Raw genomic sequence first — 57,671 nt, 5'->3', positions numbered from 1 at the left:
TTTGTCCTTTGTCATTTGTCAATAGTCATTTGTAAATAAACATGAGTTTGATAAACCTCTCCCCAACCCCTCTGTCTTGAAAAGTTTTGCGCCGGGGAACCCGGACGCGCAACGCACTGGCTCAACTTTTCGCTCCGACGCGGAGAGGGGCATAAATATTTTGCGTTTTCAACGAAAATTTAGAGTTTCAAAGCCTCTCTCCCTTTGGGGGGAGAGGTTTGGAGAGGGGTTTGACTATTGACTAAAATCTAGAGTTTACCTACTTCTGGGAAGCGATTAACTAAATCCAAGCCCTTTTGGACAAAAGCTTCGCCTTCTTCTGCTAATTTTTCTAGAGATTCAAAACCGAAGCGATGAGCATCTCTTAAGGTTTTGACTGTTAGCAAAAGCCGTCCAGAAAAGACTAATGCCCAGCCGAAGCCCTCATGATTGATGTCAACTACAACCTGAGATATTAGATTGGTTTCTTGTTCAATTCTGGCGGCAATAGCTCGGAAAAATACTAATATCCGGGCTTGCGTTGCGGCATCAACTTCTCCTTCAATAGGAATTTCGCGTTTCTTTTTTTTAGGGACAACGAATGCTTTGAGGATTAATTCATCTGACCAATTACGGTAAAATCCGTAACTATCTTGACCCCGAATTTGAAGGATTAAAGCCTTAATGAAGGGAGAGTTTAAGGCTGCAATACTGGTGGTTCCGTTAACAGAATTATCTGCGGTCATACAGTTGCTTCGTTTTCAATATCATCTGTAAAAGTTTTGGTTTTTGGCTGAAGAGCTTTCCGCAACCAAGGTGGAGGATTACCTTTAAGAGTTTGGACTAGTTTAGTCAGCAACTCTTCAATTTTTTCTTCTTCGGTGCGGGCTTTAACTGGGGTAACACCTTTTTTTATTAACTTGGCAGCAGCAGTACCGCCAATTGCTGTCACATAAACAATTGCACAGTCAACCAGTGCATCAAGTTTGGGTGTTATTTTATCTTCGTTACCATCTTCTTTTAACTCACCCTCAAAGTTGAGAGTTTGTAAAAATTGATATCCTTCTGCATCGATTTCGTAGACATCAATTTCTCTCGCCCAGCCAAAGTGAGCATTAACATGAATGTGGTCACTGGTTGTAAAGGCAATTTTCATTCTGTTCTCCTAATTTTGGGGATGGTGATTTTTACGAACCACAAAGGGCGCAAAGAAAAGAAGTGGTTGTTAGTTCTTAAACATCACCAAAAAAGTGTTTTACTCTCTCTTCTTCAGCTTCTAAAAAGAGGTTGCCGATGCCAAACAAAAGCTCCATCGTGCCGCGATAGCCAACTTTTGTAAATAGACCATTTCCTAAACGGTCGTAAATGGGCAAGCCTAAACGATAAAGAGGAATCGACAGACGTTTTGCGATCGCTCCCAGGTTAGAATTACCAATCAATAGGTCAGAACCTACTGCTAGTTCTTCAAAGTCTTCTAAATCACCGATGGTGACACTTTTGATGGGGAGTTTTTCGAGTAGAGGCGATCGCGTTGTGGTGACGGCGGCGTGAATTTGGGTTCCCATCGATTGCAAGAAGCGCACTGTCGCCCACAACAAATCAGGCTCTAATGCTAGAGATACTCTTTTTGCACCAAAATAAAAGTGCGTATCAAGCATTGCATCTTGCAATTGGCGACGTTGGCGGCGGTATTTTTCGGGGACTGGGTTACTGCTGAGAATCGATAATGCTTGCAAAAACTCATCTACTGGTTCCAAGCCAGTCAGTTCCCCAAACACTTCGTAGGGAATGTTAAACCGTTCATCGAGAATTTTGGCAGCACCCCGCATACTTTCACCCAAAGCGATGGTGAAAGCAGAACAACCTACTTGTCGTAGTTGTTTGACACTTGTACCGCTACCAGTAACGGCACTATAGTTATCTTCTAAGTGACCATCTAAAGAAGCGCCCAGGTCAGGTACGAAGATAGGTTCTAATCCAAAGGCGGTGACAATTTCTTTGATTTCTTGTAAATCGCCAGGGGTAAAGGCCGAACCAGCCAAAATTGTCACTTGTTCGCTTCTGATCCCGCCTGCTTGCGGAATTTCTTTAACGATGCTTTCCACCGCAGTAGCAAAACCATCTTGTAATGCACCTTTAAAATCTGGCGTTGGTGCAAAGATAATGGGGATGTGGTCTAATTCCCGATGGCGATCGCGGATATCCTTCAAGAAGCGTTCAATATCATCGCCTCTGGTTTCGGTTAACCCAGTGGTACACAGACCGATAATTTCTGGCTTGGCCTTCTCTACCAACGTCAGAAGCGCCTGTTCTACATTATCTTCGCCACCCAAAATCGTAGTTACTTCCGTCATGGCTGTAGTGGCTAAGGGAATCGCCTCCCGAAAATGCCGTACAAGCACAACTTTGGCGAAGGCGGTACACCCTTGAGAACCGTGAAACAGAGGTATCATTCCCTTTAATCCCAAAAAGGCGAGGGATGCACCTAAAGCTTGGCTTTGCTTGAGGGGATTAACTGCAACTGATTTTTCGGGAACAGTAACGATCGCCATCTAAAATACCTCTTCTATTGACGCAGAGAACATATCTTCTGCTGACAAACTAAAATTATTTAAAGTCCCGGCTACTTCATCCCAAGGGGCGGGTCTGCGAATTTGCTCCCAGATGGGGCTGTAGAGGGCTTCGTATAATTCTCGTGCCATCTCTAACATTCCCGCATAGCCAGCATAAGGATGATGACGTTCTTGGTTGATGTCGAGGAAAGGAATCCGCGCTTTCAGGGCTGTGTATTGGTTCCGACCACCTGCAATCAACATATCAGCGTTGGTGTTCCGTACCAATTGCAACAATTCCTGAGCATTGCCTTTTTCCAGCATCATTCCTTCTGTACCAATTAAGCGTTTGATTTTCGCTTTATCTTCTTCTGTACTCTTGCGGGTGCTAGTAGCCACAACTTCTATCCCCAAATCCTTAGCGGCGGAGATAATAGACCAACTTTTCACACCGCCAGTATACAGAACCACACGCTTACCCTTGAGTCGGGCGCGATAGGGAGCTAAGGCGATATCCAAAGCTGCTGTTTCTTCAGCAATTAGCTGTTCAGTCCGCGCTTGCAAATCAGGATCACCCAACTTAGCAGCTACATTCCGCAAACAACGATTTATGTCATCAATCCCATAAAAAGACTCTTCAATGTAGGGAATCCCATATTGCTCCTCCATCTTTCTGGCCATATTGAGCAAAGCCCGCGAACATATCATCACATTCAACTTGGCACGGTGAGCGTAACGAATTTCTTCATAACGAGCATCACCCGTGATTTTAGATAGTACGCGGATGCCTAATTTTTCAAATAAAGGCAGGACTCCCCACATTTCCCCGGCGATATTGTATTCGCCAATCAAGTTAATATCATAGGGGGTTGTAAATTCCGGTTCTGCTGTGCCGACAACATAATCTAATAAAGCTTCACCACCAAAACGGTTCCCCAAATTCTTACTCCCAATAAATCCCGGCGCAATCACCGGAACAACCGGAGTCCCAATTTTTTCCGCCGCCGCCTTACAAACAGCATTGATATCATCGCCAATCAATGCCGTCACACAAGTAGCGTAGACAAACACAGCCTTGGGATTGTATCGCTGATGAATTTCTAAAATTGCTTTGTAGAGTTTCTTTTCACCACCGAAAATCACATCATTTTCCGTCATATCGGTAGTGAAACCCATCTTATAAAGCTGAGGCCCCGAAGATAGACTACCACGACTACCCCAAGAATTACCAGCGCAGGCGATCGGGCCATGAACCAAATGCGCCGCATCAGTAATTGGAACCAGAGCAATCATCGCCCCATCAAAAGCACAGCCACCTTGAGCCGCCCCAGGTTGCGCTTGTTGCGTACAAGACTTATTCTTCTTCTCGCCCTTCTTCTGCTGATTATGTTCGCAACCCGACTCATTCAGCAATTCATTAACCTTCTTTTGGGTATTCATCTCTCTTCCTCTGTGTTCTCCGCGCGGCAGTGAGGGAGTTGGGAAACCCGCCCAACGTACTGCCTTGTCTCTGTGGTTCGTTTAAAAATTCTTGATAGGACTTAAGTAAGAACCTTCTCAAACTCTTAGGTATGTTTGAAAAGTATTATTGTTAACATCGGAATCTTAAAAACCTAACCCCCCTACCCCCTTCCCTACGAGGGAATGGGGATTTCAAAGCCTCTCTCCGTTTCGGGGAGAGGTTTGGAGAGGGGTTTTTAGTATCCTTCTCGACTTTCCAAACATCCTCTTAGTGTCCTTAGCGTCCTTTGCGGTTCGTTCTTAGTCTTGAGAAAAAACAGTTAACAATAATCACTCATCAATATCACTAGACCTCTTTGCGCCTTTGCGCCTCTGCGTGAGATAAAAAATATCTATGCCAGAAGTCTACCGATTACTGTTAACTGTTACAAAAACTTCCTGCAAAAATCTTCTCCATACCCGACACACAATTCCCCATGTGCATCAGTAATTCATTTCTATAACATCGACTTTTACAAGAAACTTAAAAGTATCGTTCACTACGAAGGATAAACAATTTTTACCTGATTTTGGGGTGAGACATTTATATAACGACACAAATATACTTTTAGAAATAGCCCCAAACCCCTATCTTCAGGCGAGATTGAATCAGTAAAGAGTAATAATTAGCAAATATACCTTGTCACATCCTCACCACATTCATCAGCGAGGTAAGACAAAGCTCGAAAACGCAAACCAACAAACTCATCATAGAGAGGATTAAGTTTGCACAAAGGTGGAATATGGAAACTCCGCCCAAATAAACTAATATTTCGCTCAAAAGGACAACAGCAAGGAATTACCTGGCATATTACATGAGCGAGGCGATTATTTTTAACTTGAATTCCGTCCACCAAACGACGCAAGGGATTAAGTACAGGAGACTTTTTATAGTTAGGTGGATGGTAGTTAACGTGGGAGTGAGTGTGATTGATGCTGTCCATGATAGAGAAAATCAATTATAGAGATAGATAGGTTGAAAAGGAAAAGGTAAAAAGTCAAAAGGCAAAAGAGTAAGTGTTTTACCTTTGCCCTTTACCTTTTGACTTACTTAGCTGTTTTTAACAAACAAGCTTGTAGCAATTTCTAGCGAATCAAGTCGAAGGAGATATCGGTCTTACCAGTGATGTTGGTGCTGCGATCCATTTCATCCAACAGAGTGTTAACAACCCAGTTAAGGATATTTAGACCACCTTGGTAGCCGAGGGTAGCATAGCGGTGTAAGTGGTGGCGATCAAACAGAGGATAACCAATCCGTACCATTGGGATTTTGGTATCGCGCCACAGGTACTTACCGTAGGAGTTACCGATGAAGAAGTCTACAGGCTCGGTGAACAACAAGGAACGGAAGTGCCACAAGTCTTTTTGAATCCAAACTTTAGCTTCTTTACCGAAGGGGCTGGCAGCGAGGATAGCTTCCATTTCTTTCTTGAAGGTTTCATCACCGTTGTTGCAGAGGATGTGTACTGGTTCAGCACCCATTTCTAACAAGAAGCTGGTGATGGAGATGATCAAATCAGGATCGCCGTAGATAGCGAACTTCTTACCATGAATCCAAGCGTAGGAGTCAGTGATAGCATCAACTAAACGACCGCGATCGATTTCCAATTCTTCAGGAATCGCTTTACCTGTCAATTCAGCGATCGCAGTCAAGAATTCGTCAGTACCTTTAACACCAAAAGGACGTAGAACTTTTGTTTCTTGCTTCCATTGAGTAGAGATATACTCACGGGTCTTAGGTGTGGTGTAAGCTTGGAGAGCTACTGTTGCTTTAGCGTTGATAGAATCAGCCGCATCTTCCAACTTGGTACCACCTGGGTACATATCAAATTCACCAGTGTTGGGTGAATCGAAGTAATCGCTGCTGTCAGACAGAATGGTGTAGTCAACACCCATTGCATTCAACATCCGCTTAACTTCGCGGTTGTTACCAACGTATGTATCAAAGCCAGGGATGATGTTGATTTTGCCGTTGCTGGTAGCTTTCTTCTTACCTTCTGTCAGGTTCAACAGAATTCCCTTCATCATGTTGTCGTAACCAGTGATGTGGGAACCTACGAAACTAGGAGTGTGAGCAAAAGGTACTGGGAAATCTTGAGGAATAGAACCAGCATTCTTAGAGTTGGTGATGAACGCGCCTAAGTCATCACCGATAACTTCAGCCATACAGGTGGTGCAAACAGCAATCATCTTAGGCTTGTACAGTTGGTATGAAACTTGCATACCTTCAATCATGTTGTTCAAGCCACCGAATACTGCTGCGTCTTCTGTCATGGAAGAAGAAACTGCGGAGCAAGGCTCTTTATAGTGACGGCTGAGGTGGGTACGGAAGTAAGCCACGCAACCTTGAGAACCTTGAACGAAGGGAAGAGTACCTTCAAAACCCAAAGCCGCGAACATTGCGCCTACAGGTTGACAACCTTTAGCGGGGTTAACGGTTAAAGCTTCACGAGCGAAGTTCTTTTCCCGGTAGTCCCAAGATTTTGTCCATTCAGAAACTCTTTCAACTTCTTCAGGAGGATGTGCGCCTTCAAAGTTCTTTCTCTTGTTTTCAAATAGCTCGGTGTATTCTGGCTGTTTGAATAGATCAACGTGGTCTACAATTCTTTCAGGATTCTGTGGCATTTGTCTGTCTCTCTACGCTTGCTGGTTGGTGTAGTAATTGAAGTGTTGGGAGAGCCTGGGGGGTTCACTCCTCCCCTTGGGAGTCACGAGTGATGAATCATGAATAATGAATAAAAATCTTCATCCAGCATTCAGCATTCACCATTCTTCCCTAAGTTCCTGGGGCTAAAAACCCCAGGCTATCCGTTGATTCTTGGGAATTAAGCAGCAGCCTTAGCTTTGGTAGCAGCTTTCTTCCAAGGAGCGCCAATCAAGCTCCAAGTGGGGCTGTTGAGTGCTAAGTCCATATCACGAGCGAAGATAGCAAATCCGTCATAACCGTGATAAGGGCCGGAGTAATCCTTTTTGTGGTTTAATGGCTTTAAACAGCGAAATGTTTACCTTAAATAGTGTTAGTTTTAAACATTGTTCGCTGATAACACATTTAATTTTAGGCTAAATATAGGCTAATACCACAGTGATGGAAAATCAGGGTAAAGACAAATATCAGCAAGCCTTTGCAGACTTAGAGCCACTTTCATCTACCGACGGCAGTTTTCTCGGCTCAAGTCTGCAAGCACAGCAGCAAAGAGAACACATGAGAGCCAAAGTCTTACAAGAACTAGAAAAAATAAATCTGCGTTTGAAGTCTGCAAAGACAAAAGTATCAATTCGGGAATCGAATGGAAGTCTGCAATTACGAGCGACGTTACCAATTAAACCCGGTGACAAAGACACCAACGGCACTGGCAGAAAGCAATACAACATTAGTTTGAACATTCCCGCCAACTTGGATGGACTCAAGACGGCTGAGGAAGAAGCTTATGAATTAGGCAAATTAATTGCTCGGAAAACCTTTGAATGGAACGATAAGTATTTAGGCAAAGAAGCCACGAAAAAAGATTCACAAACCATAGGCGAGTTATTGGAAAAATTCGCAGAAGAGTATTTTAAAACCCATAAACGCACAACTAAGAGTGAACATACATTTTTCTATTATTTTTCCCGCACCCATCGATACACTAATCCTCAAGATTTAGCAACTGCGGAAAATCTCATTAATTCAATTGAAAAAATCGATAAAGAATGGGCTAGATACAATGCTGCTAGAGCAATATCATCCTTTTGCCAGACATTCAATATAGAAATTGACTTGTCTAAATATGCCAAAATGCCCGATCGCAATTCTCGCAACATCCCAACAGATGCAGAAATATTATCAGGAATTAGCAAATTTGAAGAATATTTAAATACAAGAGGCAATCAAGTTAACCAAGATGTGAAAGATAGCTGGCAACTTTGGCGATGGACGTATGGAATGTTAGCAGTTTTTGGTTTACGCCCCAGAGAAATTTTTATCAACCCTAATATCGATTGGTGGTTAAGTCAAGAGAATGTTGATTTAACTTGGAAGGTAGATAAAGAGTGTAAAACTGGCGAAAGACAAGCATTACCATTACATAAAGAATGGATTGATGAGTTTGATTTAAGGAACCCTAAATATTTAGAAATGCTGGCAACGGCAATTAGTAAAAAAGATAAAACTAATCATGCAGAAATAACAGCCTTAACACAACGAATTAGTTGGTGGTTCCGCAAAATTGAATTAGATTTTAAACCTTACGATTTACGTCACGCCTGGGCAATTCGAGCGCATATTTTAGGCATACCAATCAAAGCAGCAGCAGATAATTTAGGACATAGTGTGCAAGTTCATACACAAACTTATCAGCGTTGGTTTTCGCTAGATATGCGGAAGTTGGCGATTAATCAGGCTTTGACTAAGAGGAATGAGATTGAGGTTATTAGAGAGGAAAATGCTAGGTTGAGGATGGAGAATGAGAGATTAAAGTTGGAGATTGAGAAGTTAAAGATAGAGTTGGTTTATAAAAAAAGTTGAATAAACTTAAAAATTAAATTTTATTTAAAAATTTCTAATATTCTAGTATTTTTTAACCCGATGCTTAACTTTATTAAGTATGAGTTGAAATATTTGCTTTTTGCAAATAGGAAGCTATAAAATATAGTAATAATATAAATGCTGAAAGATTTATCCTAGAATCTTGGTCAGTTATAATATATGGTTTATATTGCGATTATTTACTATCTCTTAAATATCTTAAAACAAATTTTTCAAATAAAGATTTCTCAAATGATTTCAATATTATGGTTAATAGTTTACCAAATGAAATTAACACTGCTCTCATATCTGATTTTGTAATTGATACATTTATGTCTACAATTAATGAGATCACAACAGGCTACCGTAATTTAAATTCTAACCATGAACATCACAGTCAGATACTTCATATCAAACGGATAAAAATATCTGACCAATTACCTAGTTCTAGCATTTATTTTAAGGGATACTCGTATTGCTCTAGTAATAGAAGTATAATTGCATTTGGAAACACAGACAATGAAGCTAGACAGCGAGTAATATCTTCGCTAACACAAATACAGATATTAGAAAACATATCAAATTTGTCTAATATAACTAATGATCAGGTACAGGATTTAACTAAAAATATACGATCAGAAGCAATCTTTCTATATGGATAGCCATCAAGTTCGGTGTACAGGGTGTGTCAGCTTGAGTAACTTATTTAAACACTGAATTATAGTATAGTAAAGTGCGATCGCATCAATAAATGCTGCACGAAAAAGAAGTATCTTCACAGGCGATCTCTCGTTGATAATTAGGTATGGTAAAGTGCGATCGCTTCAATAGATGCTGCACGAGAAAGAAGTATGTTCACAGGCGATCGCATCAATCAATAAAGAGTGAAATTGCTGGAGTGAAAAAGTATTGATATGGGCGCTCGTACCAATGCAATGCGTGTTGCATATTGTTCGATATTATACAATTCTCGTGTTCTGTTAGATTCCTGTGCCTGTACAAAGATATTTTTCATCAACTTGTCAAACAAGCGTAACGTAATATCAACATATTTAATGTGTGTTATACAACCATATAACATGATGAACACTGATAAAGAACAGTATAGCGATTAACTCAATTCAACACGAGTGTACTACTATTTGAAATAGTTGAATATTTCAAATATTATGCGCTTCGCTAATGCTCTCGAAGGTGATTATCCACCAAAGGAATTAGGACTTACGCATTGACAGAAAAGCCAAAATAACGGGTGGAGTTTTCAAGGCTAATAGCTAGATTTTTCAATGAGATTTTAGCGATCGCACTCAATTAAAGGTGATTGATAAGAGCCTGAAACAACGTATTTACGTTAATGCACAAGATAGTTATTTTGTACAGTGCGTAAGTCCTAGGAATATAGAGTTGATCCTCATAACTTTAGTGAAGATGATCTAGCAAAGTTAATTTTTCTCATCTCTAAAAATGCTAATGAAATAGAAATCTATTCTTTTCTTAGGCACAATCTATCTTTATTATCTTTCACGTCGGCTTTCTTTCGTACTGGTCATCACGATAGTTGGATTATTAAACAACCTACAAGTAAAAAAATATAATGACTGATAAAGAACAAAGAGCTTCTGCTAGATTATTAACTGCCTTTAAAAGACGACTTGATTTGCAAATCTGCCTTTTTGAAGAAATAGTATTTGAATATGGTACAGCAGATGCGATCACCGAGGATGATTTTTCGCAAGAGATAGTTGTGCATGATTACGTTTTCTACTGTTTTACAAAAGCTTGTAAATCATTGATGTCTGTCTCGCTACTACTTGACAATAGACTGCCTGAAGATGCCATGATTATTTTACGCAGCGTTTATGAAAGCTATTTACACATTGTATATGTGCTTCAAAATCCTGATCGAATAGATGACTTTGTACAAAAAAAGATTGGTCTTTATACAGGGCGATTGAAACATCCTGTTTCTAAAAAAGGAAATAAGCTGTCTAACCAAGTCATAGATTCTGAAACTGGTGAGATATCAAATTACGGCATAGGTATGTCAACGTTAGTTTACGGAAGTAAGTACCAGTTTGACAAAGAAGTTCATACTGTTATGTTTCCGTTTTTGAGTGAGCATACTCATCCCAATATGATTGCTTCTGGAAATTATCGGGAGGATGATATTTATTACTCATACTGGCAAGCCTCCAATACTTTACAATCTGCGTTTTATGCAGTCTATATAAGTATACTGATTCTAAGTGAAGCTTTAACATTTGAAAAATTAGCGGAGGCAAAAGAAATTAAGTATCAATGTAGGCAAAGTATAAAACTATGTGAGCGGTTTCTTGTTTTAGTAGAGAGTCCACATTCATTTGATTCATTCCCTAATAGTGTACAAAGTAGGCTTGTTGAACTAGCGGAACATTTAAGTAAGCGTAGGTATGCTTATTTAAAGCCTTATCCTCAAAGCAAGTAAGTACATAATTAAGGAATCATACAGGCGATCGCATAAAAATGATTGCTAATGCTGAAGCGGCGGAGGATTCTGAGAGTGAGGAATCGCTAACTGAATCGTTTTTGATAAGCGATCGCTTACACTAAGTTTGTATAAATGTGGCTAAAAGACTGATCTGGCTTTTTCAGACTGAGCCACAACAATTCCATCCCGTTTATTTAATGACTAATTCCTTTCAGCTTCAGCTGTTCAACTCAAATTCTGATGATTTGCCAAAAATTGTTAAAGAAAGAGCAGGAACTTTCACTGACAATATGAAATTACCTATTCATCGGTGGTTTCGTTACTCGGCGGGTTTCTCTGCGGCTTGGGTTGAACAATTAATTAAAGAGTTAGAACCTCAAACTATTCTTGATCCATTTGCAGGTTCCGGTACTGCTTGTATTGTTGCTGATCAGTTGGGTGTTAGTTCTTACGGTGTTGAAGCACATCCTTTTGTTTATCGACTGGCTAAAGGAAAGCTGTCATGGAATGTAGATAGCTATGATTTTTTAGCAGCAATAAATGAAATTAAAGATTTCGCAGCTAATTTAACACTAAAATTACCTGAAAATATTCCCGCCTTATTAAGCAAGTGTTACACAGAAGAAACGCTAATAAATCTCTTAAAAATCAAGCAAGCATATATAGAAATTGCACCAAACTTATCGGAAGATTTACAATCTCTAATTTTTTTGGCAGTCTGCGCTATTTTACGCTCATCCAGCTATGTAGGTACAGCACAATGGCAATACATTCTCCCAAATAAACGGAAAGTCAAAATTTATGAACCTTTTGATGCACTAGATAAGCAAGTTTCTTTGATGCGAGAAGATATGCTATATATGCAGTCTCTTACTAAATTCAGCCGAGCTAACTTGATTCAAGGAGACGCAAGGAATTTAGCAGGTATTCCAGATAATATAATTGATTTAGTTATTACCTCTCCACCCTATGCAAATAATTATGATTACGCAGATGCAACACGTCTCGAAATGACTTTTTGGGGTGAGGTTAATTCTTGGGGAGATTTGCATGACACAGTACGTAAGTTTTTAATCCGCTCAAGTTCACAACACGTTTCTAAAGAGAAACTGAGCTTAGAGGCTCTGATAGCTGAATCTGTTATTGAAGTAATCAAAGATGAACTAATACCTGTTTGTAAAGAGTTAGAAGCAGTTCGAGCAACTAAGGGGGGCAATAAAGCATATCATACAATGATTGCTGCTTATTTTGCTGACATGGCATCTGTATTACACTCTCTGCGTCGAGTTGCAACAGATAATTGTCAAATTTGCATTGTAGTGGGAGATTCAGCGCCTTATGGTGTATATGTTCCTGTTGAAAAGTGGTTAGGTAAATTAGCGATCGCAGCAGGTTTTGATTGCTGGTCTTTTGAACAGATTAGACAACGAAATGTCAAGTGGAAAAACAGAAAACATGATGTTCCACTCCACGAAGGAAGACTTTGGATAGAAAGCAAGATTATGGCACAATCACCATCACATAAATTTGGTCAAGCACTAGGAAAGCTCCTAGAAGATATTGTTCTAGATGATATTCTAAAACCCCGATTACAGCAGTTTGCTCAAACCAAAAATTATTATCTCGATTCGCAAAAAGCGCGTCCAGCGAGAACTGGGAAAAAAGTTACTTGGGAAGATAAATATGGTAACAAACACGATTTAGATTTTGTTATTGAGGTTGATGGTACAGAGGAGAAACTGGGTAGACCAGTTGCATTTATTGAGTCTGCATGGCGGAGATATACAAAACACTCCAAGAACAAGGCTCAAGAAATACAAGGAGCCATCTTACCTATTATTGAACTTCATCATCTGTCAGCACCATTTTACGGAGTTGTGTTAGCTGGCGACTTTACTAAACCAGCACTAGAGCAACTAAAAAATAATGGCTTTGCAGTTATTTATATTCCTTATAAAGATGTAGTTTCAGCGTTCAAATCAATTGATTTCGATGTTGCCTTTGATGAAGATACTGCTGATGAAATTTATTCAACAGCATCAAAGAAATTAGCAAGTCTGAGTAACTTAGATAAAGAGAAACTTAGACAGGCTTTGATGCAAGTGTCTCAAAAAGAAGTAGACACTTTTATGACAACGCTGAGAAACAGTCTTGAGCGTTACATTACTAGAATAGTTATTATGCCACTTTTCGGAGTAAAATATGAGTTTGAGAGTATTGATAATGCAATTCAAGAGTTAAATACACTTGATATTGAAAACCCTGGTGGCAAATTTGAAAGGTTTGAAGTTATTGTTGACTACAACAACAATGATACGATTAGGGCAACCTTCCAAAATAAAAGTGTGCTTGCAGATTTCCTAAGAAAGTTAGAAGATTAATTTGGCTGATAACTTAGTTGAAGAGAACTTTTAACAATTTCTCTTCAACGCGTTAATTGTTGAGTGTAAATTGAATTCAGGCGAGCGCACCTATAGACTTATTCTGGCTATTATTGTCTACTTATTCCAACTTTAAAATTCTCTTGCAACTTCCACATAAATCCAAGTTTTGAGCTTTTGCTTCTTGACTAGTTTTAAAGAATAAAATTTTTTCTCTATGTTCATGTTTTTCGACACGAGGATATTGACTGCAACCATTAGGGAGATGGTAACAGTTTTTTCCATGTCTAGCTCTTACTGGATAATCTTTATAAATAGGATCTTCGTCAACATCCGTACTCAAGTTTCCAATATATGAGTAAACCCAGTTGAGTAAACGTGATGTTTGGTATAAAGTTTTGAGCCTTGGATTCTTTGTCAATTTTTCATCCAAAACTTCTAGCATTTCCTGTATATTCTCTTTGGAAGGCTCTTGAACTATATAAGCAATTAGCAAATCAGTTAAAATTTTTTCAATTCTTTTGAAGCCTTTTTCTCGTCTGATTGCTTCAAGAGTAAAAACTGCATAACAGGAATGCCATACATCTTGAATTGTACTTAATAAGCTATAATATCTTTTCTTAAGAGGTTGTAACCTATCATTAATAATGTCTCTTTGTTCATCTAATTCGCTTAGTTTCCAATCAATTACATCTTTATCGGCTACATTAACGCCTGCTGTAATTAACTCAGTAATTCGTACAAACAGCCAATACTCAGAGTCAAGTTTACTTAATTTTCTAGCTTCTAGCTTATCTCCGGTAGCAATTACTGACTCAGAAGAAGGAATATTATGTAATTTTGATCTGACTTCCTGCCAAATAAAGTTCAGAGATTGATCGAAAGCTTTATTTAACTTCCATTTATGTGTCTGAAACCCACTAAATAAGTAATTGATAAGAGACGTTACTATGCTCCCAGGAAAAGCATGGGTTGCCGTAATTCCCAGAAAAAACCATGTCATCAATACTACAAATAAAAATACTAATGTTTTTATATAATTGCAAAGCTTCCTCCAAAATGAGGTTAATCTTAAGTGTTTAGGAAGCTCTGTTGGTGATGATTCATAATTTGAATTAAAATGTACATGAAGATTATCAGCCCCGAAAGTACTGATTTCCTCCTGCTATATATCCTGTATTCTGTGGCGCATTAATATTTGAGCCAGAGCCATTAGAAATTTGATTCACGTTTCCACTATTGCTATTTCCCTCAATCTCAATCAACTTGGTAACTACACTCTCTAAGTCTTCACGAAAAGCAACATTGTTTGGAGCCTCACTAATAATTGCAGCTTTTAATGCTAGTGGATTTTGTGTAGCTTCCTGAATTTCTTGCCTACCCGCAAAGTGACTGTATATTAAACCAACTAACTTTTGAAGGTAGTCTTTTGCATCCGCCCCCAATTTTTGTAAAGCACCACCTGACACTTGCAATGCAAAATACTCTACAGCCTTAGTTGCCAAAGTTTCTAAAAGCATAAAATTTGGGTAGATGTCTCAGATTAGATATGAACAAGAGCAATGGTTTTTATTATATCTAACTTTTTACGTGCAATGTTGTGATTTTTAGCACAGACTAGTTATAAAAAACTATTCATAGACATTAGTAGAGTATTATTGTGAGCGATCGCCCATATTAATCTAAAAAAATTCAGTTAAAATAGTTTTTTAATTTACATTTTTTTAGTAAACAAAATCTAAGCAAAACCCAAAAGCCCTACCATATAAGAGTTACATTGTCTTAAGCAGCAAAAATATATTGTTCCTACATAACCCTAAAACCTGCATTTAGGCTAAAAATAGACTCTTTTTTCTCCCTTCACAAGAAAATCTTGATATACCTGACATATTCGCCCCATTGCCAAGTTCGGAGTAATCCCAAGAGTGCATTTGACGGAAGGGTAGACCCATCTTTTGGAAGGCGTACTTCTCTTTAATACCAGAAGCGATTAAATCAGGCTTCTTAGCTTTAACGAATTCCTCGAATTCGTAGGCGGTAACGTCATCGTAAATGATGGTGGCGTTATCGATATAGTGGGTGGTACGTTTGTAGTCGTCGTTGTGAGCGAATTCGTAGCCTGTACCGACAACTTTGATACCCAAATCTTCAAAAGCGGGAACAACGTGACGAGGACGTAGACCACCTACGTACAACATTACGGTGTTACCTTCCAAGCGAGGACGATACTTTTCAAGTACCGCATTCATCACTGGTGTGTACTTAGCGATGACTTTCTCAGCGTTTTCTTGAATCTTAGAGTCAAATTTAGCGGCGATTTCGCGTAAAGATGCAGCAATCTTGGTGGGGCCGAAGAAGTTGAATTCCATCCAAGGCATACCGTATTGTTCTTCCAAACTACGGCAGATGTAGTTCATAGAACGGTAGCAGTGGATCAGAACTAATTTAGCAGCAGGGCCTTGAATCAACTCGTTCAGTGTACCGTCACCAGACCACTGAGCAACAACACGCAAGCCCATTTCTTCTAATAACATCCGGCTGGCCCAAGCGTCACCACCGATATTGTAGTCACCGATTAGGGCTACGTCGTAGGGGCTTGGCTCGAAGTCGATTGTGTTGTTTTTCTTAGCCTTGTCAAATTCAGGGAAAATCCAGTCACGGATAGCATCGTTAGCGATGTGGTGTCCTAAAGACTGGGATACACCACGGAAACCTTCGCAACGTAGGGGTACAACTGGTTTACCATATTGCTTAGAAGCTTTTTTAGCTACAGCTTCGATGTCATCCCCAATTAGACCGATGGGACATTCAGATTGAATGGAAACACCACGGTTTAGAGGGAAGAGAATTTCTAGTTCGTCGATGATTTTGGTGAGTTTTTTGTCACCACCGAATACGATGTCGCGTTCTTGGAAGTCGGAGGTGAAGTGCATGGTACCAAAGGAGTTGATACCTGTGATACCTACATAGTAGTTACGACGACCAGACCAAGACCAGTAACCGCAACCTACTGGGCCGTGGCTGATGTGGATCATGTCCTTAATAGGGCCCCAAACCACACCTTTAGAACCTGCATAAGCACAACCACGGGCGGTCATTACACCAGGAATAGATTTGATGTTAGACTTAACGCCGCAATCGGACTTGCTTTCTTCGTGGACGTTGAGGTGTTTTTCGCGTTTTTTGCGAGCTTTTTCGGGGTAAGCTTGCAGAACTTCTTTAATAAGTTCCTTATTTTCATCTACAAGATTTTGGTTTTCTGGAGGTGTCATAGTCTGCCTCGGTTACTGTTAAGGATGGGGAAATTTAGGGAAAAAAGGGAGAGGAGAAGGATGAAGGTTGAAGGCTAAAGGATCAAAGCTGAAGGTTAAAAGATGAAATATTTGAGATTTCAGACTTTACACTTCATACTTCACACTTCATACTTCATACTTTCCTTGTCTCCCAATTAGGGAATTACCTACTTGGTAGCTTCTGCGGGCTTACCGATGATTTCTGCGTGCTTGGAATCATCATCGAGGATACCGTATTCAATCAACAGTGCTTCTAATTCATCCATTTCAATTGGTGTAGGAATGGTGAGTTTGTCGTTGTTGATGATCTTCTTAGCTAATTCACGGTATTCATTACCTTGGTTGCTGTCTGGTGCGTACTCGTTAACGGTCATCCGACGCAATTCAGCGTGTTGAACGATGTTGTCACGAGGTACGAAGTGAATCATTTGGGTGTTCAACCGTTTTGCCAAGGTTTCGATGAGTTCGTGTTCCCGGTCTGTCTTACGGCTGTTACAAATCAAACCACCTAAGCGTACACCACCGGAGTGAGCGTATTTCAAAATACCACGAGCGATGTTGTTTGCAGCGTACATCGCCATCATTTCACCAGAGGTAACGATGTAGATTTCTTGTGCTTTACCTTCACGGATAGGCATAGCAAAACCACCGCACACAACGTCTCCCAATACGTCGTAGGATACGAAGTCTAGGTCTTGGTAAGCACCGTTTTCTTCCAAGAAGTTAATAGCGGTGATAATACCACGACCAGCGCAACCTACACCGGGTTCTGGGCCACCAGATTCTACGCACTTAACACCACGGAAACCGGTGAGCATTACTTCTTCGAGTTCTAGGTCTTCTACTGCACCGCGTTCAGCAGCTAAGTGTAATACGGTGGTTTGTGCTTTGGCGTGGAGCATCAAACGGGTGGAGTCTGCTTTAGGGTCGCAACCTACGATCATGATGCGTTGACCCATTTCTGCCATAGCTGCCAGGGTGTTTTGGGAGGTGGTAGATTTACCAATACCACCTTTACCATAGAAAGCTATCTGTCTAATTTTTTCGTCAGTCATGGTTCTCTTTTCCTAGAATTGGTTGGTTTAGTGGGTCTTTGGGTTTTTTTGAGAATCTCACGCCTGTTGAGCTATGGCTGTGAGGGGTTTGTAGAACGTCGCTTAGGCACACGCCGGGGGCGATCGCTCTACAGCAAAATTGGTGGATATTGGTGTCATAATGATTCGGGGTTAAAATTTTATTTAGCCTTTGTCATTTGTTGTTTATTAGGCAAATGACAAAGTAATTACACACTTTACAAATACGCCATAATCTGGAGAAACTGGGAACGTTAGGTAAGACTTGACTTAGCTATTAGTCAGCTATCAATGCGTCAGTCCGATTACTTGTTCAAAATAGCTCCCTTCAAGCTGGAAACGCGATCTAACGCAGCTTTGGTGTCTTCTGCTGATGCTCCACCTACAGCCATAGCCTCAGTTAAGTGTTTGGCGATCGCATCAAAGTGTGGTTCCTGTAGACTCATACCTGTGTGTGTTTTGTCCATTGGGCGACCAGTGTATTGCTTTGGCCCCTCAAATATCAGAGAGAAGAATGCAATTTGATGAGCGCGCTGTTTCGCCATATCTGTGTTAGCGAAAAATGGTTTGAGGGTGTTGTCTGCCAAGATGCGTTTGTGTAAGTCATCAACTATTTTCTCAATAGTCGGTTGTCCGCCAAGTTTGTCATACAATGTTGCACTCATATCCTTTTCCTTTGAAGCGTGTTGGATATTGAAATTGCAGGTAGGCGTTGAATATCTTTGCCTATGTGCTGTTAGCTGTTTGTCGTCAGTAGGAATAAAACATTGATGGGAAAACAATCGTATCGGTTAAATCCTACTTTCTGTTCTTGGCTGTTGCACATTAGGGTGTATTTGTACTGTGGGTAAAACTGAGAGCTATAGCTCAACTGCTTGTACTACGATATCTTTGCTGATGCGATCGCGCAGTCTGGATTCAATCGCTATCTTTAAGGTGGCGGTGCTGCTAGAACAAGAACCACAAGCACCTTTGAGGATGACTTTAACTGTATTTCCTTCTATGTCGTACAGTTCTACATCTCCACCGTCAGCAATCAGGACGGGTCTTACTTCTTCGTCGAGAACTTTTTGAATTAAGGCAATCTTTTGGACGTTGGTCAGTGGTCTTGTGGCTGTAGCTATCTGACCAGAGTTAAGAATTTCTGCTGTTTTTATGCCGTTATTTGCGTTTTTAGTGGTTGTGGCGACTTCCTGCTCTACATCTTTAATAATATCATCAATTTTTGTTAAACAGGAACCGCATCCGCCACCAGCTTTGACATAATTTGTTACCTGCTCCGCAGTAGTAAGGTTATTTTCTTTCACTACGCGGCGAATTTTTGTATCAGTGATACCAAAGCAGGAGCAAATTAACACGCCTTCGTCATCGTCGTCATGGGCAGCCAGAGGAATGCCACGATAGTTATAGATTGCGGCTTCTAGGGCTTCTTGACCCATAACTGAGCAGTGCATTTTGGCTTCGGGTAAACCGCCGAGGTAATTTGCAATATCTTTATTAGATACCTTCAAGGCTTCATCTAAAGTTAAACCTTTAACCATTTCGGTCAATGCACTAGAAGAAGCGATCGCACTAGTACAACCAAAGGTTTGGAAGCGGGCATCAAGAATTTTATCAGATTCTACTTCGACTTTTAGGTGCAGTCTCAAAGCGTCTCCGCAAGAAATGCTGCCGACTTCTCCCGTTGCAACCTTAACTCCAGATTCGCCCGTTTCTTCAATCGTTCCCTGATTCTTGGGATCGTAAAATAGTTCTAATACTTTATCTGTGTAGTCCCACATGAATTTTGTCCTTTGTTATTTGTCCTTTGTCATTTGTGATTTGCCCTTGGTCATTTGTGCCTAATGACTAATAATGACCAATGACGAATAACCATTGACTAATGACTGTTGACTAATGACTGCGATTGCAACCAACCTGCGTCGTCGTTTTTGAATGGCGACAGAGCGCGGAGACGTTCTACAATTTCGGGCATAACTTCAATGACGCGATCGATTTCAGCGTCGGTGGTGTAGCGGCAAAGACTGAAGCGAATGGAACCATGTAAGGTGGTGTATGGTAAACCCATTGCCCGGAGAACGTGCGATGGTTCGAGTGAACCGGAGGTGCAAGCGGAACCAGATGAGGCACAGATACCGTATTTATTTAACAAAAGCAGGATTGCTTCACCCTCGATATATTTAAAACCGATGTTGGTGGTGTTGGGCAATCTGTTCTTAGTATCGCCGTTAACTTCACAATCAGGGATTTTTGCGAGGAGAGTTTGTTCCAGGCGATCGCGCAACTGTCTTTCTCTCTTAGTTGCTTCTTCTAAATGCAGCAATTCCAATTCGGCTGCTTTACCTAAACCAACGATACCAGGAACATTCTCTGTACCCGCACGGCGACCGCGTTCTTGGTGTCCACCAATCAACAGCGGCCGGAATCTCACGCCCCGACGCACATACAACGCGCCAATACCTTTGGGTGCGTGAATCTTATGACCAGACATAGTTAGCATATCTATTGTGCTGGTCTTCATGTTCAGGGGAATTTTACCCACTGCTTGCACTGCATCTACGTGGAACAGTGCGCCGCTTTCTTTGACGCGTAATCCAATCTGCTCAATTGGAAAAATTGTGCCTGTCTCGTTGTTAGCATACATAATGCTTACCAAGGCGGTGTTCCCTGTCAGCGAGGCTTCTAGTTCATCTAGATCCAACTGCCCCTGGCTATTTACTGAAAGATAAGTAACACTGTAACCTTGGGTTTCTAGTTGTTTGCAGACATTCAGCACCGCCGGATGTTCTACCTGGGTAGTGATGATGTGGCGTTTTTCTGGCTGGGCTAACAAAGCGGCGCGAATGGCTGCATTATCTCCCTCGGTTCCACAACTAGTAAAAACAATTTCTGATTCATCTGCACCGAGGAGGGCGGCTAGTTGTTCCCTGGCTGTTTTCACTGCTTTAGCCAGTTGCCCGCCAAAGGTGTGCATACTTGAGGGGTTGGCGTAATATTCGGTTAAGTAAGGCATCATTGCCTCTAAAACCTGTGGGTCTACCTTAGTAGTCGCATTATTGTCTAGATAAATGACGCTCATTCTTATACCCCTAATATTTCACCCTGATGCTTTTGCAATTGTTCAGAGAACTTCTGAGAATAGAAGTATTTGCTATCTAATATAATTGAAAGTCGTATCTATGCCTTGTTATGGAAAGTTGGGGTTATGCCAGAGTCAGCGGTGAAGAACAACAAACAGATAAAGGTGCGTTGCGTAAACAAATAGAACGCTTGCGTGGTGTTGGATGTTCCAAAGTGTACTGGGATATTCAATCACGGACAACTGAAGTTAGGGAAGGGTTACAACAATTAATTAATGATTTAAAGACATCGCCAAAAGGTAAGGTTAAATCACTGCAATTTACCCGAATTGACCGGATTGGCTCATCATCGCGGTTGTTTTATTCCTTGTTGGAGGTATTGCGTTCTAAGGGAATTAAATTAATAGCTCTAGACCAAGGAGTTGACCCTGATAGTTTGGGTGGAGAATTAACAATAGATATGTTGCTGGCGGCTGCCAAATTCGAGGTCAGAATGGTGACAGAGAGATTAAAGAGTGAACGTCGTCATCGGGTAAACCAAGGAAAAAGTCACCGAGTTGCCCCATTAGGATATCGTATCAACAAAGATAAATATGTCTGCGATCTCTCACCATGCGTTTGCTTATTAGAAGGACGCAGAGAATTAACTGTATCTGATGTGGCGAGATATATTTTCAATACTTTTTTTGAGTGTGGTTCAGTGGCGGCGACTGTGCGTAAACTGCACGCAGATTTCGGTATTGAAACAAAAGCTTTTGATTGGAACAAGGCGGAAACATCTTCACGGATTGTTAGTGATGATGACTTAGATAAAATTGTCTTTACACCAAATAAAGTTAACCACCCCTTGCGTTATCCGTGGTCTGGACTAAGATGGTCGATTGCAGGTTTAAAGGCATTATTAGTCAACCCTGTTTATGCAGGGGGTCTACCTTATGATACTTACGTTAAGTCAAAGGGAAAACGCAAACACTTTGACGAGTGGAAGGTAAAATGGGGAACCCACGACGATGAGGCAATCATCACCTACGATGAACATGAACGAGTAAAACAGATTATCAGAGAAAATCGTAATAACCGATGGGCTTCCAGAGACGAGAACGAAGTGAACCCGTTTTCTAATTTAATCAAATGCGCTCATTGTGGTGGTTCGATGACGCGCCATGCAAAACGAGTAAATAAAGATGGAGAAGTCATTTATTATTATCAGTGCAGGTTGTATAAAGCTGGCAATTGTAGTAATAAAAATATGATTTCATCCAAAATATTAGATATCCAAGTAGTAGATTTCTTAGCTAAAGAAGCCGAACGGTTAGCAAGCTTTGTTGATACAGATGAGCAAGTTCCTGTAGAGGAACCCGCAGAAGTAAAAACCCTGCGTGCATCGCTGAATACACTGGAAACTTTACCACCAAGTTCAGCAATTGAACAAATAAAAAATGACCTCAAAGAACAGATTGCGATCGCGCTTGGAACAACACATAATGCAGCTAAAGAATCCCTAATTGCTAAGGAACGAATTATACAGGCTTTTTCTAATAAAAGTTATTGGCAAGGACTGAAAGCACAAGATAAGCGATTAATACTCAATGGCTGCGTAAAAAAAATATTTGTAGATGGCCACTTCATTACAGCCATTGAGTATCGTTACTAAGCAGTTTTGTTTTTGGACTTTGTTTTTTGTTCTGGAATAGCCGAGGTAGATTGTAGCTCGGCTTTACGTTTTTCCCATTCTAAAACTGTGCGAATTACAACTTGTGACCAAGATTCGTAAGCCATAAGCACCATTATTAGTTAATATGAGGATAGCGAAATTTGCAATTTTTTTTGTTCATGGCAAGCAACCACTCGAAATCAAAATGTTTTGCAAGAACAAAATGTAGTAGGTTTAATTTATAAAAGAAGTGGTGTTGCAAAATTTGACAAAGATATGCAAGTTTGATGGAGAATTAAGTCTTATGCAGCAACTTCAAACAAATTGGTAACAAATTGTACTTTAACCACTATATTAATCAAGTGTTTTAGCCACATTATCAGAAGATTTGAGGCCTTGTAACTCTTGAAAGCTCAAAGAGTACAATTTATTCATTTTTTGCTTAACTAATCCTAAAAACTCTTGGAACTGAGGACAAGATTGACAATTTGGCTGATGACCTGGAATTAAACATTCACACACAAGCCGTGGTCTTTCAACAAAAGTGCGATCGCAGTCATAACATAAATATTTTTGTACGCCATTAGGTTTACCATTTTTCCCAAGTTTAGTGGAACTGCATCTAGGACATTCAATACCATAGGTTTTAGGCTGTGGTTGCCATTCCTGTAGAGCTTGTTGCATAGCAACTTCACATCTAAGTTTATTTAAATCAAAAATTTTTTGAGTATTCATAAGCCCAAATTAGAATAAACGTTCAAATTTTGAGAGTGACTTCTTTAACTTCTTTGTTCTGCACAGTGATCCTATGGACAATCTGCTGAAAAATTTTGACCTTATCATCAGGAGAAAGTGTGTGCCAGATTGCCAAATTATTTCCTGCACGAATAATTTCTTCCGTACTCTTATTCAAAATAGAATCAGAGTTAAAAGGATTAATTTCCTCCTCAATTTGCTGACGAACTTTAGCCTTGAGGTTTTCTAAGTCTGGATCAAAACCCGGAATTCTGTCGAGAGCATCTAGCCTTGACTCCAATTCCTTCAACTTCTCTGACTTTTCCTGTGGTATTGCAGATTGTTCTGGCTCACTTGTGAAAGTCTGAGAACGTTGAACTAAAGTCTGAATTAGAGCATACTCAATATTTTGTTTCCGGGTGGATATTAGATTTTTACATCCCATCCCTGCGTATCTACAGGCAAAATAATAATACTTGCCTCCGTCTCTGCGTTTAGCACTTTTAGTAATGCATTTAGAACCACATTCAGCACAGAAAACAAGCCCACTTTGATAGGCATATTCTCGATATGAATTAGTTCCATTGAGTTCTGGATTTGTGATTGGCCCTTTCTTGTTATTAAACTTGAGTATGCGCTGAATTTCTAAGTATTCTTCATCGGTAAGGAGTCTGTGTTCGGGATGCGTATTATAGATAAATTCCCAGTTTTCGCGCTGATTCTTCTTTCTTTTACCTTTTCCTAGATTAATTCGTTGCAGATAGGCAGTATGACCACATAACACCGGATTACTCAACCACCAAATAAACCCTGTAACTGTCCAATGAAATTTACCATCACTACCATTTCTCCGATAATTAATTTTAGCTAAACCATATTTTTGAAATATGCTTTTTAAAGCCCTAGTAGCTCCTTTAACCTGTAAAAAAATATCAACGCAATCTCTGGCTATATCCTTAACAGTTAAAGCATTTAACTTAGTTAAATCTGTTTCATTATAGAGTTCTAGATAATTAGATGGTCTATTGGATATTAAACAAAGAAATGGACTATTATTAAGTTGATATTTATCATTCACAGTTCTATAAGCCCAAGGATAAGAGTCACTAGCGGCTTTTTGATCGCGACGGTATTTTTTACCATGACGTACTCTTTCCGATAAAAGGTCAGTTTCCCATTCGGCAAGAGAACCTAATAAATTCAGCATTAATTTGCCTTGGGATGTGGTCAAATCAATTTCTTGATCTAAAACTTGGAAATTTACTCCAGTAGTTACAAAATTTTCTATACATTCTCGTAACTTTGGTAAAGACCGCGCAATTCTATCTATTCTAGTGATGATGACTTCATCGATATTGCCTTCGCTAATGGATTTCATTAATTCTTTCAAAGCAGGTCTGTTATCCCTGCTACCAGATTGAATGTCTTGGAAAATTTTTGTTGCTCCTGCTGCTTTTAGTCTTGCTATTTGTTGTTCTAAAGCATGAGAGTCAACAGCTTGTTCACGAGAAGAAACTCTAGCATAACCGACAATTTTTTTGTCGTTTTCTAATTTAATTACCATTCTTAACCTCCCTAATTCAATAAGTTAATTCTTTAATATGTTCATATTGAGATGTGAAAATATTATCAAATTTTTGTGCATATCTGCTGCCTGCCGGGTATGCACAAAGTTAGTTAAAATGACATAAAAAAGTAAGGTTTTATTACAAATAATATATAGTTGAGTCATATTTTTATCTTTCAATTTATCGCCAATAAAAACATAAATAACACTTTGTCTAATGCCAAATAACCATGTTTAACCTATCCAAAGTTCATGAAAATTTGTCACAAGTATTTATGGCACTAAAATCTTCAATGAATTTGAGATTTCTTCAAATTATTGTTGGCTTACCAAAAAAGCCAGGGATGTTAGTCCCTGGCTTAGGTTGATTATTTAGTTGTTATTTTTCAAGTTTTAATTTCATCTACAATGATAACTGCATAGTTAATCGAAATGTCAAGAGTAACTTCAAAAAAGGGTAAATTATGCTTCGAGTTGCAGCAGTTAGTATTGAAAGAAGCTTACACTGATGGCACTCCTGACTTTGCTCAGAAAAAGATTAACAATGAATTGCTTCTCTTTGATCGCAATAACTGCCTTTTTTGTAAAAATCAGAAGTAGCAAGGTTAGCTTGAGTTTTTCTGTTTCTAGTTGATAGTTGATACCCAACCACCATCGACACGCAAGTTAGAACCGTTAATATAGCCAGCAAGAGGACTACAAAGAAATGTTACTATATGCGCTACGTCATCAACGGTTCCGAGTCTACCAGTGGGATTGCTCATCATCCCTTTTAACAGATGCTGCTGAATCTGCTCTAAATCTGTATCCCATCCTTGCGCTGAACCTATTTGCAGCATGATTTCGTTCAAACCGGGTGTGACAATTGAACCAGGGCTTACTGTATTTACTGTAATTCCAGTTCCGGCTAATTCTTTTGCTAAACTCACTGTTAAGTTGAGGTTAGCAGCTTTGGTTGCCGAATAGTCAGGCGTAGATATTGGTTGTATAGCTACACTACTAGACATATTTATGATGCGTCCCCAACCAAGTTTTCGCATTTGTGGCACTAAAAGCTGAGTTATACGTACCATCGAAACAACATTGATGTTGTAAAGCTCCATCCATTGGCTGGGTGTTGAGTTCATCCAATCACGCATGAAGTAAGTACCAGCATTATTAATCAAAATATCCACAGCCCCAAGGTTTGATAAGGCCTTATCTACTACTTGCTCTGCGCCTGTATCAGTAGCTAAATCACCAATAGCAACAAACGCTTCTCCACCATTAGCAACAATCTCCTGAACTACACGACTAGCTTGTGTTTGATTGCGACCATGTACAACTGCGATCGCCCCTTCTTGTGTCAGTGCTTTAGCAATGCCTTCACCAATACCAGAGCTACTACCCGTGACAAGGGCGCGTTTTCCTTTAAGATGCAAATCCATATTCTTTATTTGCTGAGTTAAAAATTCTCTTTTTGGTGAGCGAGATTAGCCATTGAAGCTCTTTGGTATACCCCACTGAGTGCTTGAAAATATAGTGAGGGAAAGATGTTAACCTCATTTAATCCCAGATGGCTCCAACAGATGTACAGAACCTAAAGCTACATCGCCCCAGCGCATCACGGTTGCAGTGGCATTTGCTGATGCCCCAAACGAATAGACAAGAACTAAGTCATTTTCACGAATCTTACCTGATAGCGCAGCATGATATAGATTAGCCAAGGGAAGTACAGGCCCGATGTTGCCATACTGAGGGTAAAGATTGATGGTGCGTTCTATGTTAATCCCTAAGACACGAGCGCCAAATTTAGTAAACCAAGCTGTTGGGGTATTAAAAATAAAGAAGTCGATTTGGTCGATGGTTACGTTGGCTGCGGCGATCGCACCCTCGCAAGTTTTCAGTAGAAAATCGGCGGCAGTGTTACTAATCACTCGATTCGCGCCTTTGCCTGTTTTCATAAATAATCGCATATTTCCTTGAACATCCTCGGCAATTTCAGTATGAAATGAGCCACAAGTCTCGGCAGAGTGAACGGTTTTACTAGCGAGAATTCCTTGGTTAGCTTTAAGCTGACTAACCACAATTGCTCCAGCACCATCACCAGTAATCCAAGAGATGGTATCTCTCTCATCCAAAAGCCGAGAATATGCACAGGAAGTAACTACTAGAACGCTACTGTAGTCTCCTGCTTGCACTAATGTACTTGCAGTTTGCAATGCAACCATAGCACTTGAACACATGGAATTCAGATTCCACGCAGCACAGCGCAAACCAAGTTGATTGACGAGAAACGCAGCATTACCAGCTACAACTTCATCTGTACCAAAAGAGGTAACGATCGCCAAATCAATGTCTTCTACAGCTAAATTAGCTACCTCTAAAGCATCTCGTGCTGCACGATACTCTAGAGTTAACGATGATTCACCTGGAGCTAGTATCCGGCGCTCAACAGCACCCCGGAAAGGGTCTGAAAGATAAGGCATCATTTCCTGATCAAATTCATTGCTAGGAGTAGAATCAGCAAGTGAAAATAGCCTAGCCAGACTTTTTTGCTCCGACTGAGAAATTAGTTCTGGGTATTTTTGGCGGTAGTAATCATTGGTGCAGATGTTGCTAGGAAAGCTCAATGCTAAAGAGCGAATGCCAACAGGATAACTTTTCATGATCAGTTCCTTTCTATGAATTTGTAATGCCTTGGGAAATCAAACTGTCAATCCGACCTTCTATCGGCACAGGTTCATGCGGATCGATAATCACATCAACTACAAAGGGAACAGGAGAAGCGATCGCTTTCTTGAGGGCGGTGCAGATATCAGATTCACTTTCCACACGGATACCATCGGCTCCCATCGCACAGGCAAGTTTCACAAAATCCACCTGCGGAATTTCTACATCCATCCCTGCGAAGCCCTGCAAAGTCGATCCCTGACCGCACATGTTGTAACATCCATCGTTGAGAATAATCCAAACAGCAGGAATCTGGTATCTCACAGCTGTGCTGACCTCACTGTTCATCAGCATTGCACCATCGCCAACAATGGCAACTGCCTTTGCTTTGTGTGCTAAGGTTGCACCAAGCACACCCGTGACGAAATGGCCTAAAGAACCAAATCCTGTACTAGCTCGGTAACGATTCGGTTGAGTAAATTGCAATAAGTGATTTCCCCATGCTAAGGAGTTACCCGCCTCGGTCATAACTATGGCATTGCTCTGTTCAACTATCACCCGTTGAATTGCATCCATGAGTACTTTTGGACGCACCAAGCCCTTGATTCGGGGATTGATTTGTTGACGCTCAGTTTGAGATAGTATAGTTGCTTGATTTTGAGCATTAGGGTAGTGCTTCAGCAATGCTTTCACAAACATTCCCACATCAGACTGAATAGCGAACGTATCGACATTTGGGTATGCAGTTCCAGGCACATTTGGGTCAATATCAATATGTAAAAAACCTTTCTCAGGAATCATGCCTGGATGCCAAAATGAAGTGAGTTCACTCAAGCGCGTTCCCAGTACCAACACTCGTTGAGGACGGTACTTTTGCATATAAGTTAAAACAGACCTATGCCCAGCAAAGCCAGTGACTCCGACAAACTGCGGATGGTTCTCTGGAAAAATACCTTTGGCACGCGGCGAACACATGACCGCAGCCCCCGTCTTCTCAGCCAACTGAAGAATTTCTGCTGCTGCACCTCTAGCACCAAAGCCAACCCAGATAGCAAATTTTTCAGGCGACAACAACCGTGCACATCCTGCAATGGTTTCTTCACTAGCGGCGACTGGAGAAAAGCAGAGATTAACTCGTGGTAAGGCTGTCTGAACTAAACTTGTTTGAATGTTAGTAGGAATACTCAAATGTGCGACAAAGCCTCCTGGTTGGGCTAAACCCAAAGTCAGCCTGCGATAAACCTCTGGAAGTTCATCATCGGATTCGAGGGTATGTGCATAATGGAATAGAGATTCTGAGGTAAAAATTCCTGTACTGGGCATAGTATAGGTACTGGTTTCCTGGCAAGCCCAGCGTCCACGCTGAGATGTTGAAGTAGCGGCCGAGACAAAAATTACCTTTGCACCTTCCCAACGAGCCGCAAATAAACCTGTTAACGCATTAGTAAGACCTGGCCCTGTAGTTACAAATACCACAACAGGGCGATCGCTAGCAAAGTATGCTTCAGTAGCAGCAAATGCTGCGCCTGCTTCATGACGAAAGTGCAGCACCTGAATAGAACTATGTTGCAGAGCGTACCATAAAGGGACAATTGCTCCTCCGGAAACACCAAAGGCATATTGCACTCCCATCTCTTCTAGCATTTTGACTATTACAGAAGCCACTGAGCCAGGAACAATACCCAACGGTGAGTTTGGTTGGATGTTCGTCAAAGATGAGACAGTTAACGATGACTTACTTGCAGCAAAAATGCCAGTGCCAGATTTATCATTTATGGTATTATGCTGATTTGGAGTCAATCTTATGGGGCTACCATTTTTTAACTTTTCAGCTTCACTTGTGTTGTCAGAAAAAGATTTAATGCTCATAGACTTAAAACAATATACCTTCTAAATACATCTAACTTCATTGCATACTGAGTTCACGCCTGAGAGATACTGACTTATTTCTGGTTTCGACTGACTTTTGCTATTTATTCATCAGTGTGATTTTTTGGGGATAAGCTATGCCTAGATCACTCAGAGTTAGCCAGGAATACATTGGGAAAGTGAAGCTGGCAATTAGACGTAACGGTTTTGCCAGCCAAAAAGCTTTAGCTGAGGATGTTGGGATGGCTTTAGCCACAGTCAGTAACTTTTTAACTGGTAAACCTGTTGATCAGGCGACATTTGAGGAACTCTGCCAGAAGTTGGCACTAAATTGGCAAGAAATCGCCGACCTAAATTTTGATAATGCCGACAATAATCCGAGTAAAAATATTCAAAAAAGCAGTAATAGTAAACTTCGGGACTGGGGAGAGGCGATTGATGTCTCAGTTTTTTACGGACGTAAAGAAGAACTCACCCTATTAAAACAATGGATTGTGAGCGATCGCTGCCGACTCATTACTTTAATTGGTATGGGAGGAATTGGTAAAACCGCTTTGTCTGTCAAGCTAGCACAGCTTCTCCAAGAAGAATTTGATTACATAATTTGGCGCAGTCTTCGCAATGCACCATCAATCCATGAACTATTGACCGACTTAATTAACTTTTTTTCTCACCAGCGAGAAACTGATTTACCAGAAACATTAGACGGTAAAATTTCTCGATTAATGGAATTTCTGCGTGCCTCTCGTTCTCTATTAATTTTAGATAATCTTGAATCTATTTTATCTAGTGAAGAACGCGCTGGAGGATATCAACCAGAGTATGCCGAATATGGTCAAATTATCAGATGTATAGCAGAAACAAATCATCAAAGTTGTGTATTATTAACTAGCAGAGAAAAACCCAGAGAAATTAGTATTAGAGAAACTATAAATTCTCCAATTCGTTCATTAAGATTATCTGGGTTAACGCAATATGATGGACAGGCAATCATAGCAGATAAAGGCTTTTATATATCAGAAAGCCAAAGTCGAGTATTGGTAGATTATTATGGAGGCAATCCCCTAGCATTGAAGATTGCCGCAACTATTATTCAGGAATTATTTGATAGCAATACTTCTGAGTTTTTAGAACAAGGAACCATTGTATTTGGTGATATTTCGGATTTATTAGAGCAGCAATTTAACCGCTTGTCAGCTTTAGAACAACAGGTAATGTATTGGCTAACAATTAATCGAGAATGGGTATCAATTTCTGAATTACAAGCAGATATTATACCTGCTGTTTCACTTAAGAATTGTTTGGAAACTTTAGAATCGCTACAATTACGCTGTCTAATTGAGAAGAATGCCGGAAAATTTACTCAACAACAAGTGGTGATGGAATATGTAATTGACCGATTAATTACACAGATATGTCAAGAAATAGAAAATGGGGAAATAGCGTTATTTGATAGTTGTACATTAATCAAAGCTACTGCAAAAGATTACATAAGAAATGCTCAAATTAAACTGATTCTCAAGCCTATTATATATAAGCTATTAAGTTTTTTTGGTAGCGCAGAAAATGTGCAGAATTGCTTAAATCAAATATTGTTACAATTAAAGTCATTTGGCTTACGAAAACCAGGATATGCGGCAGGTAATATTCTTAATTTACTCTGGCAACTCCAAGTAAACCTGAGTGGTTATGATTTTTCTAACTTAACGGTTTGGCAAGCCTACCTACAAGGTATAAATTTGCATCAAGTCAACTTCGCCAACTCTGATCTGAGTAAATCAGCTTTGACTCGAACTTTAGGAGGGGTTTTATCAGCAACCTTTAGCCCAGATGGAAAGCTGCTAGCAACAAGCACAGATAATGAAATTTATTTGTGGGAAGTTGCAAACATTAAGCAAATCATTACCTGCAATGGTCATAAAGCTTGGGTGCAGTGTCTGGCTTTTAGTCCAGACGGAGAAATTTTAGCCAGTGGCAGCAACGACCAAACAGTAAGATTGTGGGATACTAACACCGGACAATGCCTTAAAACTCTTCAAGGCCATACTAGTTGGGTGCAGTTTTTAGCTTTTAGTCCGGACGGAGAAATTTTAGCCAGTGGCAGCAACGACCAAACTGTGAGATTGTGGGATACTAACACCGGACAATGCCTCAAAATTTTATCAGGACACACCAATCGAGTTATTTTCGTATCCTTCACCCCAGATCAGCAAATGGTAACTGCTAGTGAAGACCAAACCGTTAGAGTCTGGAATGTTGACACAGAGGAATGTTTACGAATTATCACAACTCATATCAACTGGGTCTTATCTGTAGCTTTGAGTTCGGATGGACGAACACTGGTAACTGCCAGTGATGGCGAAAAGGTAAAATTTTGGGATTTAGCTAGCGGTGAGTGCATTAAAACTTTACCAGACTACAACAGTTATGTGTGGGCAGTTGCTTTCAGCCCAGATGGTAAGATACTGGCAACGGGAAGCGAAGATAAAACAGTTAAGCTATGGAATTTTATCACAGGGGAATGTCTGCAAACTTTGCATGAACATAGCGATTCGCCTAACGGCGACAGCTTCGCTTCACGCGTTTGGTTAGTTAATTTTAACCCGGATGGTCAATCCTTAGTCAGTGTTAATGAAAACCAAACAATGAAGTTATGGGATCTCCATACAGGGCAATGTTTGAGAACCGTAGATGGGTATAGTAATTGGATATTATCTGTTGCTTTTAGTCCCGATGGTCAAATGTTGGCAACTGGCAGTGAAGACCAACAGGTAAGATTGTGGGATATCAACACTGGACAATGCCTCCGAATATTACAAGGACATACTAATCTGATATCCTCAGTTAGCTTTGCTCCTCAAAAGATACATGATTGCAACATAACTTCAACTCAGCATCACAGTCAGATTCTAGCCAGTGGCAGTGACGACGCAACGATCAAAATTTGGGATCAAAGTAGCGGAGAATGTTTGCAAACACTTTGGGGACACAGTAGTTGGGTACATACCGTTAGTTTCAGCCCTGATGGTAAACTTTTGGCAAGTGGTAGTCGTGACAAAACAGTTAAGATTTGGGATTGGCATACGGGAGAATGTCTGCATACTTTGATAGGGCATAGCGATCGCGTACAAACAATTACCTTCAGTTCTTGCGGTAAAATCCTGGCAAGTGGAAGCAACGATCGCACTATCAAATTGTGGGATATCAGTAGCGGAATTTGTTTGCAAACCTTATCAGAACATAGTGATTGGGTTTTATCAGTCGCGTTCAGCCCTCGTGCAGACATCCTTGCTAGTGCCAGTGGCGATCGGACAATTAAACTGTGGGATATTCATACTGGGCAATGTTTACAAACCTTTCAAGGTCATATATATCGAGTGAGAACAATTGCCTTTAGTCCAGATGGGCAGACTTTAGCCAGTGGTAGTGATGACCAAACAATAAAACTGTGGGATATCAGCACCAATGCTTGTCTCAAGACTTTTCAGGAACACCGCAAAGCAGTACGGTCAATTGCCTTTAGCCCCAATGGTTTCATGTTAGTTAGTAGTAGCGAAGACGAAACTATCAAACTTTGGGATATTGAAACAGGCGAATGCCTAAAAACCCTAAGAATTGATAGACCCTATGAAGGTATGAAGATTAACAATGTAATTGGTTTAACTACATCTGAAAAAAATACATTAAAAGCTCTTGGGGCAGTAGAGAGAGAATAAGATGCTATTATGCTCACGTAATGGTTATTCATTATATGGTTAGGGTGCAAAAACGGTATGGAAAATCAAGAACCTAAAAAAGCTCCTGAAACAACAGTAGAATCTGAGGGAACTGATCGCTCTCCTGGAAGAGATAGAGGTGTTGAAGTCAAATCTAAGGCATCAAGTCAGCAAAATGCCAAAGTAGAAAAGAAAGATTCTCCTGGACAAGATAGAAACCCATAGCTTGCTCCTGAATTTGATATAACACCCATAAACAAAAGGGTGATCGCCTACTTTCCCAAGCAGATGTAGTAAATTGGACTACAAGCGATCGCTCTTTTTGACTCAGAGGTTTTGAGAAGGCGATCGCATGAACTAAACAACTGTAGTAAATCTGTTTACGAGCAATCGCTCTGAAATTTTTAGCACAATTAGATACATTTCTTAGGAATCCTCTGAGATTGAGTACTAAAATTAGTAAGGATTAAACGCGGATGTGCTGCAATAGCTCCACGGCGGCAAGAGGCTAAAATTCTTTGAACAGTTAAATTTGAAGCTCGTGCCTGTGGCAAGTTATCTATAGGCGGAGTACTCAAACTTTTAGTTGATCCATATCTAGTGATTACAGGATTTGCAGCTTCTTCCATTACTGCAATTTGTTGATAACCTGCTTGAACTAGGATAGCTACATCCTGTGACAAAGTTCCAGAAATTGAATTTAAGAGAAGTTGGCATTCTGGTGGCAATTCACTTAAAAACTTTTCAAATCTTTTCTTGAAAACAGCAGGTTCACTAAAAATCACCCCTTCATTTTTAAACTGTTGGTAGGATGGCTTTAATGCTTCAGTTATAAGAGCTGAGTCTTGCATAGGATTTTTAGCTATAGCTGGAGTCACCCATCCTTGTAAAAGAGAGTCAGTATTTTCTGCCACCTGTTGCATTACACCTTCTTGCTTGGGTATGGTGTTAGCCTCAAAAGATGCTACCTTTAGGTTATGAAGTAATTCACCGCTATTACGCCTAAAAGCCGGTAATATGTCAGGCAGTTCTTTTCCTCCCTGTTCTAGTGCCTCTCGAAATGGAATCATCAAGAGCCTCCACCCTTCAGTCCACTTATTCCCAACCTCTTGATAATTTACTAGCTCTGCCTTCAAAGCTTTTGATCTGCCAGATGCACTAAGTACATCCTTTTTATCTAAATCAGATAAATTAATTTTAAAAATATTATTCTTCTGTTCAATATTTTTTTGCGCTATCAAATCGGCGATCAAAACCTTTCCATGCTTATTAAAGCTAATTCGCCATGAACTGTTGTAGGTATCGAGAAGCGTTCTCTCTGCATAAGGAGAGATATATGCATATCTAGATGGTTCTTTCTCTTCAGGCTTATACAAAGAAACGATCACCATGTAAGGAGTATCATTAATTAAACGCAAGCGGCCATATTTTTCTGGCTGGCTCAGTTCTTGTCGAACGCCTAAAGATGGATCGACTAAATTTTGTGAAGGGTCTGACAAACCTAAACTTAACATGGTTGCAGAACCAGCAATGCCATCAACTACTAATCCATTTTTGGCTTGGTAAGATTTTAGCCTAGCTAAAGTTTCAGAACCGAACACACCATCAATAGTAATTTTGCCAAGTGCTGCCTGAAGTTTTGCGACATCTGAACCTTTTTTACCATAATATAGTGCTGCTTGAGCGTTATCTGCATAGGTTAATGCAGTTGCAACTATCCCTGAAGCAATGAAAGCCATTATTGCCGAACTTGCTGCTCTCAAATTATTAATCTTAGATTCTTGTAAATCAGCATCTGGCTTTGTATTTTCGTAGCTAAGAGCAGCGTGAACAAATGCTAGTGTATCCATAAAATTTAATCCATCCAAGAAGTTAAACAGGTTGAGCTAGAAGAACAGTCTATATAGCTAGTTTATGAAATGTGATGTGTATACAAGTGAATAATTACTTAGGGTTACTTCAATAGGAAATTTTCAATATTTTTATATATTAATAAAATTGCTAAAACTCTGATAATCTTGAATATAGAAAATAGACTCTTCTAATATCTTTTTTAAATTCATATTCCATAGCTTTATCCTATTTTGATACCCCTTTTCAAAAGTGGACACAGCAATGTTACTCCAATCTGGGTTAAAACTTGCTGTAGAATATTTACTATTTCCTAATTGAATAATTCTCACCGAGTCATTATCCAAATTCCAAAACTCTATAATGGAATCTTGAGCAATTGAAACTATTATTTTATGATCTTGACTAACTTTTAAGTCTAGAATAAAATTTCTTGTTTTGGATTCAAAACTTTTGATTATCTCTCCATCAAGGCTCCTAATTTGAACTTTAGAAATTGATCTTTTTGAGTATTTAACTTTATTTGCCTCAATAATAGTTTTATCATTAATAAAGCCAATATAATCTACTTCTATATTAGGATTATCAAAAATTATGGATGATTTACTTTTGTCCAGTTGCCATAGTTTTACAGTTCCATCTTCACTGGAATAAATCAACATTGTACCATTAAAATTAAAGTTTACTTTAATAACTTGTTTGCAAGGTTCATTCAAAATTTTTACCTGTCGATTATCTAAGTTCAATATTGCTATAGATTCATATTGTGCTATGGCACATATATTAGCAATAGGACTAAAACTTATACTATTAACGTTTTCCCCATAACTATAAATCTCTTCATATGTTGAACTTCCATCATTGCCCCAGAATATGACAGTATGCTTGTAATTTTGACCATTAATATTGAGAGCAGCAACTATTTTACCATCATGACTAAATTTTACCTCTTTATAAGAGCCATGATTATTAGTTAAAGTATTTAATAATATACCATCGAAACTCCAAAGCTTTACAGTTCCGTCTAGACTTGCTGTAGCAATAGTTTTATCAGTTATATTAAAGTTAATTGAAGAAATAAAATCACAGTGTCCATGAAAATATCCATCAGTATATCCATCGAACTTACCCAGAGAATTCCAAAACTTGATGGTCTTATTACCATTGCAAGATATTATCTTGTTACTGTTTTTACTAAAAATCAATTTTTGTGATTCTGTTTTTGCTTCTATATCTTTTTCATGCACAAATTTCTTGAATAATCTACCTTGCTCTGACCATTTATTATTGGTTTTTACCCAGAGTTTGATAACACCATCCACATCAAATGAAGCAAGCATATTGCTATCGTAACTAAAACTAATATGTAAGACTTTGCTCTCTTGTGCGTTGAAGCAATCAATAGGCTCACCGTTATTATTCCAGAGTTTAATAAGCCGATCATGACCACTTGAAGCTAATATTTTACTATCATTGCTAAAATCGACTGATTTAATAATTTGGCTATGAGCATTATTAATGTTTTTAAAAAATTTAATATTATCAGTATCACATACCCAAAGTTTTACATTTCCTTTTATGTCTGTAGAAGCAAGCATTTTCCCATCTGGGCTAAAAGTTATATATGTAACGCTTGCTTTATGAGCATCTAGAGTTTGTATTGAATTTTCTTCCTTTAGCTTCCAAATTTTTATAGTACCGTCGTCACTACCAGAAACAATTAATTTACTGTCTGGACTAAAACTTATACTATTAACTCTAGCTATATGTTCTGTAAGTGATATATGTGCCCAAAGCGAAGAAGCAATGGTTTCTTTCCACCATAGATTTATACTTCCATCTTCACCAGCAGAAGCTAAGGTTTTACCATCCGGGCTAAAAGTTAAATCCCAAATTTCTCCATTATGTACATTTATCTCTTCTATAAAAGAACCATTTGGATTCCAAAGTTTAATTTCTCCCTTAGAACTAGCTGAAGCAATAATTTGATTGACAGGGTTCCAGCTTACACTAGTCACTTCATCATCTTCATGTGCATTAATACAGTTGTATTCTGCCAGTTCGCTAAATATATAGCCAAGCATAACTAAAAAGCGAAGTCTAGAGGCTTCATATTTTTCTAGCTCTTGTTGCCAAGTTGTTCCTATTTTGGTAAGGATTAGTAGAGCATCAAGTCTATTGTTAGAAGCAAAAAGCAGTTGTGAGGAGGTAATACCAACTTCAAGGCTTGCATCCAGTCTTTCTTGCTCTTGTCGATCACGGAGTTTCATACTAGCCTCAAAGAAGCGTAGCTCTAATTCGTTTAGCCAACAATTATCAGACGTAACTATTTCTTTTAACTGTTCAAGTCGAGCAATGTCCTGGTTCCATAGCGATGGAGAGTCTTGATTACAACCTTGACTGCTCCAATCACGCGCAGATGCAACAAGTCGCCTTTGAAGCAATAAATTCTCTTTCTCCTGCTCAATCCCAATCCACTCTTGTAATTTACTCCAACCATTTACTAGTGCATCATGGGCAGGTTCAATGTAAGGTTTATTATGAACATCATTCCCACTTACCAGCAAACGTGCTTCTTGAAAGTAACTGATTACTTTTTCTGCTTGTTCTTTTTTTGCTCCTGGATAGTCCAGTTCAGATTTTGGTACTCTTCTGCGAGCTAGTTCACCACCACTAATAGCCACCATTCGCAGCATTACATGACGAATCGTTGACTCATAAGCTTTTTTAGTTTGCTCGTCAACTTGTTCTTCTACTAATTTGTTATACGTCTTGTCAGCAGTTTGGGTGAGAGAGCGTGTAACCCCACCTATTTCCTTATAATCTGCTTCAGTAATTGTTCGGTCATTTCTGTCTCCATTTTCCTCAGCTTTAAGATACTTTAAGTAAAGCTCACTCAAAGCGAAAGAAAGTAGCGGTAAACCCCCTGGCATTTGAATAACTTCGTCAATCAAATCGTTGACTAACTTAGGAGACTCAAAAAATAATGCCCGTTGTGCAACAGGTTCTTCGATCGCTTGTTGTAACTCTTCCCTATACATCGGAGTTACAAAAAACCTTCCATCTTGCCAAAGGTTTTGCCAATCGGTTTCCTGTATTGCATCCCTGAGTTGAGGTTCAAAATCAGAGCGCAAAGTTATTACTATTCGCCACTGTTGCTTATTATTAATTAATAAAACATTTAATAGATTTATAAACTCTGTACGTTCTTCTTGATTTTTGCAAAGAGTAAATAATTCTTCAGCCTGATCAATAATTAATAATAATTTAGTTTCTAAATTATTATTAATTAATTTAGGAATATTATTAAAAATAATATTAGATTTTTCTTGAGAATTGAAACTGCTTTTGAAAGAGGTAACTGACTCAAATTCTAGCAATATTTTATTCAAAGCATTCAAAGGAGACTCACCAGGTCGCATAGGCTCACAAATGACCCATTTCCGATGACCAGATTCTTCTGCTGATTTCAAAGCCGGAATTAAACCAGCTTTCACTAAGCTAGATTTACCTGACCCAGAAGTACCTAACACTATTGTAAGTAGATGGTTGCTCACTTTTGAAAGCAGACCTTCTGGTGATTCTTCAATCAGTCTTTTTCTGCCAAAAAATAACTTAATATCTTCTTCTTTATTTTCAAATGAAGCTAAACCTTTATAGGGATTCTTACTCTCATCCAGCTTAAGAGCTATTAAGTCTACGTCGGGCTTAAAATTGTGAAGTGGAAAAAGGTATTCCCCCTTGAAGTAAACATATCTACCTGTTTCTTGGTCGTATTTTCGAGGCTGAGAAAGAGCAGGTGTTTGTCCGTGTGCAACTTGTCTAAGTTGATTTTGTATATAGGTAAAAAGTTCATGAACAGTAATTACCTTATCTTCAAGAATTGCCTCAATGAATTTATCATTACCTCCATCGGAATTACCTTGAAGAACTTTTAATAGTAAATGAGCGAAGGGCGAATGTCCATCGCAATCCCCCCGCTGTCCAAACCGAAATGAATCTTGTGCCTTCTCGTCATAGGCAGTAGAGGTAATAATTTGCTGAGTTGGATGTTTAATAAAATGCTCATAACTTTGTTTATACAACTTGCGGGAGCGTGCTGCATTTCTTCCATACTCAGCCCAAGAAATCCTGCCAGCAAAGCAGCAGTCTAAAATCATTAAGAGATGATGACAGCCCAAGTCAGTCAAGGCCGCGTATATCTCATGCATAGACAGCCAAGTATTTGGATTATCACTCTCCGCATTTTGAGGCATGAAATAACCAACTGGTTTACCATCTTCTCTATCTTGTGCTTCCTCAGCAAATCCGTGACCAGCAAAGTAGAATAAAACGCGATCACTTGGTTTAACTTGGTATGACTGACTATCAAACTGGATAGTCTTCTTTTTAAGATTAGTTACGAGTTGATCGAGTTCTGCTTTAGTTGCTTCTTCATCTTTTAACAGTAAGACCTCGTAGCCGTAAATATCCTTAAGGACACTAGCTAGTTTAGCTGCATCAGAAACAGCATTTTTGAGTTTAGGAATATCTTCGTATTTGTCAATGCCAATAACGATCGCTAAACTTCGGTTAATCTTTGCCATAATAGGCACCTTTTTTGGTAGACAAGATGAAGGGAATTTCAATTTTATTGATGGTTATTGCTCCTCTTATCCGGTTTTACGAATCAGAAGAGCAGTTGCAACTATGGACAAAGAGCATCGGCTAATGCTTTTAAACCCGCTTCGCTGGTGAAATAGGTCAGATGATCGCAAGCAACATTTGGTAAAACTTTTGGCTGAGGTGTGTGATCGCCACTCACACTTTTAATACTGGCTAGGTGAACAGCAATATCGTTAGGTTCTCCCCCAAACACCAAACCATCAACCACTTTATTAATGGCTGGAGAAAAGAGTTTATCCATTAATCGCCGTAAGCGATCTGGAGACTGTAAGGTTGGAATCGATCGGTCTCCAGCAATAATAGTGTAAGGAACTTGAGGGTCTGGGTTATTAGTGATCGCTTGGAAAAATTCTGAGTCAGGTTGCATTTGATCAAGCGCATTATCGTTGGCTTCCACGAAGTTTAGTGACTTAGCTACTAAATCAGCCACGAATTTGGCAGGCCAAGCCATCTCAGGAATTTGATTCAAGCCAAAACCCAAAAGTGCAAAAGCCATGTCCTGAACTGCTGGCCAGGGAGAACCAGCATTGGGAGTTCCCAACATTACTAAATGTTGAACGATTTGATTTCCACCTTCGTGTTCGATAAACCAGCGAGAAACTAATCCACCCATTGAGTGGGCGACTATATGCAACTGTTTGCCGTGATTCGTGCCTAAACCCACAGTTTCCAAGCGTTGTTTGAGCGATCGCGCATTTTCTTCTATGGTGGTGTGAAGATTTTCGTAATCGAAAGTTAAAACTAGGTCATAAAGTTCCCGTAGCGGACGTAGTTGACCATTGACCTCTACTTTCGCCTGTTGAACGCTACCAAGCATAGTTTCGGTATCCCCGATAATACCGTGAATGTAGAGGATAATTTTCTCAGCAGAATCAACGCGTTTTTTTACTTCTTCTAAATTTGGTTTAGATAATTCTGGTTTGTAACTGACCTTAATCTTATAATCTTCTTCTCTCACCTCTGCGGTTGTTAAAATCGGATAATCATAAGAATGTCCTAGTTTTTGACTGCGAAGCTTTTTGAAGAAAATTTTGATTGAACCGCTCAAACTACGACTACTTGTAGTCGGTTGAGGCAAACGTTCCAAGGTGATTTCTGTTCTCTCTCCCTTTTTCACACCTTGACCAAGAGGTAGGAAAAATTCCCCGTCATAACTTACAGGTAAAAGAGATTCATGTTCTTCTAAAGGTTGATTAACCAGTAAAGTTAGAGGTGAATCTTTTGTAACCGAATTAACATCATTGACAGCAAATATCTCCACAGCACTCAGTCCTGGATCGCTACCGCGACTGGTGGTAAATTGAAACGATTCAATAACGCCTTGTTCGTCCCAGAGTATGGGTGGTGCAATAAGATTACCGATATCTCGTATCGTTTGGGAAACAGTAGTCAGAGTTACTTGTGCCTGCAAATTAGGATGAGGTTGTACTTCAACCAACCCATTGAGTAATTTTACACCTTTACCTGGTTGAAGTTTTTCAGCATCTCGTGGTTTGACAATACTAACTGCCACTTCTTTGGTAATCCAATCGTCAATTTCTTTCCTCGATTTAGCAGGACTACGAGTAGAAATTTGCTGCATCAAACTATCAAGAGTTCCTTGAGGACTGAACGATGATCTTTCCCCAGGTGGAGGTTCTAGCCCATCTTGTTGTAGCAAATCAGCATTAAAGTCTGTTTTACTCACTATCAACTTAAAAACATCTTTTTCTTCAGTTATGCCCTGGTCTATAAACTCTTGCTTAATCTCAAAAAATACAAAACTTTCAAATGTATTGCTTCCTTTTGAATTTGTGCCTGAAAGCACTATATTTCCTGCTTCATAAGGTTCAGGATTTTCAGGATCTGGATAGTAGTGAATACGTGGATTTACGGAATAATCATTTGAAAGTAACAGAACACTACAAAATAATTTCTGCTTGCTATGATTGGTAAGTCTAACTTTAACAACTGGACGTTTCCATTCCCCATCTTCATACTTGTACTCTAGGCATTGTTCAGAAGCTGTGGACGGAAATTTATCTGCATCTTCATAAAGAGTAATGTTCCCTTGAGCATCCTCATAACCACACTTAATAATTTCCATCTCGACATCATTGGACTTAATACTACTTTTAGAACTTTTTAAATTAAGAATATTAGTCCAACGAGCGATCGCCTCTAAAGCTTGGATTGCTTCTTTAGCAGCATTTTCACCATAGCCAGGTTGCTTAGGAATGGGAGCAACAACAGGACGTTTATCTTGAGTAATCCAGTATTGTCCATTAAAGACTAGTAATTTATAATCAGCATCTCTGGAGTTCTCAACTTGCTTAAGGTATAGCGACTTTTGACCATAATTCGCTTCTTCTAAAGCTTGCTTGGCTAACATTATGCCTGTTTCTTCTGTCAAATTACTCTGAATGTAAACCTTTAAAGGTTCTATCGGTAAACTTATAACAACCGCCCAATAGTTTTGTTCGTGCTTCAACTGTTCTTGGCCTTGGGTAATTTCTACCTTGCTTTTATCGGTCAATACTTTGATAACTTTTACTTCACCAATAGCTTTTGACAATTGCTTTAACTCATCAGAATTGCTTCCTTCTGGAAAAATAGCTAATGAGGTAGTTTCACCAGCAGACGATAATTTAGGAATACCTTGTATCACTCCACCATTAATTTCCCAACCTTTATCATTAGGGTTTGTTAATGTAAAGTATAAAGGACGTTCGGGAATCGCACCCCCTAAAAATGATTCTTTTAAATCTTCTGGGTTAGTTGCTTCAAGTTGAGGCACTTGGTCTGGGAATTTTCCCTTCACTAAAGCTTCTATATTTCTAGCTAAATCCAGGTAAGATAAGCTGCCATTAGTTTGCTCTAAGCTTTTTAGGAAAAAGTAAGAAAAAGCCCCTCTAGTTTTATTATCATCTCCTTGATACTCCTTGGCATATTGCTCATCTCGACAAGCTGCCAATAGAATATGTCTTCCTTTGGGCAAATCTAACCCTATCTTTTTCTTATTAACTCCTGATGAAGTTAGTAGGAGATTTTTAAAGGTGGCATCCTCAGCAAAAATGAAGCTAGACAAAGGGCGTTCTCTAGTATCTTCTGGAGCTAGACGTACTCCTTGAGGAATATTTCTAGTTCCCGAACCTGAGTGGCATGAATCGAGAATCACAATAACACGAGGATTCTTCTGTGCTACCTTACTCAGCAAATACCTGAGTTCTTTATCGGCTAAATCATAATTCCCTGGGGTACGGCTGTCGTAGCAAACTAGAGTTTCATCTAAACGGTCTGGTTCTAAATGCCAAAACTCTTCGGGAGCTTTTTCTTGCCCTCCATGTCCTGAATAGTAGAATACAGCAATATCGTCGCTCCCAGCTTGACAAAGATAATTTTGAAAACCATCAATAATTGCTTCACGGGTAGCCTGTTCATTTGTGAGAATTCTAGGTTCTTTCAGTTGCCATTTTCCAGAAATTTGGTTTTTGAGGTAGGTTTCTATTGCTTGAATGTCGTTTACACAACCTTTAAGAGATTTAATTGGCTGGGGATAATTATCAATCCCCACAAGTAAAGTGTATAAATTTTGAATTCCAATTTTTGGAGAGTTGCTAATCATAATATAACTATTTATTTTTTAATAAAAAATTATTGAGACTTTCACCTGTTAACTTTATTTCAACAAAAGCTTGGGTTAACGATAAATTTTGCGGATAAATTATAAGTCATTTATATTGCCCAAATTTAAATAATTTTTAGAGTAGCGATCGCAAAGTGCCAAGCCCAGCAATTTAAACAATTTGCTTAAATTAATATCAGCACACCTAGTTTTTATATTCCATTAGAGACAAATTAAGGTATCTTTACCTTAAGTAGCAATGATGCTTAAAATATTAAAATTTTTGGAAGATTCTTTATGAGGTGAACATGTGTTCATTCTAAATTTTTAAAAAAGCTGAGATTATTTTGACTTTACATTCTTGAATTTAGAACAAATAAGATTCATTGTCGATACAGTAAAGTTCCGGTAAAGTTCCGGTAAAATTACTTATGTGGTAAAGTTTGGATAAAACTTGCCTAATGTACTATGAACTTTGAGGAAGCCCTAGCAGTTGCTGATGAAGCAATCTTTGTGAAAGCAGGAAGACATTTAAGTAATGTAGAAATTGCTATTCTCAAAGGTTCTTGGGAGCATTTGACATACGAACAAATTGCTTCAGATGCTAAGTACTCGATAGCTTACGTCAAGCGGCATGTGGGGCCTCAACTCTGGAAGTTGCTTTCCGAAGCGTTTGATGAACAGGTTAGTAAAAGCAATTTTCGCTTTGCTCTGGAGCGTCAATGGCGTAACTCTGTGAAGCTAGGGACTCCAGATAATACAATCCAAAATCATGCCAATTATAAAAATTTTAGTTTCCAAAATAATGCAGTAGCTCTTCAATCAGGCTGGAAAAATTTGCTCAAAAATGGAAACTTTAGCACTGGAACTTTGCACGAAGTTCAAAATCGCGCAGACTGGGGAGAAGCAATTGATGTATCTGCGTTCTATGGGCGTACAGCAGAACTCAAAACACTAGAACACTGGATACTACAAGAGAAATGCCGACTAGTAGCGTTGTTAGGTATGGGAGGGATGGGGAAAACCTCTCTGGCTGCTAAATTGGCTCAACAAATTCAAGGACAGTTTGACTATTTTATATGGCGATCGCTCCATAATGCCCCACCACTTGTAACGCTTTTAGATGACTTAATTAAATTTCTGTCATCTGGTCAGGTTTTAGAACCTAACTTACCAAACAGCGTAGAAAGCAGGCTCTCTCAAATAGTCGATTATTTACACCGACATCGCTGTCTGATTGTTCTCGATAACATGGAAAGCATTTTACAAAGTGGCACTATTGCTGGAAACTATCGAGAAGGCTATGAGCAATATGCTCAACTATTAAAACTCATCGGTGAAATTCCTCACAATAGCTGTTTTTTAATAACTTCACGAGAGAAACCGAAAGACTTGTCCATACTGGAAGGCAAATCTCTACCGATTCGTTGTTTACCCATAAGAGGTTTAGATGTAGCCGATGGACAAAAAATATTTGAAGCTAAAGGTTTACGAGGCTCTGGTTTAGAAATAACGAAATTAGTTAAACTCTATTCAGGAAACGCCTTATCTTTAAAAATAATTGCTACAACAATACTTGAGATTTTTGATGGGAATATTGCCGATTTTTTCAGTCAAAACACATCTATTTTTGGCAATATACGCGAAATTATAGAACAACAGTTTTTGCGTTTATCACAAATAGAAAAAGATATAATTTACTGGTTGGTAATTAATCGCACACCAGTTGCATTTTCAGATTTACAAGATGATATTACCTCACCACTAATATCAACAAAAGTCTTGGAAGCTTTGGAATCCCTGTCCAGGAGATCTTTAGTAGCTAAGACATCAACACTTTTTACATTACAACCACTAGTTATGGAGTATGCGACTAATGAATTAGTTCATAAAATTTTGCAAGAAATCAAGACTGAGAAGATTAATTTATTTAACACTCATGCTCTGATAAAAGCAACAGCGAAAGATTATATTAAAGAAATACAAGTTCGGGTAATCCTTAAGCCAATAGTAGATGAATTACTAAAAATTTATACAAATAAATTAAATTTAGAAAATAAATTAAAAAAACTTTTAGGAATACTGCGAGAAATATTTCCTCAAGAGCAAAGTTTTGCAGCTGGCAATATTATAAATATACTGTGTTATTTAAACTCAGACTTGAGTAACTACGATTTTTCGCATCTCAATGTTTGGCAAGCAGATTTACGTGATGTAAATTTACATAATGTAAATTTTGCCCATACTAATTTATCGAGATCAATGTTCGCTGAAAATTTCGGTGGCATTTTATCCTTGGTATTTAGCTTTAATAAAAAATTTTTAGCTATGGGCAACATGAATAGCGAAGTTTGCTTGTACCAAGTTGGTGAGTGGAAGCAATTAAAGCTATTTATAGGCCATACGAACTGGGTATCATCAATTGCCTTCAATCCTGATAATAGTATTCTTGCCAGTGGCAGTGAAGACCAAACAATCAGACTTTGGAATGTCTTCACTGGAGAATGTCTCAGAATCTTGCATGGGCATACAAAGGGAATTTGGTCAGTCGCTTTTAGTTCAGATGGACAAATGCTGATCAGTGGTAGTGACGATCACACAATCAAGATATGGGATGTCAAGACTGGTGAGTGTCTCAAAACTTTGTCTGAGCATCAGAATATGGTTCGGGCCGTTGTTCTGCATCCTGATGGTCAAATGTTAGTTAGCGGTAGTGTGGACAAAACATTGAAACTGTGGAATATCCACACTGGTCAATGTCTCAGAACTTTGCAATATCATAATGAGGGAATTTGGTCAGCTGCTATTAGTCCAGATGGACGCAGACTTGCTAGTGGTAGTAGCGATCGCACAATAAAGTTATGGGATATTAACACTGGTGAATGTCTGCACACTTTACATGGTCATTCTGGTTGGGTCATTTCTGTTGCTTTCAGTCCAGATGGACAAACCATAGCAAGTGGTAGTTGGGATCAGACCATCAAACTGTGGAGTGCCAATACTGGTGAGCGTCTCAAAACTTTGCCAGGACATAATAATATGGTTCGAGCAGTAATCTTTAGTCCGGATGGAGACACTCTTGCAAGTGGCAGCGATGACCAATCCTTAAGATTATGGAATGTTGATACTGGTCAGTGTTTAAAAAACATACAGGGATATACTAATCGGATTTGGTCTATTGCCTCAAGCTCAGATGGACAAATACTGGCTAGTAGTATTAATAAAACAGTAAAACTCTGGGACATTAACACAGGCAAAAACTTTAGAACTTTTATAGGACATACTCATGAGATTAGATCTGTAGTTTTCAGTCCAAATGGACAAATGCTGGGTAGTGCTAGTGAAGATAAAACAATCAAGATATGGGATGTCAATACTGGTCAGTGCTTGAGAACTTTGCACGGACATACGGGTTGGGTTTGGTCAGTAGCTTTTAGTTCAGACGGTCAGACTTTGGCTAGTGGCAGCCATGACCATACTGTTAAGTTATGGAATGTCAATACTGGTAAATGCTTTAGAACTTTACATACAGAAAATCATGGCGTTTTGTCAGTGGCTTTTAGTTCAGACGGTCAGACTTTGGCTAGTGGTAGCCATGACCATACTATTAAGTTATGGAATGTCAATACTGGTCAGTGCTTAAGAACTTTGTCTGGACATACAGGTTGGGTTTGGTCAGTCGTCTTCAGTCCAGATGGACAGATTTTAAGTAGTGGTAGTGGAGACCAGACAATAAAACTATGGGATGTCAATACTGGTCAGTGTTTAAGAACTTTGTCTGGACATACGGGTTGGGTTTGGTCAGTGTCCTTCAGTCCAGATGGACAGATTTTAAGTAGCGGGAGTATGGATGATACAGTAAAGCTATGGGATGCCAATACTGGTAAATTACTCAAAACTTTAAACCAAAATAATCAAGGAGTTTTATCAGTAATTTTTAGTCCTTGTGGGAATTGTCTAATTAGTAGCAGTGAAGATGAGACACTGAGAATATGGGATGTTTCTACAGGTGAGTGTCTAAAAACTTTAAGAAGTAAAAAACTCTACGAAGGTATGAATATAAGCTACGCTACCGGATTAACAGAGGCAACTATTCATACTCTCAAAACTCTGGGAGCGATTGACCTTTAACTATAACCGATCAAAAAAGTGATTAATTCATGGCTATGAATGCGATCGCCTTTGAAGAGGTAAGTATCCCTGCTAGTGGATATATATTTTGACATTTTGACGCAGATAGTCTGTAACCCTTGCAAAATCAGCATTGTTAATTATTGAATAGCATAAACTTCCATGAATAACAGTCAAACCAACGTTCCCAATAATCTTGTTTTTTTGTTAACTTCCCTATAACGCGATTATATTTAGCAAACCAGCTTTCCCAATAATCGTTTGTCTCTTTAACGCAACCATCACAAGTTGGGCAACCAGCTTTACATTGAGGCACGGTATGAATACTACCGACACAATTTGTGCAAAGTTCGCTGTCAATCCAGTGGCGGGTGCCTTCTACTTTAATTGCGCCAGTGGGGCATACAGACTCACAGAGATTGCAAGAAATACACTGGCTGGTAATCTTATAAGCCATGATTATTCTCCTTGCGAATGAAAGAAGTATAAAGTGTGAAGTCGAAAGGCAAAAGGTAAAAGGTAAAAGGCAAAATAAATATAGACTTTTACCTTTTTACTTTTTACTTTTTACTTCTTGTTCCCTAATTCTTTGACGTACTGTTCGTAAAACTCTAAAGCAACTTTCTCGATTACGTCGTAAGCCTCAACGGTCTGTATGCCAGCTTCGTGCAATTTTTCTTTGGGACAGTTGCCAATTTTGGAAACCAATACTGCTTTACAATCTGCAATTGTCTTCATGATATTCTCTGCGGTGGCGGCTTCACCGTATCCACCTTGACAATATTGATCTATCTTGCGGTGACTAACGAAACGAACTTCGTTACCATCGACTTCGTAAACTTGGAATTCTTTGACATGACCGAAGTGTTGGTTAACTAATCCGCCGCCTTTGGTTGCAACTGCAACTAAGATTTTCGGATTGTTGGCACTTTGCTGCTTGCCAGCTTTTGCCTTTTCTTTGGCTGCTTTGATTTCTTCTCTAAATTTCTCAATACCTTCGTGTACTTCTTGGCGTTTGGTGAAGTCATACTCTGGAGACATTTCCAAGAAATTCTCTTTGGTGAATTCTTGGCTGCGGTCTTCACCTAACAAACCAATGGCATCTGCGCGGCATTGACGGCAGTGGCGCATCATTTTCATGTTGCCGGCGCACTGGTCTTGAACTGATTTGAGTTCTTTTTGTGAAGGGCCGCGTTGACCTGTTAAGCCGAAGTGTGTACCGTGTTCTGGTGCCGAAATCAAAGGCATGATGTTGTGCAAGAATGCACCACGCTCACGAATTGCCTTGTTGACTTCCACTAAGTGTTGGTCGTTGATTCCGGGAATCATCACGGAGTTGACCTTGCACAGAATATCGGCTTCTCTCAGAGCTTGTAAGCCTTCTAGCTGCTTTTCGAGCAGAATTCTGGCTCCTTCAACACCTCTGTAACGCTTGCGCTTATAGTGAACCCATGAGTAAATCTGCGCGCCGATTTCTGGGTCGATGGTATTTAGGGTGATAGTAACGTGATCTATATTTAATTGTTTAATGCGATCGATGTATTCAGTTAGCATCAAACCGTTGGTTGATAAGCAAAGCTTGATATCTGGTGCTTTGTCTGCAATCAACTCAAAGGTGCGGAATGTTTTATCTGGGTTGGCTAGAGGGTCGCCTGGGCCTGCAATTCCCAAAACTGTCATTTGAGGAATCTTGCCAGCGATTACTAAAGCTTTATGTGCTGCTTCTTCTGGTGTCAGTAACTCGCTCACTACACCAGGACGGCTTTCGTTGGCGCAGTCATATTTGCGGTTGCAATAGTTGCATTGAATGTTGCAAGCGGGTGCAACTGCAACGTGCATTCTCGCGTAATGGTGGTGAGCTTCTTCGCTGTAGCAGGGATGTTTAGCAATGCGTTCTTGGAGCTTTTCGTCCATTTCCACGGTGGCGCTGCTTTTGCTGTCGCATCCGCAACCACCAGATTTTGCTTGGGTAGGTGTCGATTCAGTAACGGAGGAGCCTGTAACCTGTGGTGTCATTGAATTTCGCAAATGTCGGTGGACTAAGCTGCCACTGTGGGAGATGCCGTTGCTATTTTATTTGCCTTAGTAGAATGGAAGTCACGGCCATCACACTGCCCGCAGGAGTGCATCCTTTGGTTGTAGCAAAGCCACTTGATGGGCAACTTCGCTGATGATGGCAGGCTATGAATCCTTGTGTTTCGGCTGGTGTGTGTCAACTTTTAGGTTGTGGGTAGAGTTGGTGTGGAAAGCCGCGACTTCGATTCACCGAGGCATGGTGCTATCTCATCCCTCCACTCACTTTTGGCTCGCTGTTTTGTTTTGAGCCATTGGTGATTGGCGATATATGATTTATAGCAGTCGTTTTTTAGCTCGACTGAAGTTACATTTGGATAGAATTTATTGGATTTATTAGATTTGTACTCAAATCTGGAAACCTTGATATTGAGCTATAAAAAAGTTTATAAATTTTATTTTCGGGTAGGGGTTCTAGTATTTTTAGGTCAGGGTTCTTGTATTTTTAGAGTGGGGTTTAGGATTTCTTTGTACTCAGCTATAACCCAATATCAGCAAAGCTTTGAGGCTGTTTGCTGCTGATTTCGGGATACAAAAAATTGTACTCAACCCCTCACAAATCTTGCCAAAAATAGCGATGGCTTAAGGATTTAAGGGGGGAAAAACTGGAGTAGATTCGTAGGTACTACTCCAGATACGTGCGAAATTCAATTCTGTATACAACATATCATTTTTTTTTAGAGAAAAATGTAATTCACATTTTCTTAATTTTTGTCAGTTTAATGAAATTAAATCGCACTGAAAAGTATGATAATGTTGGGTTTCGCGGTTTTATGAACTAGCCAAATTAATGAATATTATTTGCAAAAATTAATTTTTTTATATAAAAAGTAAAATATTTTGATATTCAAATTGCAGCATATCTAACAGATAGCATAAAAGTTAATTGCGTTACAAATGAAGGGCGATCGCCACACATAGCCACACATCACCACAAGAAGTTAGTATTTGTACTCCGCAGTGGTTAGGTATTTACTCACAAGAAAACCACTTCCTTTCTCAAAGAGATTTGCAGGAGGAATGTTAATAGAACTTACGCACCAAAATTGTTTGTGGGAATTGAGTGTGGTGGGTACTTTGACTGCGCTCAGTAACGGATATGGGGTGTAAGGGTTTTGAATATCTTCTGAGATTCTGCTCTAAAACCTTAATTTTTCGTTTTTTTGCGTAAGTCCTAGTTAAGAAGGCATTCCCAAAAAATAATGATAATATGGTTGTTTTATTTTTACCTTTGGTTTAAGTACTACATTTTTCTACGTAATATTGTTGGGATAAAATATGCAGAAGAAAGCACTTATTTGTGGTGTATCAGGGCAAGATGGGGCTTATTTAGCAGAATTACTATTAAACAGGGGATACATTGTCTGTGGGACTTCACGCGACGCACAGATGTCCTCGTTTCATAATTTAGTGCGCTTGGGCATCCGTGATCAAATTAAACTAGCATCTGTGGCGTTGACTGATTTTCGTAGTGTCTTGCAGGTTTTGACAAAGATTCAGCCTGATGAAGTGTACAACCTAGCTGGACAAAGTTCTGTGGGTTTGTCTTTTGAACAACCAGTAGAAACTTTAGAGAGTATCGCTACTGGAACTTTGAATTTATTAGAAGCTATTCGTTTTATTGGTGCGCCGATTAAACTTTATAATGCTGGTTCTAGTGAGTGCTTTGGAAATACGGGTGAACAGCCAGCAGATGAAGATACCCCATTTCGTCCGCGCAGTCCTTATGGTGTGGCTAAGGCTACGGCTTTTTGGGAAGTCGCTAATTACAGAGAAGCTTACGGCTTGTTTGCTTGTTCTGGTATTTTATATAACCATGAGTCGCCGTTAAGACCAGAAAGATTTGTAACTCAGAAGATTATTTCTGCGGCTTGTCGTATTGCAAAAGGTAAGCAAAATCATCTTTATTTGGGAAATCTGTCGGTGCGGCGGGACTGGGGTTGGGCTGGGGAGTATGTGAATGCAATGTATTTAATGTTGCAACAAGAACAACCTGATGATTATGTAATTGCTACTGGTGAAACATCAAAATTAGAGGACTTTGTAGCGCAGGCTTTTGCTTGTGTAGGGCTAGACTGGCAGGAATATGTAACTACTGATAGTAGTTTATTACGACCTACTGATATTGTAGTTGGCAGAGGCAACCCAGCGAAAGCAAAAGAAAAGCTGGGATGGCAAGCACAATACACAATGAAAGATGTAGTGCGGATGATGATAGAAGAGAAGCAAAAAGATTATTTGTGAACTTACCTTTGGCGCAAAGAGGCATTTTTAAACTACAATTCTTTGCGCCTCTGTATTAGATATGATTTTAGTCAATTTATTTAAGTAAATTATAGTGATTTTTGGCGATCGCCTTTTCTTTTTCATCACTGAGGTTAAATTAACCTAAACTTGGAAATACTGGCTGAGACTGGTGTATATACTCATACTTAAACAATACACTAGGCGATCGCAAGCAATTATGTCGGAATTATTTATTGGGTGGGTAGCGACTAATGCTGCTGGGCTACTGGTTCAGACAATTATGAATCAGGAATTTGTTAAGGAATTTGTTCAGGATTTAGCCAAAGACTACGCCAAAGATTTTTTCAAAGACCGTTTCAATAATGTACCCATAGCACTATTTGAGAAAGAGCCACTGCAAAAAGCCATTATTAAAGCACTGAAAGAATTTTTTCAAATTGTAGAAGACGAGTTGAAGTTGTGCCAAGTATCGGAAGCAGACATTAAGAAATTTGCTAAACCCCTAAAGACGTTTATATATCATAAATCTGTTAAACCAATTTTAGGAAGAGCCTTTAAAGACGATTGTAATTCTCTTAATTATCAAGAACTCATAAATATCTGGGATGAGCTTAATTTACCGATTATGCCAGCTAACTTTAACTGGCAATCGGTTACACAAAAATATATTGAAAAATGTAAAGAAATTCTTGGAGACTCATCTGAATTACGTAGTATTTTATTGGGGCAGAGACTTGAAGAAATTCTCAGATTATTAAAAGAGAATCGTAGTATTACACCTGATTTTGATTTACCACAATATCTAGAAGCTATTCGTGAGCGTTACATTAGTTTAAAGCTGCATCGTTTAGAGAATAAAGGCAGCGAATTGAGGATTAATTTATGGCAAATATTTATTCCTCAAAATGTCCGCGAAGTTTATCAGGTGTTGCCAGAACTACCTAAAGAACATCTCCGCAGGTTACAAGCAACTCAGCAATTAGACGCTGAATTTGATTTAGAAGACTTAGACAGCTATAAACGCAATGATATTCAGCAGCCGATACGTTCAGTATTAGATGTTATTCAAGAGAAACATTCAAGAAATTATCTTGTAATTTTAGGCGATCCGGGTTCGGGTAAGTCTACGTTACTGCATTACCTAGCATTAAAATGGGTTGAGGAAACTTTGACGCAGCAAAATTTTTCCTTGCCTATTCCACTGCTTATTGAATTGAACAGTTATGTGCGCGATCGCAACGAAAAATGTAATAGTTTTCTGGAATATTATAATCACGCCCCTAAGTGCTTCTTTCATCTCAATCAGCATAAACTGCACGAACAACTCAAGGCAGGTAATGCTTTAGTTATGTTTGATGGATTAGATGAAATTTTTGATTCAGTGATGCGAAACGAAGTAATTGATTCTATTCATCGCTTTACTAACGAATATCCAGATGTGCAAGTAATTGTCACTTCTCGGATTATTGGCTATCAACCTCAAGTATTGCAAGATGCTGAATTTAGACATTTCATGTTGCAAGATTTAGAGTCAGAACAAATTACCGATTTTATTGGACGCTGGCATGAAAGGACTTTTAATGCCAGTGATAAAGAAGAAAAAGACCTCAAACAAGAGCGACTGCAAAAAGCAATTAAAGAATCAAAAGCCATTGCTGAACTAGCAGGAAATCCTCTGCTACTGACTATGATGGCAATTCTCAATCTCAGTCAAGAACTACCTAGAGATAGACCAGAACTTTATAATCAAGCATCCAGAGTATTGTTATATAAGTGGGATGTAGAACGTGCTTTAGAAACAGATAAATGGGCTATTAATGATAAAGATAAGCAAGCCATGCTACGTCAAGTTGCCTATAATATGCAAACTAGCGATGCAGGTTTAGCTGGCAATGTGATTAGTGAAGATAGTTTAATCAAGGTTCTGACTGACTATTTAAAAGAAGAGTTAGAGATTGATAAACCCACATTAGCAGCAAGGAGAATAATTGACCAACTACGGACTCGTAACTTTATGTTATGCTTCCTTGGTGCTGATTACTATGCTTTTGTACATCGAACTTTTTTGGAATATTTCTGTGCTTTGTATTTTGTCTGGCGGTTTGAGAAGAAACGGAATATTTCATTAGCAACAGAAGTTTTTGGCAAACATTGGGATGATGAAACTTGGCATGAAGTGTTGCTATTAATTGCTGGGATGATTGAACCCGAAGATGTGGGTGAAATTCTTGACTATTTAATAGAACAAGATGGTGAAGAAAAGAAATTTATCAATCTCTTTTTAGCAGCTAAATGTCTTGTTGAAGTGAGACATCGCTCAAAGATTAGAAAAGTAGCTAATGAATTACTGAATCAGTTAAAAGATTTAATTAAATATGATCTCTGGTATTATTATCGACCTACCTACGATTACGAAGAAACTCAGTTAGTACGAGAAATTCGCACTCAAACAGTCACAACAATAGCCATAAGTTGGCAAGATGACTCCACTAAAACCCTTCTCCAAGAACTAGCCAATGCCAAGGATGATGATTCGGATGTGCGACGGACAGCAGTGGCACAATTAGCCCAGGCTTTCAAGGATGATTCCACTAAATCCATTCTCCAAGAACTAGCCAATGCCAAGGATGATGATTCGCCTGTGCGATGGACAGCAGTGGCACAATTAGCCCAGGCTTTCAAGGATGACTCCACCAAATCCATTCTCCAAGAACTAGCCAATGCCAAGGATGATGATAAGTATGTGCGATGGACAGCAGTGGAACAATTAGCCCAGGCTTTCAAGGATGACTCCACCAAATCCATTCTCCAAGAACTAGCCAATGCCAAGGATGATGATTCGGATGTGCGACAGACAGCAGTGGCACAATTAGCCCAGGCTTTCAAGGATGACTCCACTAAATCCATTCTCCAAGAACTAGCCAATGCCAAGGATAATGATTCGTCTGTGCGATGGACAGCAGTGGCACAATTAGCCCAGGCTTTCAAGGATGACTCCAGCAAATCCTTTCTCCAAGAACTAGCCAATGCCAAGGATGATGATAAGTATGTGCGATGGACAGCAGTGGAACAATTAGCCCAGGCTTTCAAGGATGACTCCACCAAATCCATTCTCCAAGAACTAGCCAATGCCAAGGATGATGATTCGGATGTGCGACAGACAGCAGTGGCACAATTAGCCCAGGCTTTCAAGGATGACTCCACCAAATCCATTCTCCAAGAACTAGCCAATGCCAAGGATGATGATTCGCCTGTGCGACAGACAGCAGTGGCACAATTAGCCCAGGCTTTCAAGGATGACTCCACCAAATCCATTCTCCAAGAACTAGCCAATGCCAAGGATGATGATTCGTCTGTGCGACGGACAGCAGTGGCACAATTAGCCCAGGCTTTCAAGGATGACTCCACTAAATCCATTCTCCAAGAACTAGCCAATGCCAAGGATGATGATTCGGATGTGCGACAGACAGCAGTGGCACAATTAACCCAGGCTTTCAAGGATGACTCCACTAAATCCATTCTCCAAGAACTAGCCAATGCCAAGGATGATGATAAGTATGTGCGATGGACAGCAGTGGAACAATTAGCCCAGGCTTTCAAGGATGACTCCACTAAATCCATTCTCCAAGAACTAGCCAATGCCAAGGATGATGATTCGGATGTGCGACAGACAGCAGTGGCACAATTAGCCCAGGCTTTCAAGGATGACTCCACCAAATCCATTTTCCAAGAACTCGCCAATGCCAAGGATGATGATAAGTATGTGCGACAGACAGCAGTGGCACAATTAGCTAAAGCTTACAAATCTCAGCGAGAACTTTTTGAAATCTACTACAACTGTGCAGCCAATGACTCTTTTGAGGGTAGCCATGATGAATTTATCCCAAATCCCCGGCGCGTTGCACTGGAGATAATTGTCAAACAATATCCCCAGCATGAGCGAACTTTACCACTGTTGCGCGACAGAGCCGAAAATGACCCAGATGAGGCAGTACGGAAGTATGCTCAAAAACAGTTGAAACGGTGGCAAGGGTGAACATAAACTGAGGTTATGCCTAAAAGTTAAGAGAATAGTAGCGACTGTCTTGATTGTTAGCCTTAACTAAACCGTATGGCTTTAAAACGGATAAATAAGTAGAGTAATTGTGTGATTTTACCCTCACCAATGGGAATTATATACTTAGCAAATATTGCTACTTCAGTCTATAACTACCTTGGTGAATCTACTATGTCTTATCAAAATATTAATGCTTCTCTTTCGCCAGCAGATATCCAAGAAATTAAAGCTGCGCTCCAGACAGTGCAATCAAAACTCCCCTTTTTGGTTACTCTCAGCACGGAAGAACGGCGGAAGATGGTCAAGATGGGTGATAAAAGTCTGGCTTTTGTCAATAATAGTGCGGCGGCGGCTCAATCTAACCGGAATATTTTGCCAGCTACTTTTGACGTTGAGGAGTTGGTAAAAGATTATCAGTTAGCGATCGCACTTAGTGAAGTGTTAATTTCTATGCGGCAACTTACTGAACAAGTAGATGATACTCTCATGGCGGTTGGTAGTGAAGCGATGAGTAGCAGTTTGACTGTTTACGATTATGTCAAAACCGCATCAAAGAAAACTCCAGGCTTAAAAACTCTGGCTGAACAATTAGGTGAACGCTTCAAAGCTATCAAAGGTAGACCATCTAAAGCTGCGTCTAGTTCGTGAGCAATTAATCCTCATGAATGAGTGTTGGAAGTTCATTAATAAGGCTTAGAACTCCTTGAATGAAGATTGGAGCTTGATTAATGAGTATCAGAACTCTATTAATGAGCCTCCGAACTTCATTAATCAAGATAGAACACTTCATTAATGAGCCTCGGAGCTTCATTAATGAGGCTTATAACTCCATTAATCAATGTTAGAGGTTCATTAATGACTCTCGGAACTCCTTTGTTTAGCAAATATCAGTAGTAGGGTAGCAAGCTTTATTGATTGCATAAATATAACTCTTGTTGTGTAGACATCTTGCCTGCATCGGACTGGCTCAAAGCTCATCCCACAAGAAAGTTATCATGCAAAATCTAAGAAGATGTTTGGAAAGTCATGAAAGATACTAAAAACCCCTCTCCAAACCTCTCCCCTGCAAGGAGAGAGGCTTTAAAACCCCCATTCCCTCGTAGGGAAGGGGGGCTGGGGGGTTAGGTTTTTCAGATTTTGATGTTCACAAAAACACTTTCCAAACAAAATCTGAGGATTGCGACAATTTAATAATGATAAAAGTATAGATATTTACAAAAAATAAAAGCTAAAACAAGGTGAAGAATTTGGTTTTTTGCGTGGCAAAACCGTAAAATTACAATCGTAACTAGGAATACAGAAATTAAGTTGTAGTCGTCTCTACACCCCATTTCCGGGCAATTGAGTACAGCTTAATATATCGTAAAATAACTTGGCTAAATCGCTGCAAACTCTGACAGGCGAAGCGTTTGATAGTGAGTACCGCAATTCTGATACCCCCACCCAAGAAATACTAGTACCCCTACCTTGAAAAACTAGTACCCCTACCCCAAGAGAAATTTATTATTAATTAAAAATCAAGCTTTGCAGTGGTTGAGTACAACCTTAATAAATACAATAAATCCAACCGACATAGAGTGTACTGTCCTGTTGGGAGTCGCCTGATATAAGCATAAAAATAGCACAAGGCTTTTTACCCAGACAGTAACGATGCAACAGTCATTAGACAGTAATCAAAAAGCGACAGTAGCGCCAGATTCTGTAAAAACATCCCTGCTGAAAAATTTACTCTCTGGCTTTGATTTTGAGCCAGTGTTGAGTGATTTTCGGATTATTTTTGAACGTGACCCTGCTGCACGTAATTGGTTAGAGGTGGTGTTTTGCTATCCTGGATTGCACGCACTTTGTTTACATCGTCTCGCGCACTGGTTGCATCGTCGAGGGGTAGCTTTCTTTCCCCGCTTAATTTCTCATATTGGTCGATTCTTCACGGGAATTGAAATTCACCCAGGTGCAGAGATTGGTAAAGGTGTATTTATCGACCACGGGATGGGGGTTGTGATTGGGGAAACGGCGATTGT

The 57,671-nt window shown here is 39.5% G+C and carries 36 protein-coding genes and 1 pseudogene (1 of these 37 running past the window's edge); 12 read left to right on the top strand and 25 right to left on the bottom strand.

Annotated features, from left to right (window positions below; all coding sequences use genetic code 11):
* Nucleotides 1-248: 248 nt before the first annotated feature.
* The 7 genes and pseudogenes from AC504W_RS12125 to AC504W_RS12095 all read right to left on the bottom strand — a co-directional run.
* On the bottom strand, nt 249-725 hold the full coding sequence (locus tag AC504W_RS12125) for a NifX-associated nitrogen fixation protein (protein ID WP_494877919.1): 477 nt from the start codon (nt 723-725) through the stop codon (nt 249-251).
* Nucleotides 722-1,135, bottom strand: coding sequence for a nitrogen fixation protein NifX (gene nifX, locus AC504W_RS12120; protein WP_096576510.1), 414 nt, complete (start codon nt 1,133-1,135; stop codon nt 722-724). The genes AC504W_RS12125 and nifX overlap by 4 nt, the downstream gene beginning before the upstream one ends.
* Before the next feature lie 76 nt (nt 1,136-1,211).
* Nucleotides 1,212-2,531, bottom strand: a complete 1,320-nt coding sequence (gene nifN / locus AC504W_RS12115) for a nitrogenase iron-molybdenum cofactor biosynthesis protein NifN (protein WP_494877918.1) — start codon at nt 2,529-2,531, stop codon at nt 1,212-1,214.
* Nucleotides 2,532-3,971: a nitrogenase iron-molybdenum cofactor biosynthesis protein NifE gene (gene nifE, locus AC504W_RS12110; RefSeq protein ID WP_193890356.1), complete on the bottom strand. Its 1,440-nt coding sequence runs from the start codon at nt 3,969-3,971 to the stop codon at nt 2,532-2,534.
* A gap of 686 nt (nt 3,972-4,657) precedes the next feature.
* Nucleotides 4,658-4,975 carry a Mo-dependent nitrogenase C-terminal domain-containing protein gene (locus AC504W_RS12105; RefSeq protein WP_193890354.1) on the bottom strand — a complete coding sequence of 106 codons (318 nt, stop codon included), beginning with the start codon at nt 4,973-4,975 and terminating at the stop codon, nt 4,658-4,660.
* Nucleotides 4,976-5,117: 142 nt separating this feature from the next.
* On the bottom strand, nt 5,118-6,656 hold the full coding sequence (gene nifK / locus AC504W_RS12100) for a nitrogenase molybdenum-iron protein subunit beta (RefSeq protein ID WP_494877916.1): 1,539 nt from the start codon (nt 6,654-6,656) through the stop codon (nt 5,118-5,120).
* Nucleotides 6,657-6,856: 200 nt separating this feature from the next.
* Nucleotides 6,857-7,006 (bottom strand): annotated as a pseudogene (locus AC504W_RS12095) (nitrogenase molybdenum-iron protein subunit alpha); the annotation flags it as partial.
* 110 nt (nt 7,007-7,116) lie between these two features.
* Between AC504W_RS12095 and AC504W_RS12090 the strand changes: the two are divergent.
* The 3 genes from AC504W_RS12090 (at nt 7,117) to AC504W_RS12080 (ending at nt 13,383) form a co-directional block, all read left to right on the top strand.
* Nucleotides 7,117-8,535 carry a site-specific integrase gene (locus AC504W_RS12090; protein WP_494878637.1) on the top strand — a complete coding sequence of 473 codons (1,419 nt, stop codon included), beginning with the start codon at nt 7,117-7,119 and terminating at the stop codon, nt 8,533-8,535.
* Between the two features lie 1,594 nt (nt 8,536-10,129).
* Nucleotides 10,130-10,999, top strand: a complete 870-nt coding sequence (locus AC504W_RS12085; protein WP_494877915.1) for a DUF5677 domain-containing protein — start codon at nt 10,130-10,132, stop codon at nt 10,997-10,999.
* Nucleotides 11,000-11,199: 200 nt separating this feature from the next.
* The gene (locus AC504W_RS12080) at nt 11,200-13,383 is read left to right on the top strand and encodes a DNA methyltransferase (protein WP_494877914.1); all 2,184 of its coding nucleotides are present in this window, start codon (nt 11,200-11,202) and stop codon (nt 13,381-13,383) included.
* Between the two features lie 121 nt (nt 13,384-13,504).
* On the opposite strand, the gene AC504W_RS12075 is transcribed toward AC504W_RS12080, so the two are convergent.
* The 4 genes from AC504W_RS12075 to nifH all read right to left on the bottom strand — a co-directional run bounded on the left by AC504W_RS12075 (nt 13,505) and on the right by nifH (nt 17,731).
* Nucleotides 13,505-14,386, bottom strand: coding sequence for a hypothetical protein (locus AC504W_RS12075; protein ID WP_494877913.1), 882 nt, complete (start codon nt 14,384-14,386; stop codon nt 13,505-13,507).
* Nucleotides 14,387-14,519: 133 nt separating this feature from the next.
* A complete protein-coding gene (locus AC504W_RS12070) occupies nt 14,520-14,903 on the bottom strand; it encodes a hypothetical protein (protein ID WP_494877912.1) in 384 nt (127 codons plus the stop codon).
* Nucleotides 14,904-15,212: 309 nt separating this feature from the next.
* Entirely contained in the window at nt 15,213-16,655 is a 1,443-nt protein-coding gene (gene nifD / locus AC504W_RS12065; RefSeq protein WP_494877911.1) for a nitrogenase molybdenum-iron protein alpha chain, read from the bottom strand.
* 188 nt (nt 16,656-16,843) lie between these two features.
* Nucleotides 16,844-17,731 (bottom strand): nitrogenase iron protein, encoded by an 888-nt coding sequence (nifH, locus tag AC504W_RS12060; RefSeq protein WP_096576486.1) that lies wholly within the window; start codon nt 17,729-17,731, stop codon nt 16,844-16,846.
* 48 nt (nt 17,732-17,779) lie between these two features.
* Between nifH and AC504W_RS12055 the strand changes: the two genes are divergently transcribed.
* Nucleotides 17,780-17,950 carry a hypothetical protein gene (locus AC504W_RS12055; RefSeq protein WP_494877910.1) on the top strand — a complete coding sequence of 57 codons (171 nt, stop codon included), beginning with the start codon at nt 17,780-17,782 and terminating at the stop codon, nt 17,948-17,950.
* A 104-nt stretch (nt 17,951-18,054) separates the two neighbouring features.
* On the opposite strand, the gene AC504W_RS12050 is transcribed toward AC504W_RS12055, so the two are convergent.
* The 3 genes from AC504W_RS12050 to nifS all read right to left on the bottom strand — a co-directional run bounded on the left by AC504W_RS12050 (nt 18,055) and on the right by nifS (nt 20,828).
* The gene (locus AC504W_RS12050) at nt 18,055-18,414 is read right to left on the bottom strand and encodes a group I truncated hemoglobin (RefSeq protein ID WP_494877909.1); all 360 of its coding nucleotides are present in this window, start codon (nt 18,412-18,414) and stop codon (nt 18,055-18,057) included.
* Between the two features lie 195 nt (nt 18,415-18,609).
* Complete coding sequence (gene nifU / locus AC504W_RS12045) at nt 18,610-19,530, bottom strand: Fe-S cluster assembly protein NifU (RefSeq protein WP_494877908.1); 921 nt, start codon at nt 19,528-19,530, stop codon at nt 18,610-18,612.
* Nucleotides 19,531-19,628: 98 nt separating this feature from the next.
* Complete coding sequence (nifS, locus tag AC504W_RS12040; protein ID WP_494877907.1) at nt 19,629-20,828, bottom strand: cysteine desulfurase NifS; 1,200 nt, start codon at nt 20,826-20,828, stop codon at nt 19,629-19,631.
* A gap of 110 nt (nt 20,829-20,938) precedes the next feature.
* On the opposite strand from nifS, the gene xisF (AC504W_RS12035) reads away from it, so the two are divergent.
* Nucleotides 20,939-22,483, top strand: a complete 1,545-nt coding sequence (gene xisF / locus AC504W_RS12035) for a fdxN element excision recombinase XisF (protein WP_494877906.1) — start codon at nt 20,939-20,941, stop codon at nt 22,481-22,483.
* On the opposite strand, the gene AC504W_RS12030 is transcribed toward xisF (AC504W_RS12035), so the two are convergent.
* From AC504W_RS12030 to AC504W_RS12005, 6 genes are all read right to left on the bottom strand, one after another.
* Nucleotides 22,480-22,608, bottom strand: a complete 129-nt coding sequence (locus AC504W_RS12030; protein ID WP_277883411.1) for a hypothetical protein — start codon at nt 22,606-22,608, stop codon at nt 22,480-22,482. The genes xisF (AC504W_RS12035) and AC504W_RS12030 overlap by 4 nt on opposite strands.
* Nucleotides 22,609-22,837: 229 nt before the next feature.
* Entirely contained in the window at nt 22,838-23,218 is a 381-nt protein-coding gene (locus AC504W_RS12025; protein ID WP_494877905.1) for a transposase, read from the bottom strand.
* A gap of 22 nt (nt 23,219-23,240) precedes the next feature.
* Nucleotides 23,241-24,782, bottom strand: a complete 1,542-nt coding sequence (gene xisF, locus AC504W_RS12020) for a fdxN element excision recombinase XisF (RefSeq protein ID WP_494877904.1) — start codon at nt 24,780-24,782, stop codon at nt 23,241-23,243.
* Nucleotides 24,783-25,411: 629 nt separating this feature from the next.
* Nucleotides 25,412-26,212 carry an SDR family NAD(P)-dependent oxidoreductase gene (locus AC504W_RS12015; protein ID WP_494877903.1) on the bottom strand — a complete coding sequence of 267 codons (801 nt, stop codon included), beginning with the start codon at nt 26,210-26,212 and terminating at the stop codon, nt 25,412-25,414.
* 114 nt (nt 26,213-26,326) lie between these two features.
* Entirely contained in the window at nt 26,327-27,433 is a 1,107-nt protein-coding gene (locus AC504W_RS12010; protein WP_494877902.1) for a 3-oxoacyl-ACP synthase III family protein, read from the bottom strand.
* A 13-nt stretch (nt 27,434-27,446) separates the two neighbouring features.
* On the bottom strand, nt 27,447-29,306 hold the full coding sequence (locus AC504W_RS12005; protein WP_494877901.1) for a ScyA-related TPP-binding enzyme: 1,860 nt from the start codon (nt 29,304-29,306) through the stop codon (nt 27,447-27,449).
* A gap of 137 nt (nt 29,307-29,443) precedes the next feature.
* Between AC504W_RS12005 and AC504W_RS12000 the strand changes: the two genes are divergently transcribed.
* Nucleotides 29,444-33,022 carry a WD40 domain-containing protein gene (locus tag AC504W_RS12000; RefSeq protein WP_494877900.1) on the top strand — a complete coding sequence of 1,193 codons (3,579 nt, stop codon included), beginning with the start codon at nt 29,444-29,446 and terminating at the stop codon, nt 33,020-33,022.
* A 57-nt stretch (nt 33,023-33,079) separates the two neighbouring features.
* On the top strand, nt 33,080-33,247 hold the full coding sequence (locus AC504W_RS11995) for a hypothetical protein (RefSeq protein ID WP_494877899.1): 168 nt from the start codon (nt 33,080-33,082) through the stop codon (nt 33,245-33,247).
* Between the two features lie 188 nt (nt 33,248-33,435).
* Here AC504W_RS11995 and AC504W_RS11990 read toward each other — a convergent pair whose 3' ends face one another.
* The 3 genes from AC504W_RS11990 to AC504W_RS11980 form a co-directional block, all read right to left on the bottom strand.
* Nucleotides 33,436-34,872 carry a peptidoglycan-binding domain-containing protein gene (locus AC504W_RS11990; protein WP_494877898.1) on the bottom strand — a complete coding sequence of 479 codons (1,437 nt, stop codon included), beginning with the start codon at nt 34,870-34,872 and terminating at the stop codon, nt 33,436-33,438.
* A gap of 132 nt (nt 34,873-35,004) precedes the next feature.
* Nucleotides 35,005-39,459 carry an nSTAND1 domain-containing NTPase gene (locus tag AC504W_RS11985; protein ID WP_494877897.1) on the bottom strand — a complete coding sequence of 1,485 codons (4,455 nt, stop codon included), beginning with the start codon at nt 39,457-39,459 and terminating at the stop codon, nt 35,005-35,007.
* A 101-nt stretch (nt 39,460-39,560) separates the two neighbouring features.
* On the bottom strand, nt 39,561-43,142 hold the full coding sequence (locus AC504W_RS11980) for a DUF7379 domain-containing protein (protein ID WP_494877896.1): 3,582 nt from the start codon (nt 43,140-43,142) through the stop codon (nt 39,561-39,563).
* 468 nt (nt 43,143-43,610) lie between these two features.
* Between AC504W_RS11980 and AC504W_RS11975 the strand changes: the two genes are divergently transcribed.
* Nucleotides 43,611-47,273, top strand: a complete 3,663-nt coding sequence (locus AC504W_RS11975) for a WD40 domain-containing protein (protein ID WP_494877895.1) — start codon at nt 43,611-43,613, stop codon at nt 47,271-47,273.
* A gap of 136 nt (nt 47,274-47,409) precedes the next feature.
* Here the strand turns inward: AC504W_RS11975 and AC504W_RS11970 are convergent, their stop codons facing one another.
* Together AC504W_RS11970 and nifB are read right to left on the bottom strand one after the other, a co-directional pair.
* Nucleotides 47,410-47,730, bottom strand: coding sequence for a DUF362 domain-containing protein (locus AC504W_RS11970; protein WP_494877894.1), 321 nt, complete (start codon nt 47,728-47,730; stop codon nt 47,410-47,412).
* 110 nt (nt 47,731-47,840) lie between these two features.
* A complete protein-coding gene (gene nifB / locus AC504W_RS11965; protein WP_494877893.1) occupies nt 47,841-49,289 on the bottom strand; it encodes a nitrogenase cofactor biosynthesis protein NifB in 1,449 nt (482 codons plus the stop codon).
* 1,335 nt (nt 49,290-50,624) lie between these two features.
* On the opposite strand from nifB, the gene AC504W_RS11960 reads away from it, so the two are divergent.
* The 4 genes from AC504W_RS11960 to cysE all read left to right on the top strand — a co-directional run.
* On the top strand, nt 50,625-51,590 hold the full coding sequence (locus AC504W_RS11960) for a GDP-mannose 4,6-dehydratase (protein ID WP_494877892.1): 966 nt from the start codon (nt 50,625-50,627) through the stop codon (nt 51,588-51,590).
* Nucleotides 51,591-51,762: 172 nt separating this feature from the next.
* The gene (locus tag AC504W_RS11955) at nt 51,763-55,629 is read left to right on the top strand and encodes a HEAT repeat domain-containing protein (protein ID WP_494877891.1); all 3,867 of its coding nucleotides are present in this window, start codon (nt 51,763-51,765) and stop codon (nt 55,627-55,629) included.
* 192 nt (nt 55,630-55,821) lie between these two features.
* Nucleotides 55,822-56,298: a hypothetical protein gene (locus AC504W_RS11950; RefSeq protein ID WP_494877890.1), complete on the top strand. Its 477-nt coding sequence runs from the start codon at nt 55,822-55,824 to the stop codon at nt 56,296-56,298.
* A gap of 1,002 nt (nt 56,299-57,300) precedes the next feature.
* A protein-coding gene (gene cysE, locus AC504W_RS11945) for a serine O-acetyltransferase (RefSeq protein WP_494877889.1) crosses the window boundary here: on the top strand, nt 57,301-57,671 show its 5' portion. It continues 391 nt past the right edge of the window; 371 of the gene's 762 nt are visible here — the first part of the coding sequence; it begins with the start codon at nt 57,301-57,303; its stop codon lies beyond the right edge, outside the window.

The organism is Nostoc sp. C96, assembly GCF_059384975.1.
Note: the sequence above shows the minus strand (reverse complement) of the source record. Positions and strands in the feature narration are given on the sequence as shown.

Bases quoted from the DNA above. Each gene is read 5' to 3' on its own strand.
- AC504W_RS12105 (WP_193890354.1), bottom strand. From the start codon at position 4,975: ATGGACAGCATCAATCACACTCACTCCCACGTTAACTACCATCCACCT.
- AC504W_RS12085 (WP_494877915.1), top strand. From the start codon at position 10,130: ATGACTGATAAAGAACAAAGAGCTTCTGCTAGATTATTAACTGCCTTT.
- AC504W_RS12025 (WP_494877905.1), bottom strand. From the start codon at position 23,218: ATGAATACTCAAAAAATTTTTGATTTAAATAAACTTAGATGTGAAGTT.
- nifS (WP_494877907.1), bottom strand. From the start codon at position 20,828: ATGAGCGTCATTTATCTAGACAATAATGCGACTACTAAGGTAGACCCA.
- nifX (WP_096576510.1), bottom strand. From the start codon at position 1,135: ATGAAAATTGCCTTTACAACCAGTGACCACATTCATGTTAATGCTCAC.
- AC504W_RS12050 (WP_494877909.1), bottom strand. From the start codon at position 18,414: ATGAGTGCAACATTGTATGACAAACTTGGCGGACAACCGACTATTGAG.
- AC504W_RS12090 (WP_494878637.1), top strand. From the start codon at position 7,117: ATGGAAAATCAGGGTAAAGACAAATATCAGCAAGCCTTTGCAGACTTA.
- AC504W_RS11970 (WP_494877894.1), bottom strand. From the start codon at position 47,730: ATGGCTTATAAGATTACCAGCCAGTGTATTTCTTGCAATCTCTGTGAG.
- nifD (WP_494877911.1), bottom strand. From the start codon at position 16,655: ATGACACCTCCAGAAAACCAAAATCTTGTAGATGAAAATAAGGAACTT.
- AC504W_RS12080 (WP_494877914.1), top strand. From the start codon at position 11,200: ATGACTAATTCCTTTCAGCTTCAGCTGTTCAACTCAAATTCTGATGAT.
- xisF (WP_494877906.1), top strand. From the start codon at position 20,939: ATGGAAAGTTGGGGTTATGCCAGAGTCAGCGGTGAAGAACAACAAACA.
- AC504W_RS12030 (WP_277883411.1), bottom strand. From the start codon at position 22,608: ATGGCTTACGAATCTTGGTCACAAGTTGTAATTCGCACAGTTTTAGAA.
- nifH (WP_096576486.1), bottom strand. From the start codon at position 17,731: ATGACTGACGAAAAAATTAGACAGATAGCTTTCTATGGTAAAGGTGGT.
- AC504W_RS11960 (WP_494877892.1), top strand. From the start codon at position 50,625: ATGCAGAAGAAAGCACTTATTTGTGGTGTATCAGGGCAAGATGGGGCT.
- AC504W_RS12125 (WP_494877919.1), bottom strand. From the start codon at position 725: ATGACCGCAGATAATTCTGTTAACGGAACCACCAGTATTGCAGCCTTA.
- AC504W_RS12070 (WP_494877912.1), bottom strand. From the start codon at position 14,903: ATGCTTTTAGAAACTTTGGCAACTAAGGCTGTAGAGTATTTTGCATTG.
- AC504W_RS12005 (WP_494877901.1), bottom strand. From the start codon at position 29,306: ATGAGCATTAAATCTTTTTCTGACAACACAAGTGAAGCTGAAAAGTTA.
- AC504W_RS11995 (WP_494877899.1), top strand. From the start codon at position 33,080: ATGGAAAATCAAGAACCTAAAAAAGCTCCTGAAACAACAGTAGAATCT.
- AC504W_RS12000 (WP_494877900.1), top strand. From the start codon at position 29,444: ATGCCTAGATCACTCAGAGTTAGCCAGGAATACATTGGGAAAGTGAAG.
- nifU (WP_494877908.1), bottom strand. From the start codon at position 19,530: ATGTGGGACTACACAGATAAAGTATTAGAACTATTTTACGATCCCAAG.
- AC504W_RS12010 (WP_494877902.1), bottom strand. From the start codon at position 27,433: ATGAAAAGTTATCCTGTTGGCATTCGCTCTTTAGCATTGAGCTTTCCT.
- AC504W_RS11985 (WP_494877897.1), bottom strand. From the start codon at position 39,459: ATGGCAAAGATTAACCGAAGTTTAGCGATCGTTATTGGCATTGACAAA.
- AC504W_RS12075 (WP_494877913.1), bottom strand. From the start codon at position 14,386: ATGACATGGTTTTTTCTGGGAATTACGGCAACCCATGCTTTTCCTGGG.
- xisF (WP_494877904.1), bottom strand. From the start codon at position 24,782: ATGGTAATTAAATTAGAAAACGACAAAAAAATTGTCGGTTATGCTAGA.
- AC504W_RS11980 (WP_494877896.1), bottom strand. From the start codon at position 43,142: ATGATTAGCAACTCTCCAAAAATTGGAATTCAAAATTTATACACTTTA.
- nifK (WP_494877916.1), bottom strand. From the start codon at position 6,656: ATGCCACAGAATCCTGAAAGAATTGTAGACCACGTTGATCTATTCAAA.
- nifN (WP_494877918.1), bottom strand. From the start codon at position 2,531: ATGGCGATCGTTACTGTTCCCGAAAAATCAGTTGCAGTTAATCCCCTC.
- AC504W_RS11950 (WP_494877890.1), top strand. From the start codon at position 55,822: ATGTCTTATCAAAATATTAATGCTTCTCTTTCGCCAGCAGATATCCAA.
- nifB (WP_494877893.1), bottom strand. From the start codon at position 49,289: ATGACACCACAGGTTACAGGCTCCTCCGTTACTGAATCGACACCTACC.
- AC504W_RS11975 (WP_494877895.1), top strand. From the start codon at position 43,611: ATGAACTTTGAGGAAGCCCTAGCAGTTGCTGATGAAGCAATCTTTGTG.
- AC504W_RS12015 (WP_494877903.1), bottom strand. From the start codon at position 26,212: ATGGATTTGCATCTTAAAGGAAAACGCGCCCTTGTCACGGGTAGTAGC.
- nifE (WP_193890356.1), bottom strand. From the start codon at position 3,971: ATGAATACCCAAAAGAAGGTTAATGAATTGCTGAATGAGTCGGGTTGC.
- AC504W_RS11990 (WP_494877898.1), bottom strand. From the start codon at position 34,872: ATGGATACACTAGCATTTGTTCACGCTGCTCTTAGCTACGAAAATACA.